The 55589-nt window shown below is 71.1% G+C and carries 53 protein-coding genes, 1 tRNA gene and 2 pseudogenes (2 of these 56 running past the window's edge); 28 read left to right on the top strand and 28 right to left on the bottom strand.

The genetic code is table 11. The features are described 5' to 3' along the window. The 6 genes from ACPT94_RS16790 to ACPT94_RS16765 form a co-directional block, all read right to left on the bottom strand. Positions 1 to 201 carry the 5' end (the start) of a glycosyltransferase gene (locus ACPT94_RS16790; RefSeq protein ID WP_360340366.1) on the bottom strand. Its footprint begins 1092 nt before the window's first position, so the window shows 201 of its 1293 coding nt (coding positions 1-201); its start codon is at positions 199 to 201; the stop codon falls past the left edge of the window. Next, positions 189 to 1316 carry an ABC transporter ATP-binding protein gene (locus tag ACPT94_RS16785; RefSeq protein WP_425246173.1) on the bottom strand — a complete coding sequence of 376 codons (1128 nt, stop codon included), beginning with the start codon at positions 1314 to 1316 and terminating at the stop codon, positions 189 to 191. Before ACPT94_RS16785 ends, ACPT94_RS16790 begins: the two co-directional genes overlap by 13 nt. Beyond that, positions 1313 to 2080 (bottom strand): ABC transporter permease, encoded by a 768-nt coding sequence (locus ACPT94_RS16780; RefSeq protein ID WP_360340372.1) that lies wholly within the window; start codon positions 2078 to 2080, stop codon positions 1313 to 1315. The genes ACPT94_RS16785 and ACPT94_RS16780 overlap by 4 nt, the downstream gene beginning before the upstream one ends. Then, a complete protein-coding gene (locus tag ACPT94_RS16775) occupies positions 2080 to 2961 on the bottom strand; it encodes an ABC transporter permease (protein ID WP_425246172.1) in 882 nt (293 codons plus the stop codon). Before ACPT94_RS16775 ends, ACPT94_RS16780 begins: the two co-directional genes overlap by 1 nt. Beyond that, entirely contained in the window at positions 2961 to 3911 is a 951-nt protein-coding gene (locus ACPT94_RS16770) for a polyamine ABC transporter substrate-binding protein (protein ID WP_360340378.1), read from the bottom strand. Before ACPT94_RS16770 ends, ACPT94_RS16775 begins: the two co-directional genes overlap by 1 nt. A 408-nt stretch (positions 3912 to 4319) precedes the next feature. Beyond that, positions 4320 to 5462: an acyltransferase family protein gene (locus tag ACPT94_RS16765; protein ID WP_425246171.1), complete on the bottom strand. Its 1143-nt coding sequence runs from the start codon at positions 5460 to 5462 to the stop codon at positions 4320 to 4322. Between the two features lie 374 nt (positions 5463 to 5836). On the opposite strand from ACPT94_RS16765, the gene ACPT94_RS16760 reads away from it, so the two are divergent. Together ACPT94_RS16760 and ACPT94_RS16755 are read left to right on the top strand one after the other, a co-directional pair. Then, a complete protein-coding gene (locus tag ACPT94_RS16760) occupies positions 5837 to 6586 on the top strand; it encodes a PP2C family protein-serine/threonine phosphatase (RefSeq protein ID WP_360340384.1) in 750 nt (249 codons plus the stop codon). An 82-nt stretch (positions 6587 to 6668) separates the two neighbouring features. Next, positions 6669 to 7100, top strand: coding sequence for an SRPBCC family protein (locus ACPT94_RS16755; RefSeq protein ID WP_360340387.1), 432 nt, complete (start codon positions 6669 to 6671; stop codon positions 7098 to 7100). Between the two features lie 31 nt (positions 7101 to 7131). Here the strand turns inward: ACPT94_RS16755 and ACPT94_RS16750 are convergent, their stop codons facing one another. Together ACPT94_RS16750 and ACPT94_RS16745 are read right to left on the bottom strand one after the other, a co-directional pair. Further along, the gene (locus ACPT94_RS16750; RefSeq protein WP_360340390.1) at positions 7132 to 7413 is read right to left on the bottom strand and encodes a hypothetical protein; all 282 of its coding nucleotides are present in this window, start codon (positions 7411 to 7413) and stop codon (positions 7132 to 7134) included. 145 nt (positions 7414 to 7558) lie between these two features. Then, positions 7559 to 8152, bottom strand: a complete 594-nt coding sequence (locus ACPT94_RS16745) for a TetR/AcrR family transcriptional regulator (RefSeq protein WP_360340393.1) — start codon at positions 8150 to 8152, stop codon at positions 7559 to 7561. Positions 8153 to 8294: 142 nt separating this feature from the next. On the opposite strand from ACPT94_RS16745, the gene ACPT94_RS16740 reads away from it, so the two are divergent. The 3 genes from ACPT94_RS16740 (at position 8295) to ACPT94_RS16730 (ending at position 12859) form a co-directional block, all read left to right on the top strand. Beyond that, positions 8295 to 10829, top strand: a complete 2535-nt coding sequence (locus tag ACPT94_RS16740; RefSeq protein ID WP_425246170.1) for a patatin-like phospholipase family protein — start codon at positions 8295 to 8297, stop codon at positions 10827 to 10829. A 168-nt stretch (positions 10830 to 10997) separates the two neighbouring features. Continuing rightward, the gene (locus tag ACPT94_RS16735; protein WP_360340399.1) at positions 10998 to 11489 is read left to right on the top strand and encodes a flavin reductase family protein; all 492 of its coding nucleotides are present in this window, start codon (positions 10998 to 11000) and stop codon (positions 11487 to 11489) included. Positions 11490 to 12232: 743 nt separating this feature from the next. Further along, a complete protein-coding gene (locus ACPT94_RS16730; protein WP_425246169.1) occupies positions 12233 to 12859 on the top strand; it encodes a CAP domain-containing protein in 627 nt (208 codons plus the stop codon). Positions 12860 to 13082: 223 nt separating this feature from the next. On the opposite strand, the gene ACPT94_RS16725 is transcribed toward ACPT94_RS16730, so the two are convergent. Continuing rightward, positions 13083 to 13541: a GNAT family N-acetyltransferase gene (locus ACPT94_RS16725; RefSeq protein ID WP_360340405.1), complete on the bottom strand. Its 459-nt coding sequence runs from the start codon at positions 13539 to 13541 to the stop codon at positions 13083 to 13085. 151 nt (positions 13542 to 13692) lie between these two features. Between ACPT94_RS16725 and ACPT94_RS16720 the strand changes: the two genes are divergently transcribed. Next, a complete protein-coding gene (locus tag ACPT94_RS16720) occupies positions 13693 to 14241 on the top strand; it encodes a YciI family protein (RefSeq protein WP_360340408.1) in 549 nt (182 codons plus the stop codon). A gap of 111 nt (positions 14242 to 14352) precedes the next feature. Here the strand turns inward: ACPT94_RS16720 and ACPT94_RS16715 are convergent, their stop codons facing one another. Next, entirely contained in the window at positions 14353 to 14835 is a 483-nt protein-coding gene (locus ACPT94_RS16715; RefSeq protein ID WP_360340411.1) for a GNAT family N-acetyltransferase, read from the bottom strand. A 250-nt stretch (positions 14836 to 15085) separates the two neighbouring features. Between ACPT94_RS16715 and ACPT94_RS16710 the strand changes: the two genes are divergently transcribed. Then, positions 15086 to 15778, top strand: a complete 693-nt coding sequence (locus ACPT94_RS16710) for a TetR/AcrR family transcriptional regulator (RefSeq protein WP_360340414.1) — start codon at positions 15086 to 15088, stop codon at positions 15776 to 15778. A gap of 79 nt (positions 15779 to 15857) precedes the next feature. Continuing rightward, on the top strand, positions 15858 to 16925 hold the full coding sequence (locus ACPT94_RS16705) for a threonine aldolase family protein (protein ID WP_360340417.1): 1068 nt from the start codon (positions 15858 to 15860) through the stop codon (positions 16923 to 16925). Positions 16926 to 17236: 311 nt separating this feature from the next. On the opposite strand, the gene ACPT94_RS16700 is transcribed toward ACPT94_RS16705, so the two are convergent. Next, positions 17237 to 18214 (bottom strand): quinone oxidoreductase family protein, encoded by a 978-nt coding sequence (locus ACPT94_RS16700; RefSeq protein ID WP_360340420.1) that lies wholly within the window; start codon positions 18212 to 18214, stop codon positions 17237 to 17239. Between the two features lie 161 nt (positions 18215 to 18375). Here ACPT94_RS16700 and ACPT94_RS16695 point away from each other — a divergent pair, with 161 nt between their 5' ends. Next, entirely contained in the window at positions 18376 to 18720 is a 345-nt protein-coding gene (locus tag ACPT94_RS16695) for an ArsR/SmtB family transcription factor (RefSeq protein ID WP_360340423.1), read from the top strand. A gap of 141 nt (positions 18721 to 18861) precedes the next feature. Here ACPT94_RS16695 and ACPT94_RS16690 read toward each other — a convergent pair whose 3' ends face one another. Both ACPT94_RS16690 and ACPT94_RS16685 read right to left on the bottom strand, forming a co-directional pair. After that, complete coding sequence (locus ACPT94_RS16690; RefSeq protein WP_360340426.1) at positions 18862 to 19587, bottom strand: CocE/NonD family hydrolase; 726 nt, start codon at positions 19585 to 19587, stop codon at positions 18862 to 18864. Between the two features lie 117 nt (positions 19588 to 19704). Further along, complete coding sequence (locus ACPT94_RS16685; RefSeq protein ID WP_360340429.1) at positions 19705 to 20520, bottom strand: AraC family transcriptional regulator; 816 nt, start codon at positions 20518 to 20520, stop codon at positions 19705 to 19707. A gap of 73 nt (positions 20521 to 20593) precedes the next feature. Between ACPT94_RS16685 and ACPT94_RS16680 the strand changes: the two genes are divergently transcribed. The 7 genes and pseudogenes from ACPT94_RS16680 to ACPT94_RS16650 all read left to right on the top strand — a co-directional run bounded on the left by ACPT94_RS16680 (position 20594) and on the right by ACPT94_RS16650 (position 25334). Beyond that, complete coding sequence (locus ACPT94_RS16680) at positions 20594 to 21412, top strand: phytanoyl-CoA dioxygenase family protein (RefSeq protein WP_425246168.1); 819 nt, start codon at positions 20594 to 20596, stop codon at positions 21410 to 21412. Further along, positions 21409 to 21666 (top strand): hypothetical protein, encoded by a 258-nt coding sequence (locus ACPT94_RS16675; RefSeq protein WP_360340435.1) that lies wholly within the window; start codon positions 21409 to 21411, stop codon positions 21664 to 21666. Before ACPT94_RS16680 ends, ACPT94_RS16675 begins: the two co-directional genes overlap by 4 nt. Positions 21667 to 21805: 139 nt before the next feature. Next, positions 21806 to 22771, top strand: coding sequence for a D-2-hydroxyacid dehydrogenase family protein (locus ACPT94_RS16670; RefSeq protein WP_360340438.1), 966 nt, complete (start codon positions 21806 to 21808; stop codon positions 22769 to 22771). After that, positions 22768 to 23268, top strand: a pseudogene (locus ACPT94_RS16665) (MFS transporter); the annotation flags it as partial. The gene ACPT94_RS16670 and the pseudogene ACPT94_RS16665, both read left to right, overlap by 4 nt. Positions 23269 to 23323: 55 nt before the next feature. Continuing rightward, a complete protein-coding gene (locus ACPT94_RS16660; protein WP_360340441.1) occupies positions 23324 to 24346 on the top strand; it encodes a zinc-dependent alcohol dehydrogenase family protein in 1023 nt (340 codons plus the stop codon). A gap of 296 nt (positions 24347 to 24642) precedes the next feature. Continuing rightward, positions 24643 to 24945 carry an ArsR/SmtB family transcription factor gene (locus ACPT94_RS16655; RefSeq protein ID WP_360340444.1) on the top strand — a complete coding sequence of 101 codons (303 nt, stop codon included), beginning with the start codon at positions 24643 to 24645 and terminating at the stop codon, positions 24943 to 24945. Then, positions 24942 to 25334 (top strand): VOC family protein, encoded by a 393-nt coding sequence (locus tag ACPT94_RS16650; RefSeq protein WP_360340447.1) that lies wholly within the window; start codon positions 24942 to 24944, stop codon positions 25332 to 25334. Before ACPT94_RS16655 ends, ACPT94_RS16650 begins: the two co-directional genes overlap by 4 nt. 223 nt (positions 25335 to 25557) lie before the next feature. On the opposite strand, the gene ACPT94_RS16645 is transcribed toward ACPT94_RS16650, so the two are convergent. Then, entirely contained in the window at positions 25558 to 26133 is a 576-nt protein-coding gene (locus ACPT94_RS16645; RefSeq protein ID WP_425246167.1) for a DoxX family protein, read from the bottom strand. 180 nt (positions 26134 to 26313) lie between these two features. After that, positions 26314 to 27066, bottom strand: coding sequence for a helix-turn-helix transcriptional regulator (locus ACPT94_RS16640; protein ID WP_425246166.1), 753 nt, complete (start codon positions 27064 to 27066; stop codon positions 26314 to 26316). 389 nt (positions 27067 to 27455) lie between these two features. On the opposite strand from ACPT94_RS16640, the gene ACPT94_RS16635 reads away from it, so the two are divergent. The 3 genes and pseudogenes from ACPT94_RS16635 to ACPT94_RS16625 all read left to right on the top strand — a co-directional run bounded on the left by ACPT94_RS16635 (position 27456) and on the right by ACPT94_RS16625 (position 30184). Beyond that, positions 27456 to 27866: a (R)-mandelonitrile lyase gene (locus ACPT94_RS16635; RefSeq protein WP_425246165.1), complete on the top strand. Its 411-nt coding sequence runs from the start codon at positions 27456 to 27458 to the stop codon at positions 27864 to 27866. A gap of 201 nt (positions 27867 to 28067) precedes the next feature. Continuing rightward, positions 28068 to 28193: pseudogene (locus tag ACPT94_RS16630) on the top strand (alcohol dehydrogenase); the annotation flags it as partial. A 119-nt stretch (positions 28194 to 28312) separates the two neighbouring features. After that, positions 28313 to 30184, top strand: coding sequence for a hypothetical protein (locus tag ACPT94_RS16625; RefSeq protein ID WP_425246164.1), 1872 nt, complete (start codon positions 28313 to 28315; stop codon positions 30182 to 30184). Positions 30185 to 30361: 177 nt separating this feature from the next. On the opposite strand, the gene ACPT94_RS16620 is transcribed toward ACPT94_RS16625, so the two are convergent. Beyond that, entirely contained in the window at positions 30362 to 31408 is a 1047-nt protein-coding gene (locus tag ACPT94_RS16620) for an SPFH domain-containing protein (protein ID WP_360340462.1), read from the bottom strand. 4 nt (positions 31409 to 31412) lie between these two features. After that, a complete protein-coding gene (locus ACPT94_RS16615; RefSeq protein ID WP_360340465.1) occupies positions 31413 to 31844 on the bottom strand; it encodes an NfeD family protein in 432 nt (143 codons plus the stop codon). An 829-nt stretch (positions 31845 to 32673) separates the two neighbouring features. Here ACPT94_RS16615 and ACPT94_RS16610 point away from each other — a divergent pair. Continuing rightward, positions 32674 to 33768 (top strand): carboxylate-amine ligase, encoded by a 1095-nt coding sequence (locus tag ACPT94_RS16610; protein ID WP_360340468.1) that lies wholly within the window; start codon positions 32674 to 32676, stop codon positions 33766 to 33768. 189 nt (positions 33769 to 33957) lie between these two features. On the opposite strand, the gene ACPT94_RS16605 is transcribed toward ACPT94_RS16610, so the two are convergent. Then, positions 33958 to 34983, bottom strand: a complete 1026-nt coding sequence (locus ACPT94_RS16605) for a helix-turn-helix domain-containing protein (RefSeq protein ID WP_425246163.1) — start codon at positions 34981 to 34983, stop codon at positions 33958 to 33960. Positions 34984 to 35179: 196 nt separating this feature from the next. Between ACPT94_RS16605 and ACPT94_RS16600 the strand changes: the two genes are divergently transcribed. Together ACPT94_RS16600 and gvpJ are read left to right on the top strand one after the other, a co-directional pair. After that, complete coding sequence (locus ACPT94_RS16600) at positions 35180 to 35563, top strand: MmcQ/YjbR family DNA-binding protein (RefSeq protein ID WP_425246162.1); 384 nt, start codon at positions 35180 to 35182, stop codon at positions 35561 to 35563. Between the two features lie 349 nt (positions 35564 to 35912). Further along, on the top strand, positions 35913 to 36323 hold the full coding sequence (gene gvpJ / locus ACPT94_RS16595) for a gas vesicle protein GvpJ (RefSeq protein WP_425246161.1): 411 nt from the start codon (positions 35913 to 35915) through the stop codon (positions 36321 to 36323). 308 nt (positions 36324 to 36631) lie between these two features. On the opposite strand, the gene ACPT94_RS16590 is transcribed toward gvpJ, so the two are convergent. Then, positions 36632 to 37510: an alpha/beta fold hydrolase gene (locus ACPT94_RS16590; RefSeq protein ID WP_425246160.1), complete on the bottom strand. Its 879-nt coding sequence runs from the start codon at positions 37508 to 37510 to the stop codon at positions 36632 to 36634. A gap of 126 nt (positions 37511 to 37636) precedes the next feature. Between ACPT94_RS16590 and ACPT94_RS16585 the strand changes: the two genes are divergently transcribed. From ACPT94_RS16585 to ACPT94_RS16565, 5 genes are all read left to right on the top strand, one after another. Then, positions 37637 to 39661 (top strand): AfsR/SARP family transcriptional regulator, encoded by a 2025-nt coding sequence (locus ACPT94_RS16585; RefSeq protein ID WP_425246159.1) that lies wholly within the window; start codon positions 37637 to 37639, stop codon positions 39659 to 39661. Between the two features lie 360 nt (positions 39662 to 40021). Beyond that, the gene (locus tag ACPT94_RS16580) at positions 40022 to 40975 is read left to right on the top strand and encodes an SMI1/KNR4 family protein (protein ID WP_425246158.1); all 954 of its coding nucleotides are present in this window, start codon (positions 40022 to 40024) and stop codon (positions 40973 to 40975) included. A gap of 252 nt (positions 40976 to 41227) precedes the next feature. Beyond that, a complete protein-coding gene (locus ACPT94_RS16575; protein WP_425246157.1) occupies positions 41228 to 42505 on the top strand; it encodes a serine hydrolase domain-containing protein in 1278 nt (425 codons plus the stop codon). A 435-nt stretch (positions 42506 to 42940) separates the two neighbouring features. After that, the gene (locus tag ACPT94_RS16570; protein WP_425246156.1) at positions 42941 to 43414 is read left to right on the top strand and encodes a hypothetical protein; all 474 of its coding nucleotides are present in this window, start codon (positions 42941 to 42943) and stop codon (positions 43412 to 43414) included. Between the two features lie 219 nt (positions 43415 to 43633). After that, positions 43634 to 43831 carry a hypothetical protein gene (locus tag ACPT94_RS16565; RefSeq protein WP_360340492.1) on the top strand — a complete coding sequence of 66 codons (198 nt, stop codon included), beginning with the start codon at positions 43634 to 43636 and terminating at the stop codon, positions 43829 to 43831. Here the strand turns inward: ACPT94_RS16565 and ACPT94_RS16560 are convergent. From ACPT94_RS16560 to ACPT94_RS16525, 8 genes are all read right to left on the bottom strand, one after another. Beyond that, entirely contained in the window at positions 43826 to 44464 is a 639-nt protein-coding gene (locus ACPT94_RS16560) for a TetR/AcrR family transcriptional regulator (protein WP_425246155.1), read from the bottom strand. The two genes, ACPT94_RS16565 and ACPT94_RS16560, sit on opposite strands and share 6 nt — an antisense overlap. Beyond that, on the bottom strand, positions 44461 to 44793 hold the full coding sequence (locus ACPT94_RS16555) for a non-heme iron oxygenase ferredoxin subunit (RefSeq protein WP_360340498.1): 333 nt from the start codon (positions 44791 to 44793) through the stop codon (positions 44461 to 44463). Before ACPT94_RS16555 ends, ACPT94_RS16560 begins: the two co-directional genes overlap by 4 nt. Before the next feature lie 388 nt (positions 44794 to 45181). Further along, positions 45182 to 46123 (bottom strand): NrfD/PsrC family molybdoenzyme membrane anchor subunit, encoded by a 942-nt coding sequence (gene nrfD / locus ACPT94_RS16550; protein ID WP_425246154.1) that lies wholly within the window; start codon positions 46121 to 46123, stop codon positions 45182 to 45184. Continuing rightward, on the bottom strand, positions 46120 to 47061 hold the full coding sequence (locus tag ACPT94_RS16545; RefSeq protein ID WP_425246153.1) for a 4Fe-4S dicluster domain-containing protein: 942 nt from the start codon (positions 47059 to 47061) through the stop codon (positions 46120 to 46122). The genes nrfD and ACPT94_RS16545 overlap by 4 nt, the downstream gene beginning before the upstream one ends. Then, complete coding sequence (fdh, locus tag ACPT94_RS16540; protein ID WP_425246152.1) at positions 47058 to 50354, bottom strand: formate dehydrogenase; 3297 nt, start codon at positions 50352 to 50354, stop codon at positions 47058 to 47060. The genes ACPT94_RS16545 and fdh overlap by 4 nt, the downstream gene beginning before the upstream one ends. A gap of 79 nt (positions 50355 to 50433) precedes the next feature. After that, entirely contained in the window at positions 50434 to 52239 is a 1806-nt protein-coding gene (gene selB / locus ACPT94_RS16535; protein WP_425246151.1) for a selenocysteine-specific translation elongation factor, read from the bottom strand. After that, a complete protein-coding gene (selA, locus tag ACPT94_RS16530) occupies positions 52230 to 53570 on the bottom strand; it encodes an L-seryl-tRNA(Sec) selenium transferase (protein WP_425246150.1) in 1341 nt (446 codons plus the stop codon). Before selA ends, selB begins: the two co-directional genes overlap by 10 nt. 24 nt (positions 53571 to 53594) lie before the next feature. Beyond that, positions 53595 to 53689 (bottom strand) — tRNA-Sec (locus ACPT94_RS16525). Between the two features lie 82 nt (positions 53690 to 53771). Here ACPT94_RS16525 and selD point away from each other — a divergent pair. Continuing rightward, the gene (selD, locus tag ACPT94_RS16520) at positions 53772 to 54782 is read left to right on the top strand and encodes a selenide, water dikinase SelD (protein WP_425246219.1); all 1011 of its coding nucleotides are present in this window, start codon (positions 53772 to 53774) and stop codon (positions 54780 to 54782) included. Positions 54783 to 54889: 107 nt separating this feature from the next. Here selD and ACPT94_RS16515 read toward each other — a convergent pair whose 3' ends face one another. Further along, a protein-coding gene (locus tag ACPT94_RS16515) for a LacI family DNA-binding transcriptional regulator (protein WP_360340519.1) crosses the window boundary here: on the bottom strand, positions 54890 to 55589 show its 3' portion. It continues 320 nt past the right edge of the window; 700 of the gene's 1020 nt are visible here — the last part of the coding sequence; its start codon lies off the right edge, out of view; it ends in the stop codon at positions 54890 to 54892.

Here is a 55589-nt window from a genome sequence, read left to right as displayed (position 1 = left end):
GTCCTGGGGCTGTTCGGGCGGTGGAGCCAGGTCGACCAGGTCCTCCTCGAAACCGAGCGCGGTGAGCCGGCCCTTCCAGGACGCCTCGGCCGCGAACACCACGCGGTGTCCCCGGCGGCGCAGGACGTCGCCGATGCCCACGCAGTTGTTCGTCGGACCGTACGCGCTCTCCGGTGCGAAGAGGATCGTCAGGGGTCGCACGGGGTCTGTCCACCCACCTTTCGGTTCGTCTCTTCCGTCTCGATCAGGACCGCGCTGTCCGGATCCCAGGACAGGGCGACGCGGGTGCCCGCGGTCACCGTGGCCGGACCCGACGTGGTGACCAGGACCGGAGTCTCCAGACCGGGGACGGTGACCGCGATCCGTGAGGAGCCGCCGTGAAAGCTGACGTCCAGGACCGTCCCGTACAGGACAGCGTCCGTGCCCTCCGGGCCGAGCGCGTCCACGGCGACGAGCCGGACGCCTTCGGGGCGTACGGCGACGATCGAGGCCCCCGCCGACGCTCCTGACTCCGCGCCGACCGGAGCCGGAAGGACACCGACCCCCGGCACCTCCAGCCCGCCGGAGGCCAGCAGCCGCCCGGAGAAGAGGTTGTTGGAGCCGACGAAGCCGGCGACGAACCTGCCCCGCGGACGCCGGTACAGCCCGACGGGGGTGTCGACCTGCAGGACCCGCCCCCGGTCCAGGACGGCGATACGGTCGGCGAGCGACATCGCCTCCTCCTGGTCGTGCGTGACGACGAGGAAGGTGATGCCGGCCTCGTGCTGGAGCCGCTTCAGCTCCAGTTGCATCTCCGCGCGGACGTTCTTGTCCAGCGCCGACAGCGGCTCGTCGAGCAGCAGCAGCCGGGGCCGCTTGACGATCGCGCGGGCCAGCGCGACCCGCTGCCTCTGCCCGCCGGACAACTGGTGCGGCATGCGCCGCGCCTCCGCGCCGAGCCCGACGGTGGTGAGGACCGCCGCGACCCGTTCGCGGATCTCGGCCCGGGGCAACCGCTCCCGGGCCAGCCCGTACGCGATGTTCCTCTCCACGCTCATGTGCGGGAACAGGGCGTACGACTGGAACATCAGGTTGACCGGGCGCCGATGCGCGGGCACGCCCAGCAGATCCCGCCCGTCGAGGGTGACCGTGCCGCTGTCCGGATGCTCCAGCCCGGCGAGGATGCGCAGCAGCGTCGTCTTCCCGCAGCCGCTGGGGCCGAGCAGCGCGAAGAACTCACCCGCCGCGATGTCCAGGTCGACGCCGTCCAGGGCCACGGTGTCCCGGAACCTGCGGCTCACACCCCCGATCCGCACCAGGGCCGGCGCCGTACTCACAGCGCCTCCGTGAGCCGGCTCACCCGCTGCGCGGCGATCACCGCGGTGAAGCTGACCGCCAGCAGAAGGGTCGCCAGCGCGTTGATCTCCGGGGTCACCCCGAACCTGATCATCGAGTAGACGACGATCGGCAGCGTGGGATCCTGGGGCGCGGCGGTGAAGAAGGCGATGACGAACTCGTCGAGCGAGAGCGTGAACACCAGCAGCGCGCCCGCCACGATCCCCGGAGCGAGCGTCGGCAGGGTCACCCGGAGGAACGTGGTCACCTCGCCCGCGCCGAGGTCGCGTGAGGCCTCCTCCAACGACGGGTCGACGTGGGCGATCCGGGCGCGTACGACAGCCGTGACGAAGGCCAGGCCGAACACGGTGTGCGCGAGCAGGACCGAGTGCAGGCCGAGCGTCGCCGAGATCAGCGAGTAGAAGGCCAGCAGGCCGATCGCCAGCACGATGTCCGGCAGAACGGCCGGCATCACAGACAGGGCCTGCAACAGCCGTGACCGGCTCGCGTGGCGGGCCAGGCCCACGGCGAGCAGTGTGCCGAGGACGGTGGACAGACCGGTGGCCCCCACGGCCACGATCACCGTGTTGGCCAGACCCCGCAGCACCTCGTCGTCGCGCACCAGCGTGCCGTACCAGCCCGTCCCGAACCCGCCCCACTCATAAGGGCTCTCGGACCGGTTGAACGACATCACCACGAGCACGACGACGGGCGTGTAGAGGAACACGTACGTCAGCCACAACGGCAGTCCCCCCAGCCGGCGCATCAGCGACGACCCCCCAGCCGGTGCCCCGCCCAGGCCTGCGCCATGAGCAGCAGCACCAGGAACGCCATGAGAGCGAGGGCCAGTACCGAACCGAACGGCCAGTCCCGCGCGCTCAGGAACTGATCCCTGATCAGGTTGCCGACCATCACCGTGCGCCCGCCGCCCAGCAGTTCGGGCACCACGAAGTTGCCGAGACTGGGCACGAAGACGAAGACACAGCCGGTCAGCACACCGGGCAGGGTCAGCGGAAGCGTCACGCTCACGAACGTACGGACCGGGCGCGCGCCCAGATCGGCCGAGGCCTCCAGCAGCCGCGGGTCGACCCGCTCGATCGCCGAGTACAGCGGCAGCACCATCAGCGGCAGATAGGCGTAGAGCAGCCCCAGGACCACGGCCGTCTCGGTGTACAGGAGCTCCAGCGGCCGGTCGATCAGCCCGATGCCGGTCAGGGCGCTGTTCACCACGCCCTCGCTGGACAGCAGCACGATCCAGGCGTACGTACGGATCAGGAAGTTGGTCCAGAACGGCAGCACGACCAGAACCAGGGCGACCGTACGCCATCGCGCCGGCAGCCGGGTGATCGCGTACGCCGTCGGATAGCCGAGAGCGAGCGCCAGCAGCGTGGTGATGCCCGCGATCCGCAGCGAGTCGGTGAGGACGCCCACGTACAGGGGATCGGCGAGCCTCGCGAAGCTGTCACTCGTCAGCCCGTCCTCGTACGCGATCCCGCCGAACCGGCCCCGCCGGAAGACGCTGTAGCCGATCACGAGGGCCAGCGGCAGCACCAGCAGGACGACCAGGTACGAGAAACCCGGACCGATGAGAGCCAGGCGGGCTCGCGCACGCACCGCCGAGCCCGCCTTCAGCAGACCGCCGCTCATCAGCCCGCGGTGACTTCCGTGACGATCCGCGTGTAGTCCGCCGAGGCGCTCCCGAGGTCGACGACGGACTCGCCCTCGAGCAGTTCCTCAGCCGTCATGGCGAGGGCCGGATACCGCTTGAGCAGGGCGGGATCGATCTCCGCCATGGCCGCCGGGTTGGGAACCTTGTAGAAGATGTTCGACGCGACCCAGGAGTGCACCTTCGCGTCGAGGACGTAGTTGATGAAGGCGTGCGCCGCCTCCTTGTTCTTCGACGACTTCAGGACGACCATCGTGTCGGCCCACAGGTCGCTGCCCTCCTTCGGCACGACGAACCCGATCCGTTCGTCGTCGGTCGGGCACCAGCCGTCCCAGGCCTCCACCAGCGCCGCCTCCCCGGACTTGAGCCGGTCCCCGAACGTGGTGTCGTCGTACGCGAGGAGCCCCTTCTTGGCGCTCAGCAGCAACTCCTTGACCCGCGCGAGCTGTTGCCCGTCGGTGGTGTTCACGGAGTAGCCGAGCACCTTCTGCGCCGGGAGGAAGAGCCACCGCTCGGTCTTCAGCATGGTGATCTTCTTCTTCAGCCCGTCCCGCGGCTTCAGCAGATCGTTCCAGCTGTCGGGGGTGTAGCCGGTGAGGTCCTTGCGGTAGCAGAGCCCGGTGGTGCCCCAGGTGTAAGGGACGGAGTACCGGTTGCCCTTGTCGTGAGCGAGCCGGGACGCCAGCGGATCGAGGTTCTTCAGGTTGGGGACCAGGTCGCGGTGGATGGGTTCGAGCAGACCCTGCGCCGCGAGGGCCTGCGCGTACTGCCCCGACACGAACGCCACGTCGACACCGCTGCCGGAGGCGGCGGTCAGCCTGGCGACGATCTCCTCGTTGGTGGCGTGCTTCGTGACCGTGACGGACGGGCCGACGGAGGCCTTGAACCGGGCGGGCAGGTCCTCCGGCATATAGCCGTCCCAGTTCGACACCGTGAGCCGCTGCTTGCTCAGATCCGCCTGTGGGTCGAGCTTCGCGGGGGAGGCAGAGCCACTGCCCGCCGGCTCACCGCCACCACCACAGCCGGCGAGCACCAGGGCGAGGACGGCCGCGGCCGCGACGCCGGGACCCCGCCTGAACCTTCGCGTACGTATCCGCGTACGTAACGGTCTTCGCGTGCGTAACACACCCACTCCCTCGCTCTCGACGTCAGCCGGTTGTGCGGGGCAGTGCCTGGTGCACCGACAGGTTCGCGGGCAGGCAACGGTTCCGAAGTGTCGCACCATGAACGAATACCGGGCAAGACCGCCGGATCATGCCGACGGCCGCCTCGCTCGCCGCCGGTGACGTGGCCCCGCGCTCACTGATCGCGGTCGCGGGGGAACATCATCCAGACGCCTTCACCGGCTGGTCATGGTCCGGTCGGGCTCGGTGGGCGGGAGGACGGAGGCCCCGGAGGACCGGCCCGGGCGGCGGCCTCGCAGCCATCGCTCGGCAGGGTGCTCCACGCAGTGGTAGGCCGCACCGGCGGCGGCCAGGCTGACCACCAGGACACCTGCCCAGAACACCAGTGTGTCGCTGCCCGGGGCGGGCTTGCCCCACTCGAACACGGCGGCCCGGATCACGATCTCGTGGATGAGGTACCAGGCGAACGACCAGTGCCCCAGCCGGATCATCCACGGCCCGCCCAGCCCGGTGCGCCGACCGTCGAGGTCGGCCCGGGCGGCGGCGCAGATCAGCGCGGCGAACAGGGGCGCCGACAGCCACTGCGAGGCGTTGTACGGGCTGTACCAGAGCGCGTCGGGTACCGCGTTCGACCAGGGGATCAGCGCGAGGTGCCAGCCGATGACCAGCGCGACGGCCACCGGCAGGGGCAGGGGAGGCCGCCGGCCGCGCTTGAGCGCGAGCCCGGCCACGACACCCAGCACGAACTGCAGGAAGCGGGTCAGCGGCAGGTAGTCGAGTGCCCAGTTGCGCGTGGTGGCGGGCAGGCCGGACAGGGCCACCCACAGGACGAGGGCAGCGCAGGTGACGGCGACCGCCGTCCATGCCCAGACCCGGGCGCGCCGGCCCGCGAACAGTGCCAGCAGCGCGGGGAAGGTGAGGTAGAACCAGGCCTCGTCGCTGAGCGACCAGGCCGCCGGGTTGCCCCCGGTGAACATGACCGGCTGCGGGAACCAGGCGTGCACCAGCAGTAGGGTCGCGGCCACCGCCTTGAGCGACACGGCACGGTCCATGACCGCCCACACGGCGACCGACAAGGCGGTGCTGACGGCGAGCAGCGGCCAGATCCGGGCGAAGCGCCGCCACAGGAAGACCCGTGCGGGCACCCGCGCGCCGTCATAGGTCCAGGCGAGCACGACGCCCGAGAGCACGAAGAAGAACGTCACACCGCTGCGGCCGTACCAGACCGTCTCGCTGAGTCCGGGGACCGGTCCGACCTGACGGGACAGGTGGTACAGGACGACGAGCAGAGCCGCCCAGAAACGCAGCCCGGTCAGCGAGGGCAGCCGGTCACGCCCGGCTCCCGGTATGGAGGTCAATGATGATCCTTCACCGTTGGACGCCGTGGTTGGCGGCTCTCCCGCACGGAGGAGCAGCAGAGAATAGCACCGACCTTGATCAACACGGTGGGCGTCCATCGAGCCGGCGGTCGTCCTCCAGGAATCCGCGTGAGCGGGGAGCGACCTAGTGCCGCGACAGGCAACGTTCGCCCCGTCGCGACGCCCGGCACGCCCTCTCGCCGCACCGGCCGAAAGCCCAAGTACATCCAGTACGAGGGCTTCCGGCCGGCACACCGAGAGCACGCACCGGACCCCGCTCCTCAACGGGCAAACGTTGCCTGCCGCGGCACTAGACTTGGACGAGGAGCCCGATCTCCGGGGGTGAGCCCGGTGCGGGAGGGCGGTGGCATTCCGTGCGGTACGTCGCTGTGAGTGCGCTGAGTCATCCGGGGCTGCTCCGTGAGCGGAACGAGGACAGCCTCGCCGTCGGCCCGTGGACCCTGTGCGCCACCGTGACCGAGAATCCGCAGACCCTTGTCTTCCCGCTCGGGACGCCCCTTGCCGTCGCCGTCGCCGACGGGCTCGGCGGACAGCCCGGCGGCGACGTGGCCAGCGCCCTCGCCGCCCGCTGGCTTGCCGCGAGAGGCCCCGCACTGAGCAGCGAGGGCGCTGTCCGTGACGCCCTGATCGCCTGCAACCGCGCCGTGTACGAGGCCTCGGGCGGCGACGAGGGAGGGGAACTGGCGACCATGGGGACGACCCTCGCCGGCGTCGTCGTGCAGTCCGGCTCGCTGCTGGTGTTCAACGTGGGGGACAGCCGGGTCTACGCGGCCTCCCGCGACGGGCTGCGCCAGGTGAGTGTGGACGACAGTCCCCCGCTGCGACCCGGGCAGCGCACCACGTCCCTTGTCACCCAGTGCCTGGGCGGTGTGCCCGGCTACCGTCCCATACATCCCCATGTGGCGGCCGTGTCGTTGTCCTCCGACGACTGCTACCTGATCTGCACCGACGGTCTGACCGACCCGGTGACGGAGGACGTGCTCGACGCGGTGATGCGGGAGCACGACGACGGCCGGGCGGCCTTCGAGCTGTGGAAGGCCGCCATCGAGGCGGGCGGCCCCGACAACATCACCCTGGCGGTCGTCCGCGTCGGGGACGAGTAGGTCCTCGCCGTCGTGGTCGCGGCGATGCGCGCACACTGGACGTAGAAGGCCATGCGTCGTGAGCCGAGCATGGAGGTGGACCATGAGCACCCTCGAAGAACACGTCGACGTCGGAGTTCCGATCGACGAGGCCTGGGACGGCCTGCACCGGGTGGGGGACTATCCGCGCTTCGTGGCAGGAGTGCGCGAGGCCCGTACGGAGGCGGGCGGCCGAGCGCGTCTGGACGTCGAAGCCGGCGGCCAGGTCCGGGAGTTGGAGGCCGAGGTCTCCGACCGCACAGGGGAACGCGTGATGGAGTGGCACACCACCGGCGCCCCCGAACTGCTGGGTTCCTTCTCGTTGCAGTCGATCGACCGGAACAGCACCCGGGTCCAGGCACGGCTCGAGTACGACCCCGACACGGTCAGGGAGACCTTCGGCGGGCCGAAGGGATTCGCCCAGGCGAACGCGATCGAACGCCTCGTCCGCAGCGACCTGGAGCACTTCAAGGAGTGTGTGGAACAAGGCCGTTGAGCGGTGGAACGCCGAGGAGGACGCCGGGCGGTCAGGTCTCGATCACGGCATCGCAGTCGGCGCAGACCACGGCTGCGTACTGCGCGGGGTACCAGGGCGCACCGGGATGCTCGAAGGACTTCCAGGAGGCCGTCTCCATGGCGAAGGTGTCCTTGCCGCAGAGAGTCCGCGGCCCCGTCACGGCGGGCGCCCCCGGCGCGGAGGGCGCCGCGTGCACCCTGCGGACGGAACGTCCCTCACCAGCCGCTGTCCCTGAGGAGGAGCGCTTGGCCATCGCTTTGTCGAACTCGTACACGACGACGATTCCGCCCATGTCTCCACAATAGGCGCCCGCGCCGCCTTGAGCCGGGTGGGTCTCAGGGGCGGTCCTGGCGGACCGCCCCTCCGGCGAGTGGGCCGGCTGGGCCGGTACCCGGTCTGCGCGCCGCGGACCCCACCTGAGGTCACACGTCCCCTGTTCAGGGGGTGAGTCCCAGGATGAGACGCAGGGTGTCGGTGAGGACCGTCGTGGGAACGGCGGGGTCGGCGACCCGTTGGATTCCCAGCCCGATGCCCAGGCTGAGCAGCGTCGTCGCGGCCCGGTCGGCGGGCATGGTCAAGCGGGCGTCCAACTCCTCGGCCAGAGTTTCGAGGAGCTGGGCCAGCACGTTCCGGATCATCTCGACGCGAGCCGTGATCTCCTGTCGCAGCTCCTCGTCGTGACGGGCCCGGGTGAGGAACTCGACCTCGAACGTCGTCCAGGCCTCGTCGCCTATATGCGCTTCGCCCCATGCGGTGAAGGCGGCGAGGCGGTCGTCGGCCGGGCCGTCGCCCATGACGGAGTCCGTGAGCAGCGCCAGCTGCTCCGCGCGGATGTCGTCGAGGACGGCGAGGCAGAGGTGGTCCTTGTTGCGGAAGTTGGAGTAGACCGCGCCCTTGGAGTAGCCGGCCGTCTCCGCGACGTCACTGAGAGAGGTGGCCGCGTAGCCGTTCCGCAGGAACAGGGTCCGTGCGGTGGCGACCAGCCGCTCGCGAGTGAGTTCCTGACTCTCGACGCGGCTGAGGCGGGCCATGTCCTGTTTCCCCTGTCCGTCCTGCACGGCTTCCGCTGAAGCCTTGGAGCTCTCGGATCCTATCTCCGCCCTGGGCTGTCCTCGATTACGAATACCGCTAGTATCCAGATCTCGTCGGTATTTTGAACGGACGGAGAGCTCAGTGACCACGAACGGCACGCGAACTGCTCCTTCCCGGGGCCTGGTCCTCGGCTGCGGGGGCACCCTCGGCACCGCCTGGATGATCGGCGCCCTGCACTCGCTGCAGCAGGCCGTGTCATGGGACCTGCGGAGCGCCGACGTCCTGGTGGGAACCTCGGCCGGGGCGGAAGTGGCGGCGATGCTGGGCGCAGGCATCGGTGTGTCGGAGCTGCTGGCGGCGCAGATCGCCGCTGAGGACGCCCGCCCGGAACTGGCACGTCACTTCGCGCATCCGCCCCGCCGTACGCCCCCGCGGCCGGCGCTTCTGCTCGGATCACCACGGCTGGCACGGCGGGCGCTGGGAGGTGGTGTCCCCGCACTGACCGGGCTGTCCGGCTTGCTGCCACGAGGGCGCGGCGATGCCGCATGGCTGGCGGCCCTGGCCGACCACCTGGCGCCCGATGGCGCATGGGTCCCCCACCCCGCGACCTGGCTGGTGGCGACCGATCTGGAAACAGGCCGACGCCGACTCCTCGGGCACCCTGAGGCCCCGGAGGCCGCCCTGCGCGACGCGCTCCGCGCTTCGTGGGCGATCCCCGGATGGTTCCCGCCGGTGCGCATCGACGGCCGCCTCTACGCCGACGGCGGCATCAGTTCCCCGACCTCGGCCGATCTGCTGGTGCCCCGTGGACTCGACGAGGTGTACGTCGTGGCGCCGATGAGTTCCGTCGCTCCGGGACGTCGCAGCGGACCCGGCCGGGCCGAGGCTGCCTTACGCCGTGTCATGACCCGCACCCTGAACGCCGAGTGTGCCGTGCTGCGGGGGGCCGGCACCCGTGTGATCCGCATCGAGCCCACAGCCGCCGACCTGAACACGATGGGCGGCAACCTCATGGACCCCCGGCGCCGTCTGGCCGTGCTGGAGACATCTCTGCGCACAACACGGACCGTTGTCCGCGACGCCCTCCCGACAGCCGTGCCACGCCCCCGCCTTCCCGCGCCCCGGCAGGAGCCCGACCGGCCGCGACCTGAAGCCCCGAAGGCAGCTCGCACCTCCGAGACCCACGACGTGGAGGTGCTGGTCATCGGCAGTGGGATGTCCGGCATCGGCGCCGCTGTCACGCTGCGGCGGTCAGGCGTGCGGGACCTCGTGCTCCTGGAGAAGGCGGACACCCTCGGCGGCACCTGGCGGGACAACACCTATCCGGGCTGCGCGTGCGACGTCCCGTCCGCCCTGTACTCCTACTCCTTCGCGCCCAACCCCGAGTGGACGCGCGCCTTCGCCGGCCAGGCCGAGATCCGCTCCTACCTCCAGAACACGGCGGCCGCGTACGGGATCACGCCACTCATCCGCTTCGGTACCGAGGTCACACGGGCACAGTGGCACCCGCACGAAGCCCGCTGGCACGTCGAGACGACCCGCGACCGTTACACCGCCCGCTTCCTGATCGCGGCCGCGGGCCCCTGGCACGAGCCGCTGACCCCCGACATCCCCGGCCTGGCCGACTTCCCCGGGGAGGTCTTCCACTCCTCTCGCTGGCGCCACGACCACGAGCTGGAAGGAGCGCGCGTGGCCGTCGTCGGCAGCGGTGCGTCGGCCGTGCAGTTCGTCCCGGCGATCCAGCCGCTGGTGAGCCGGCTGCATCTGTTCCAGCGCACGGCCCAGTGGGTGCTGCCCAAACCGGACCACCACGTGCCGCGCGTCGAACGCCTCCTCATGCGACGCTTCCCGGCGGCGCAACGAGCTCTGCGCACCGCGGAGTACGCGGCGCTGGAAACGCTGGGAGTGGGGTTCCGGCACCCAGCCCTCCTGCGCGCGGTGCAGAAGGTGGGGGACCTGCATCTCAGGGCAACGGTCAAGGACCCGCAGCTTCGCCGAGCGCTGACCCCCGACTACACCCTGGGCTGCAAACGCCTGCTGCTGTCGAACACGTACTATCCCGCGCTCACCCGACCCAACGTGAGCGTCCACGCCACCGCGGTCGAGAGCGTCCAGGGCAACCGGGTCGTCGGCGCGGACGGCAGCACCGCCGAAGTGGACACCATCATCCTGGGCACCGGATTCCACATCCTCGACATGCCCGTCGCCCGCCGCGTGTTCGACGGTGACGGCGCGAGCCTCGACGACCACTGGAAGGGGAGCCCCGACGCCTACCTGGGCACCACCGTCAGCGGCTTTCCCAACGCGTTCATCCTCCTCGGACCGCACCTCGGCACCGGACACTCCTCGGCCTTCATGGTGCTCGAAGCCCAACTGCAGTACGTGGCCGCGGCGGTACGCCACTCCCGGTCGGCGGACTGGGCCAGTATGGACGTGCGCCCCGAGGTCCAGGCCGCTTTCAGAGCCGAGGTCCAGCAGGCGCTGCCCTCCACCGTCTACAACGCCGGCGGCTGCTTGAGCTACTACCTAGACGACAACGGCCTCAACAGCTTCAGCTGGCCATGGTCGACGGGGCGAATGCGCCGACGCCTGGCACAGTTCGAAGCCGGAGCCTACGACGTCACCACGAAGGCCCCGATCGCTCCTCGCGTTGCCGGGAGTGCCGGGATCCTCTGAAAGTGCGGAGGGCCAGTGACTCGCGGTGCGTCTGTGTGCGTCCGGAAGGCCCCGTTTCCGGGTGCCTCACAGGCTGCTGGAAGGCAGAGTGTGGGGCGTGGCGAGGGTGTCTCGGCGCGGCATCGCCGGGTACGCGGAGGGATGCCACAGCGCGTGAGGAGGATGGGCATGGCGGACATGGACCCCTTCATCGACCGGCTGAACCCCGATCTGTGCATCGTGACGGCGGTGGCGGGCGAGGAGCGGGCGGGCTGTCTCGTGGGGTTCGCCTCGCAGTGCTCCATGCGGCCGGTGCGGTTCGTGGTGTGGCTGTCGAAAGTGAACCGGACTTATGAGGTGGCCCGTCGCGCCGACTTCCTCGCCGTGCATCTGCTGACACGGCAGCAGTTCGAGCTGGCTGCCCTGTTCGGCGGCGAGACCGGTGACCGGGTGGACAAGTTCGCGCACGTCCGCTGGACACAGGGGCACGGCGGGGCTGTCGTCCTGCAGGATGCGCTCGCTTGGTTCGTCGGCAGGGTCGAGCAGCACGTCGAGGGGGGCGACCACGTCGGCTTCGTCCTGGACCCGGTGCAGTCGGGCGGGCAGGAGAAGGACGACGGCGGGCCGCTGCTGCGCCTTGCGGACGCCCTCACGATCGACCCGGGGCACCCGATCGACTGACCCGGGCGGCCGGGGGCATCCATGCCTGCGGCCGCTTTGCCCTGCATCCGCGAGGGAGGACGGGGCGGGCGGTGTGGTGGCGCCCTGCCGGCGCGGTGCGGCGGATCGGCGGGCGGATCGCTGCTCGGAACCCGTTACGGTGGCATGGGTCAGGTCGTCCCTTTTGGGCTGACAGGCCGGGTCTGTGAAGTGCGACCGGGCTGCGGGCGCCCCGCATCGGGAAAGGGTTGCAGTCGTTCTTCGTGACATGCGTCACGCGGGCTTCCCGTATCAACGCTGTTCGGTAGTACGTCATCCGTGGGCGGCATAGGGGATGCGGTGCACGGAAGCGGACATACAGCGCACATGATCTAATCGTGAGAATTCGGTCGACGCCCTTCCTGTCGACCGCCCCCCGAGGGCGCTCTTCTGACGGTGTGTGAGGCGTTGCCGGGTTCACCGGTGGGCGGGTCAGCACAACCCTGTGCCCGATTCAAGGGAACCCGCCGAGTACGAGGCCGGATAGTGGCGAACCCGCGTTGCCCGCTCGCTCGCCCGGGTTCAACAATGACGGCCCCCAGAAGGCGTCACCGCAGGTCAAGCACAGCGTCCATCACAGCGTCCGTGTAAAGCCGAGCCCATCGGAGGCGCACTCGAACCGACCGAGCGAGGTCCGCATGAGCAAGCACCGCAGAACGTCGCGTCGCCGGCATATAGCCATCGCCGCCGTCGTATTGAGCACGCTGGCAGTACCGTCCGCTGCCATGGCCTGTGCGAACGATCAGGGCACTGAGGGCGCAGGCTCCTCCGCCAAGTGGAAGAACGACTCCCACGCTCGGTGGAAGAACTGGGCCAACGCGTCCCAGAGCCACCGGTGGAAGGGCGGCGAGCCGACCGCGCAGCCTTCGGCGCCGGCCTCGCCGACGGCTACCGCACCGGCCTCGACGGCGGCCCCTCAGCCCACCGCGTCCGCCTCCGCGACGCCGAGCGCCCCCAGCGCGGCGGCCCCCGCATCCGCAGCCGTGGCTCGCGTCGTGGCCCTGGTCAACAGCGAGCGCAGCAAGGCCGGCTGCTCCGCGGTGACCCTGAACGCGAAGCTCTCCAAGGCCGCCCAGGCGCACAGCGCGGACATGGCGAGCCACCAGAACATGTCGCACACGGGCTCCGACGGGTCGAACCCGGGCGAACGGATCACCGGTGCCGGCTACAACTGGAGCACCTACGGCGAGAACGTCGCCTACGGATACGCCACCCCCGAGAAGGTCATGGCGGCCTGGATGTCCAGCCCCGGCCACAAGGCCAACATCCTGAACTGCGCTTTCAAGGAGATCGGTGTCGGCCTCGCGCAGCCCGACGACTACTGGACGCAGGACTTCGGCACGGCCCGCTGACGACCCGGGCGGACCTGGCTCACTGTGGCCGGCCGGCTCGCCCCGTGGGGCTCACCGCGTCGCACGACGTCGGACAGAGCCCGTGTGTCAAAGCCGAACAGGCAGGCATCAAGCGGGGCAATCCGGTCGGCCACTCGTGAGGCGGCAGGAGCGGTCGAGCGGGAGTCCGCCGATGGTGACTCGATCCCAGCGGCAGCGGGCGACGGCCGGACCGGCGACTCCTTCATGTGTCACGCGAGGCCACTGCCGGCTCGCGCACCATGAACACGTCCACCGGATCCTCGCTCTCGAGCGTGAACCCGTGCCGCTCGTACAGCCGCCGGGCCGCACTGCCTTGCAGCACGTTCAGCCGGACCAGGGTGCCATCGCGGTCGCACCGCTCCAGCAGCGCGCGCAGCACGGCCGCACCGATGCCGTTGCCCTGCAGATGCGGGGCCAGGTAGAAGTGCTCCAGCCAGTGGGCGCCCTCGGCCGGCCGCAGCGACACGCAGCCGGCGAACGCGCCGCTCACCTCGATCACCCAGGTGTGCGCCGGCGTGAACCCGTCCCGCAGTCGCTGCCGCACCCGCCGCTCGTCGTATCGCCCGAGCCGCTCAAGATCCGCCCGCAACACCACGGCCCGCAACTCGGCCACGGCCTCGACGTCCGCCACCGAAGCCGGCCGAATCTCCCAGTCCGCCATGATCGTCAGACTACCGCGCGGTCCGCTTCCGCCGGTCCCTCGCGGCGGACGCGGTGAGCGCACCGAAGTCGACGTCGCGGAACCCTCCACACCGTCCGTCGTCGCGAAAGTCCGTTGAGATGCCGGCGTACGTCGGAAAGGCTCTGCGGGCATGGAGTTCTTCTGCTACCACCGCGATCGGCCCGGCTCCCTCCCGCTGCGCGACGAACTGCTCGAAGAGCACTGGTCCTACATGGACCGGTACGCGGCGGAGATGATCGCTCGCGGTCCGACCTTGGCCGCCGACGGTGACACGCCCACCGGCAGCGTGCACATCGTCGACCTGCCGGATTCCACTGCCGCTCGCGCGTTCGCCCTCGACGAGCCCAACTACCAGGCCGGCGCGTACCGGGACGTGCTGCTGCGCCGCCGGCGCAACATGCTGGGGCGCACCATGTGGGACTTCCCCGGTGGCCGCGGTGGTGGCAACCGGTACCTGGTGCTCGGCCTCGGCTCGGGGCAGGCCGCCGACCTCGTGGTCCCGCCCGGCCGGGACGAGCTGATCGCGTACGGACCGCTGCTGTCCGACGACGGCGCCACCTGGCTGGGTACGGCGGTGCTGCTCCGGGCGACGGACGCGGAGACGGCACGCGCCGTTCTGACTCCGGACCGGTACGCCGACATCGAGGTCCATGACTGGGAGTTCGGCGGGCGGCGGTGACCCACCCGGACCGGCGCCCGTGCCCGAGGCTTCGGCTCCACGGCTGCGACCGTCCGCCGGGGAAGGGGTGATCCGGCCGGCGAGCGCCCGCCGGATCACCAGGCTCGGCGGCTACAGCAACGTCTGCAACGTCACCGACTGGGGCGCGAAGCCGTTGCGCTCATAGAACCGCAGTGCGTCGGCGTTGCTCGAGTAGGCCGTCACCTCCGCGGCTTCGGCCCCTTTCTCCCTCGCCCAGCCGAGGAACTCCGCGACCAGACGCCCTCCGGTCCGGCTACGGCGAAACTCGGGGCGCACGTACATGCTCAGCAGCGTTGCGACCTTCACCGGCTTCATCTCCGACGCGTCCCCCAGCACACCGACGAGGTGTCCCACGACCTCGCCGTCACAGTCGGCGACGAGCAACAGCCGGTGTGGATCATCCATGCCGGCGGCGAAACGCCGGGGCCCGTGCTGTCGAGGCCAGTCGACGTCGACGCCTGGATCCCGAGTCCCGGCGTCCTCGGCGAACAACGCGCTGCTGCACGCGACGAGCCCGCCGATGTCCGCGTGCTCAGCCCTGCGGACAACCACTGCCTGTCCTTGATCACTCATGGACGTGACGTTATCGGCCGGCACTGACACCCCGGCCCGGGCACCTCCGAAACCCAGACGTGCTCAACCTGGTCGATCGGGCTGACAGCGGCTCCTTGGTGAAGGTCGGTTTCGCGTCGGTTTCGCGGTGATCCCGTGCAGCGCGGCGCCGGCCGGTCCGCAGGTGCCCGGCGCTGTCGACGACGGCGAGATCGACGGGCGGGCTCCGACAGAAGCGGGTTTCGATACGCCGTACCGTACGATGACTCGTATGCCCCGCCACTCTCCTTCACTGGACCGCGCGACCCCGGACCGCATCGCCGAAACCGCACTCCTTCTCGTCGACGAGGGCGGTCCCGAGGCTCTGACCTTCCGTGCGCTGGCATCGCGACTGGACATCTCCCTCGCCTCGCTCCAGCGCCGTTGCGTCGACCTGGCCGGGCTGCTCGACCTGTGCCTCGACCACCTGGCCGCCCAGCTGCCCGAGATCGGGTCGGACACCGACTGGGCCACCGCCACCGAGATCCGGTTCACCGCGCTCTACCGGCTGCTGGCGGCCCATCCGGGGCTGCTCGCCCTGCGCGGCACGCGGCCCTGGCTCGGACCCCATCTGCTGGCCCGTTTGGTCGAGCCGCAGCTCGCCGACAGCCTCGCGGCCGGAATGACTCCCCAGGAGGCGATCACCGCGTACCGGCGGATGTACCTGCTCACCCTCGGCAGCGCCGGCTTCGTGGACCACCGTGACGCCAAGGCCGCTCAGGCGGTCATGCGCACCGCGCTGGCCGCGCTCGACCCGGAGGAGTTCCCGGCGCTGACCGGCAACCTGGCCGCGATCGTGCCCGCCGTGACCGACCACGAGGTCTACTACGGCGCCCTGCGGCAGCTCATCCAGGCGGTGGACCCGGTACAGGCACCCGTCCCGCCGGAGGGTTCCGCACCGCCGCGGCACCGCCGCGACAGCTGATCCGGCAGCGGCGCAGCGCCCGCTTCCTCCCGCCGCCGTAGAAGAACAGCCCGTCCCACGACAGCAAGGACCTCCGATCATGACCACCACCACGCCCACCCCCGCGGCACGCATCTTCAGCAGCGACAACACCGCCGGCACCTCGCCGGAGATCATCGAAGCGGTGACCGCGGTGACCGCGGTGACCTCCGGCCCGGCCCTGCCCTACGGAGCGGACGACAGCACGGCCACGGTCAGGCGCCGGCTGAGCGAGGTGTTCGAACGTGACGTCGACGTCCTGCTGGTCTCCACGGGGACCGCGGCGAACGCCCTGAGCCTGGCCGCGCTGACCCCGCCCTGGGGGAGCGTGCTGTGCCACCGCGAGAGCCACATCAACAACGACGAGTGCGGTGCGCCCGAGTTCTACACGTCGGGCGCGAAGCTCGTCCCGCTCGGCGGGCACGACGCCAAGATCGACCCGGAGGAGCTGCGGGCTGCCGCACGGCACAAGGCCGGAGACGTGCACAGCGTGGAACCCTCCGTGGTGAGTGTCACCCAGGCCACCGAGACCGGAGCGGTCTACACCCTCGACGAGATCCGCACCCTCGGCTCCATCGCCCAGGAGGCAGGTCTGCGCCTGCACATGGACGGCGCGCGTTTCGCCGGAGCCGTCGACTCCCTCGGCTGCGCCCCCGCCGAGCTGACCTGGCGGTCCGGCGTCGACCTGCTGTCCTTCGGGGCCACCAAGAACGGCACGATGACCGCCGACGCGATCGTCGTCTTCGACCGCTCCCTCACCGCCGAACTCGCCTTCCGCGCCAAGCGGGCCGGCCAGCTCACCTCCAAGATGCGCTTCCAGGCCGCCCAGATGGACGCCTACCTCAGGGACGACCTGTGGCTGCGCAACGCGGCCCACGCCAACGCCATGGCCGCCCGCCTCCAGGAGGGTCTCAAGGCGATACCCGGAGTCGGTCTGCTCGGCGCCGCCGATGCCAACATCCTCTTTTGCCGCCTGCCCCAGCAGGTCACTGAGGGACTCCTGGCGGAGGGCTACGCCTTCTACCACGACCGCTGGGAGCCGGGCGTCGTCCGCTTCGTCACCTCCTTCACCACGACGGAGCACGACGTCGATCACCTCGTCCAGGCCGTCAGCCGCCACGCCGCCTGACCGAACCGGAAGAGATGTCCAGTCCACCGGCCCGGACGCAGGCGGGGACAGCCCGTACGGGTCGCTCGCCCGTGCCCGGCCACGCGGCCCCGGGGGTGGACGAGGATCTGCCGGGTCACGGGCGGCCGGACCGTCGCCCGTGCTCCCGCCCGTCAGCCGCGGGGGAGCGGCTCCGCGGCCCGTTCGGCCGGACCGTGCCGCTCGCGCACCACTGCGTCGACCTGGCCCACCGGCGCAGTGATCGCCCTCGACACGGGGAGCGTGTCCGTCCTGCGCCGGTGTGCCTTTCGTGGTCTTGGCAGCGGTGTCCCTCAGTCGGCCACCCGCAGCAGCAACTTGCCCGTCGAGGTGCGCCCGCCCATCAGCCGATGGGCCTCGGCCGCGTCCGACAGGGGGAACTCCGCGGTGACCGGAAGACTCACGGTGCCGTCGGTGACCTTGCGGAAGGCGCGCTCGGCGAGCGAGCGCAGCGCCTCGGGCGCGGACTGCGCGAGAGCCAGGATGGAGAAGCCCGCGACCGAACGGCCCTGTGCGTAGAGCTCGGGCTGTCCGACCTGCCACGGCGCCGCCCCGCTCGCGTTGCCGAAGGACACCAGGCGTCCGAAGACGGCGAGTGCGTCCAGGCCGCGGCGCAGGGCGTCGCCGCCCACCGGGTCCAGGACCAGGTCGACGCCCCTGCCGCCGGTGGCGCTGCGGACGTCGTCGGGGAAGGAGTCGGCCGTGAACACCTCGTCGTAGCCGTGCTTGAGGGCGTGCTCGGCCTTGGACGCGGAGGAGACCACGCCGTACACCGCGCCGGCGCCCGCCGCGCGGGCCAGCTGTCCGGCCACCGTGCCGATGCCTCCGGCGGCACCGTGCACCAGCACGCTCTCCCCGGCGCGCAGCCGGCCCACCTCGTGGAGCAGGGCGTGCGCCGTCGGCACCACGGTGGGGAGCGTGGCGGCGCTGCGCAGGTCCAGGCCCTCGGGGAGCGGGAAGACGGTGGCGGTCTCGGCGACGACCACCTCCGCGTAGGCGCCGCTGTTGACGAGGGCGGCGACCTCCTGCCCGGGGCGCAGCCCCTCGACGTCGGGGCCGACGGCCCGGATCCGTCCGGAGACCTCCAGGCCCGGACGGAAGGGCAGCGATTCCACCCGGTAGCCCTCGGCGCGGGCCTTGAGGTCGGCGAAGTTCACGCCCACATAGGCGGCGTCGATGGTCACCTGCCCCGGCCCCGGCTCAGGGGTCTCCCCCTGCACGACCTTGAGCACCTCGGGACCGCCGTACTCCTGAAACTCGACTGCACGCATGGCCGGAACGCACCTTTCGACTGGGTGTTCTGAGAGTTGAGTGCTCTGAGTGTTCAATGAAAAGCGAACACTCGCACTGTAAGATGCTCGTCGAACACTCGGCAAGTGGTGGGGCGCTCCGCAGGGGTGTCCCAGCGAGGCTGCGCAGCGAGGAGAGGGGCATGTCGAACCAGGCCGCGGGCGGCAGTCACCGTGCGGCGCCGGTGCACACGCATCCCGAGGACGTGTCCGTCCTCACCGCGCTGTCCGCGCTCGCCGACCCCGTGCGCATCCAGCTGGTCCGCGAGCTGGCGGGCTCCGCCGTCTGGACGCGCAGCTGTGGCAGCTTCGACGTGCCGGTCGGCAAAGCCGCACTCAGTCACCACTTCTCGGTCCTGCGCGGCGCCGGCCTCGTCGAGCAGCGCGACGAGGGGCCCAAGCGGGTCAACCGGCTGCGGCGCGAGGAGTTCGACGCGCGCTTCCCCGGGCTGCTCGACCTGGTCCTCCGCGAGGACGTCGGCGACTGACACCGGCGCCGGGAGGCCCGTGGGCCCCGGGTCGGGCGGTCGCCGTGGACGCAGGGGACCGTGGTCGTCCTCCCTGCTGCTCGTGGGGCGCCGCAGGTGGGGACGGAGCGGTGAACGGACGCGGCAGGGCGAGAGGAACGCCTACGCCTTCTGGGCAGCCGTTGCGGCGGAGGTCTCGTGCGCCGTGGCGCCCTCGCGCTGACGGGGGAGGAAGGAGGCCAGGAGCAGGGCGACCAGGGCGGCACCGCAGCCGATGGCCATGATCACCTTGAAGCTGTCCTCGGAGGGCAGGGCGTGACCGGCGAAGTCGATGGTCATCTGCCCTGCGACCTGGACCGCCCAGCCGAACGGGGTTTCCAGGGAGAAGCCGTCCGCGCGGAGGAACTCCAGGGTGAGAGCTGATTCAGAGACGATCGGGATCATGGCCTTGACCTGCGGTGGCACGGCGTCGGCGACGGCCCACTGGACGAAGCCGAGGTAGCTGAGGCCGTAGAGGACCATCGACTCGCCGAACCAGGGCTGCTTGATCACCCAGTCGATGGTGTCGAGGCCGTCCTCGCGCTCGCGCCGGAGCGGGTCGAAGGGGCCGTCGGAGCCGAAGGTGCCGCGGGTGCTCTGCACGAGCACCTGGAAGCCGCGCTCCGCCAGCGGCCTGGCCATCTGGCCGCCGACCAGGCCGGCTCTGCCGTAGGGGATGCGGATGAGCGCGGTCGGCAGGCCGCCGCCGGACTTCGGGGCCCAGCGGTCGGCCAGCAGGACGGCGCCGTCGCGCATCGGGACGCGCAGGTCGCGTTCGACGGTCAGGTCCCTGGTGACGGGCGGGGGCAGGCGCAGCATGCGCTGGACGAGGTGACTGCTGAGGTTCATCCGGGGCGGCCTCCGGGTGAGGGAGCGAGGGTGGGGCGGCTGAGGGTGAGCTTTAGTGGTCAGGCTGTTGGGCCGTGGACGGGCAGACGCCGCTGACGCCTGCCCGTCCGCAGCCCTTCAGGGGTCGGGCGGGCCGTGTGTCGGGCCTCGTTGCACGGGGACTCCGGCGGCGCGTACGGCACGTGGCCCTGCCCCCAGCTCGCGGCGGCAGGCCTTGTTGAACGCTTGCAGATCGGCGATGCCCACGGCGGCGGCGACGGCGGGGATGGGGAGCGTCGAGGCCTGGAGCAGATGGCGGGCGCGCTCTAGCCTTCGGTGGCGGACGTAGGCGATGACCGTGAGGCCGGTCTCCGCACGGAACAGGCGGGTCAGATGCGTGTGCGAGACTCCGGCCGCCCGAGCGATGACGGGTACGGGCAGCGGGTCGGCCAGATGCTCCTCGATGTACGCCTGCGCGGTGACCACGATGGGATGCTGCCGCCCGGCCTCGTCGGAGCCGGTGAGCTGGGCAACGTGCCACAGCACCGCCCAGATCTCGGCGGAGGCGCGCGTCGTGGACACGGGCATCGCAGCGACGGCATGCCTCAACAGACCGGCCAGCAACGGCACTTCGGCCTGGGCGTCCTGCATCAGCGGTACGCGGTGCCCGGCCCCGGCCCCGGCGCCGGGAAGCCGCAGATGGGCGTACAGATGCTCCGATCTGCCCTGGTAGTGGAAGTGCACCTCGGTGTCCGGCGGGATCAGGCTGACGTGTCCCGGTCGGATGGGGTGGACGGTGCCGCCGACGGACAGCCGGCCCACGTAGCTGTACAGGTGCAGCTGCCACAGGTCGGGCAGCCGGAAGACTTCGTGCGCGGTGGACACACCGTGCACGCCGACACCCGCGTTCACCACCTCGGGCGGCTCGTCCAGACACAGGGACACGCTCTCCATGAGGATGGAAATCTACCAGTGCTCGACGATTACAACCCATCACTTCCAAGCGGTTGCTCTCTACGTTTGTCGCATGTCAACCACCAAACAGCTGCTCACCTCCGTCCAGGTGGCACGCTTCGTCGCGCAGGGGTTTCTGCGCCTGGACGGGGTCGTGCCGCAGGACCTGAACGACGAGGCCATCGCGACCCTGTCCACGGGGATACCGGAGGTCCCGTACGGCACTCCGATGGCCAAGGCCTTTTCCGAGGACTCCTTCATCCCTCGTCTGCTGGCCCTTCCTGCGGTGGCCGGCGCTCTCGAAAGCCTGGTGGGACCCGACCCGACGGTCGACCACCACGCGGTGCACATACGCGAGCCGCACGAGGGAAGCGCGCAGGACCTCCACGGGGACGCCATCATCGACGTGCGGCCGGACGCCTTCGACGTCCAGCTCATGTACTACCCCCATGAAGTCACCCCCGACATGGGCGGGACCCTCAGCGTGCCGGGCAGTCATCTGCGCCGCGTCAACGAGACCGACATCGGGCGGGTGCAGAATCTGCGCGGACAGACCCGCCTGACCTGTCCGGCCGGCACCGTCGTCCTGGTGCACCACGGGATCTGGCACAGCGGCCGGCGCAACGACACCGCGCGGCGGCGCTACATGTACAAGATCCGCTTCAACCCGACCGTGCCGCAGGTGCGGCTCTGGGACACCTCCGACCTGCGAGACCCTGCCGTGACGGCGGAGCTCGACACCTCCTTCCCGTGGTACGAGCAGGCCACCGCCCGCCTGGAGATCCACAACCGGGTGCTGCTGTGGCGTGCGCTGACCGGGGACGACTCGTTCGACATCGACTACTGGGTCACGCGCGTCAGCAACCGGCCCGCCCTGAGGAGCCACGCATGAAGCAGCAAGTCCTCGTGCTCTACCTCGCCACGTCAGCCCTCGACTCGGACGTCGTGGGATGGTCGCGCTACGACGGCACGGGCCGCACCCGTCCCACGACCGGGGACAGCGACGAGCCGCCGTACAGGACGGGTCTCGCCGCGTTGGAAGACGGCTGGCGCCTGTTCCAGGCCTCCCAGTTGCTGCCGCCCCACCCCGGCCACGAGTACGACACCTCGTTCCTCAAGCACGAGTTCTTCTTCGAGAAGCTGTAGCCGAACCCGGTGCCCCGGCTCCGGACGCGTAAGCGCCTTCCGGAGCCGCGGCGGACTGACACGGGCCCCGGCCGCCACCGTCGCCGTCGACCACCACCCCCGCAGCCGACGTGCGACCGATGAAAGGCAGCATGTCCGCATGACCTTCCACTGCGCTGTGCTGGACGACTACCAGGGTGCCGCCCTGACCCTGGCGGACTGGAGCCCCCTCGCCGGCCGGGCCGAAGTGCGCACGCTCCGCGACAACATCACCGACCGGGACAGGCTCATGGCCGAGCTCGCCGACTGCGAGATCATCGTGGCCATGCGGGAGCGCACCCCCTTCGACGCCGATCTCCTGCGCCGCCTGCCCCGGCTGCGCCTGCTGGTGACCACCGGCATGCGCAACGCCTCCATCGACCTCGCCGCGGCGGCCGCCCAGGGCGTGACCGTGTGCGGTACGGCGAGCAGTTCCACGCCGCCCGTCGAACTGACCTGGGCACTCCTCCTCGGCCTCGCCCGGCACGTCACCGCCGAGAACCGGGCCCTGCGCGAAGGCGGCCCCTGGCAGTCCACCGTCGGCCAGGACCTGCACGGCCGGACCCTGGGCCTGCTCGGGCTCGGCAAGATCGGCACCCGGGTCGCCCGCGTCGCCACCGCCTTCGGCATGGAGGTCCTCGCCTGGAGCGAGAACCTCACCGCCGAGCGGGCGGCCGAATCCGGAGCTCAACTGGCGGAAAGCAAGGAGGACCTGCTCAGTCGCAGCGACTTCGTCTCCGTCCACCTCGTCCTGTCCGACCGCACCCGCGGCCTGCTCGGCGAGCCCGAACTGCGCGCCATGCGCCCGCACGCCTACCTGGTCAACACCTCTCGCGCCGCCATCGTCGACCGAACGGCACTCCTGCGCGCCCTGCGCGAGGGCTGGATCGCCGGTACGGGGCTCGACGTCTTCGAGACCGAGCCGCTCCCCGCCGACGACCCCCTGCGCTCCCTGCCGAACGTGCTCGCCACCCCGCACCTCGGCTACGTCACCGAGCAGAACTACCGCACCTTCTACACGGAAGCGGTGGAGGACATCACCGCCTTCCTCGCCGGTGCCCCCGTCAGAGTGCTGACGACCGGCTGAGTCCCGCCTCACCCCCCGGCGCGTTCTGGTCGGTGGCCGCCGTGGCGGCGACACGCGCCGTCGGCCCCGCTGCCAGTTCCCGGGCACTGGGTCTCGTGGGCGCGGGCGGCATGCTCGCCAACGTCGTCGGTGTGCCGCTCGGCACCTTCGCCGGTCAACTCTTGGGCCGGCGGGGACCGTTCTGGGCACTCGCGGCACTCGGCGTCGCCTCCACGGGGCTGATCGCCCGCTACGTCCCGCACGACGGCCCCGACCACCATGCGGTGTCGGTCCGCGCCGAGCTGACCGCTCTGCGCTCCGGCCGGCTGTGGCTGGCGCCGGCGGCCTGCGCGACCACGACCGGCGGCGTACTGTCGACGTACTCCTACATCTCGGCGCTGCTGACCGACCGGGCCCATCTCGCCGCCGGCCTCGTGCCGCTGGTGCTCGTCGGCTTCGGTACCGGTGCCCTGGTGGGCACGGTCATCGGCGGCCGCCTCGGCGACACCCGCCCCCACGCGACGACCATCCCGGCCGTCTCCGCGGCCGGCCAGAACCCTAGGAGTAACCCTCATGCGCGCTGCTGTACTGCACGCTCCCGGCGACGTCCGGGTGGAGGAGATCGCAGACCCGAAGATCACCGCCCCGACGGACGCGATCATCCGGCTGTCGGCGGCCTGCGTCTGCGGCTCCGACCTGTGGCCCTACCGCGGCATCGAGTCCATCGACGGTCCCACGCCCATGGGGCACGAGTACGTCGGCGTCGTCGAGGAGGTCGGCAGCGAGGTCACGAACGTCGAGCCCGGCCAGTACGTCGTCGGCTCCTTCGTGGCCTCCTGCGGCACCTGCGAGATCTGCCGCTCGGGCTACCCGTCCTCCTGCGTGAACCGTGTGTTCATGGCCCAGGTCGGCACCCAGTCCGAGCGCGCCCTGATCCCCCACGCCAACGGCACCCTCGTCCCCCTGCCGGGCACGCCCGACGCCGACCTGATCCCCAGTCTGCTCGCCGCCTCCGACGTGCTGGGAACCGGATGGTTCGGCGCGGTCGGCGCCGAGGCCGGCCCCGGCAAGACGGTCGCGGTCGTCGGTGACGGCGCGGTCGGCCTGCTCGCGGTGCTGGCCGCGAAGCAACTCGGCGCGGAGCGGATCATCGCGATGAGCCGCCACGAGCCGCGCCAGGAACTCGCCCGCGAGTTCGGCGCCACCGACATCGTCACCGAACGCGGCGACGCCGGCGTGGCGAAGATCAAGGAGCTGACCGGCGGCCTGGGCGCCCACTCCGTCGTCGAAGCGGTCGGCACCCAGGAGTCCATGCAGCAGGCGATCCGGTCGGCTCGTTCGGGCGGGCACGTCTGCTTCGTGGGCGTCAACCACGACGTCACCCTCAGCGGCGAGGAGCTCTTCTTCGCCCAGGTCCACCTGATCGGCGGCCCCGCCCCGGTGCGCCGTTTCCTGCCCGAGCTGATCGACCTGATCTGGCAGCGGAAGATCAACCCGGGCAAGGTCTTCGACCTCACCGTCCCGCTCGCCGAGGCCGCCGAGGCGTACCAGGCCATGGACGAACGTCGCGCCGTCAAGGCCATGCTCACCATCTGACCGACCTCCCCGTTGCGGGCCGCCCGGTCCCCTGCAGGGCCGGGCGGCCCCGGCACAGCCGGTGCTACCGCCCGGACCGGACCGCGCCGGGCGACGACCGCGCCGGGCAACGCCTTCTGGGGGAGGACCTGCCGGCAGCCGCCTCGGCGGCGGTCCGGTGCGCGTGTCCGTCCAGGTGCTGAGGAATGTCTGCCGCCGCCCCGTTCACGGCGCTGCCAGATCCCATGCGGCTGCCGTCTCAGGACCCGGCGCAGCTCCCCTTGATAGGCAAGTGAACACTTGCCTATTCTCTGCTCGTGGTCGACGACCTCTTCAAAGCCTTGGCCGACCCCACCCGCCGCACCATCCTCGACGAGCTCGCGGAGAAGTCCGGACAGACACTGTTCGAGATCTGCTCGCGACTGAGCATGAAGCATCAGCTCGGCATCTCGCGCCAGGCGGTCTCCCAGCACCTGGCCGTGCTGGAGGCCGCCGGGCTCGTCGAAACCAGGCGGGAGGGCCGCTACAAGTTCCACGACCTGAACACAGCCCCGCTGCGGCAGATCACCGAGCGATGGCTCGTGCCCGACACATCCGGACCGGAGGAGAAAACCCCATGAAGATCCGCCTGACCAGCGTCTTCGTCGACGACCAGGCCAAGGCCCTGCGCTTCTACACCGAGGTCCTCGGCTTCGTGAAGAAGCACGACGTCCCGGTGGGCGAGAAGGACCGGTGGCTGACCGTCGTCTCGCCCGACGAGCCCGGCGGGGCCGAACTCCTCCTGGAACCCGCCGGCCACCCGGCCGTCAAGACGTACCGCGACACGCTCGTCCAGGACGGCATCCCGCTCGCCCAGTTCGCCGTCGACGACGTCAAGGCGGAGTACGAGCGCCTGCGCGGCCTCGGCGTCCACTTCACCCAGGAGCCCCTGGCCATGGGCCCCGTCACCACCGCCGTCTTCGACGACACCTGCGGCAACCTGATCCAGATCGCGACGCAGGCGCAGTAGGCGGTCGACCCCGTGCGGGGCTCGAGCGAACTGCGCACCGCCTTCGAGCGAGGACCACGGGGGCTGTGCGTCATTGTCACGACGCTGATCAACTCTGCGAGGGGGTCAGGGCGGCAGTTTCGGCCCTGTGCCGGCACGCATACGCGTCGACACAGGGCCGGAGTCCGCATCGCAGGCGCCGTCTCGCCGGACCGCGGTGCGGGTGGGTGATGTATCAGGCTTGTCAGAGACTCAATGTGATCGCGGCGGCGACGCCGCCGAGGCCGAGGGCGAAGGCTGCCTCTTTCCAGCCGCCGCTGCCCCAGCGGAAGAAACGGTCGACAGCAAGCCGGCCAGGACCGATGGCGGCGACGGCCAGCGCGACGACGGCGATACAGGCGCTGTACTCCACGCCCCCGTCCGTTTCCCACAGGCCGTGGGCGCCGGTGACCGTGGCCATCGCGTTGATCATGACACCGATCAGGGCGGCGGCCGCGAGCGGTGTGAACAGGCCGAGCGCCAGACCGAGGCCACCGAGCAACTCGGACATACCCCCGATCGCGGCGAAGAGCTTTCCCGGGTGATAGCCCAGGCCCGCGAACCCCTTGCCGGTCGCCGTAAGCCCAGGCCCCTCGAAGAGACCGAAGACTTTCTGAGCGCCGTGGGCGGCCATCAGCAGTCCAAAAGTCAGCCTGATGAGCAGCAGGCCGAAGTCGGCGGCGGTCGCCACAGGGGCGGTGGTCGTAGGGGCGGTGGTGGTGGGGTGTGCTACCGGTTCCGTGGAACGAGCAGGATGGTTCAGGATGCGCTTGGTCGACATGGCGATGCTCCGGTGGAACGCCAGAACGGGCGTTTCCCCCAGCTCGGGCAGGTGCCGAGCAACCGGTGACGGGTGAGCCGAGGGCAGCGTCGAGGAGCGTGCCCCCCGCACGGTCCTTCCACTGCGGGCAGCGTCGTGCGTCTGGGCGGTGGCCCGCGCGGGCAGGCGGCCGGCTTCGCGTCAGTGGTCCTGTGTCGTCTGATCATCACGATCGGGATCGCTGGGGCCCAGCCGCACGCAGCATTCCCCGGGCTCGGGGACCAGCACGGCCTGGACCCCGTTGACCTGGAGGCCGTTGAGGTAGCCGCTGAGGAAGGCCTGGTTCATGCCGCACACCAGGTCGGGCGCCTTCCCGGCCAGTGGGTGGAACGGGCAGTTGCGCAGCCGGAGCCGGGTCGGGGTTTCCCGGACGGGTTCGTAGCCGTACTCGTCCAGCAGGCGCTCGCACGCCGTCAGCCCGCGCTCGGGGCCGAGTCGGCCCGGGCGGCTCTCACCACGCGCGGCCTCGCCCATCTGCCGACCCCGCTGTTCGGCGGTGCGCAGGGCTGCCTGCGTGGCGTTTTCGTCGGCCCTCTCGGTCAGCACGGCGTCCAGGAGAAGGTCCGCCAGAAGTTCGTGACGCCGGTCGGGGATGCTCACGGTGATCTGGGCGTCGGTGGGCTCGTACACCTTGGGCCGTCTGCCGACCTTACGGATCCCGCCGGGCGTCTCGAAGCGCGCGCGCAGCAGGCCGGCGTCGACGAGCTTGTCGAGATGGAAGGCGGCGAGCTTTCGGGATATGCCGACGCTGGCAGCGGCCTCGTCGCGGGTGACGGCGCGGCCGGCACGCCGGATGAAGGTGAACATGCGCCGCCGCGAGTCCTCGCTCAGGACGCTGACGGAGTCGATGGCGCTGTCGGCCGGGTGGGCCCGCACCATCGGGTCGGAAGCCACAAGGCCACGATAACTCCTATCAGCGTGGGCACAAGGGTTCATTTGACCCGCTGCGCTGCGCATCTCGATGCCTTCCCGCGATAAACCCAAGATTTATTGGTTTAACTCATGAGAGGTTGCGATGAGTGAGTCGCACCATCGGGCGAAATCCTCCTTCTGGGCGGCAAGCTCGCCTGTCGCTACGGCGTACGCGTCGCCGACGAGAGCACCCAAGCCGAGGGATACGCGTTCGGGCCACCGGCGCAGGAAACGCCCCCTCTGCCGTGTGATCCGGCCCGCGCACCCGTAACGGCGGCTGGTGTCGCCGGCTGCCTCCCACATCGCGTCACCCACGAGAGGTGTACTGCTGGTACATCCCTCCCGCGGCGTTCAGACCGTACGGTCGAGGTGTGCTTATCACCCGAAGCTCCATCAACACCGTCAAGGGTCCGGCCGACTGGTTCACCGGCGACGTCTACATCGACGCCGTCGCCGCCGCGCCCGCGCCGTCCCGGGTCAGCGCCAACCTGGTGCACTTCATGCCCGGCGCGCGCACCCACTGGCACCGCCACCCGCTGAGCCAGACCGTCTTCGTCACCGAGGGGGTCGGCCTGTGCCAGCGTCGGGGCGGACCGATCGAGGTCATCCGCCCCGGCGACCGCGTCCTGTTCGAGGCCGACGAGGAGCACTGGCACGGCGCCGCGCCGAACCGGCTGATGGTCCACCTGGCCATCAACGAGAGCGACGCCGACCACGACGTCGTGCACTGGCTGACGCCCGTCACCGACGAGGAGTACGCCGCCGCCCCAGCCGTCGACTGACACCTGTCCCGACTCACCACGAGAGTTGCACAAGGAGCACTTCCCCATGCGCGTCAACGCCTACGCCGCCCCCGCCGCCGGCCGGCCCCTGGCCCCCACCACCATCAAGCGCCGTGCGGTCGGCCCGAACGATACCGGGCCGGTGACCGCGTAGGCGTCGGCTGCATGGTCAACTCCTGCGGCGAATGCGCCAACTGCCACGCAGAGCACGGCATCGGCGCCGAGGTCGAGGTGATCTTCGCCGACCGGGGCAACGAGGCGTACGAGCGGGTCCTGGCCTCCGACGTCCGCTACCGCTTCGTCATCGACACCGCCACGCTCGGCTGACCCGCCCGTCACCCGCAGCCCGCGGCACCCCTGGGGAGCCCCACCGGTTCCTCTCGCTGCAGCGTTGTCAGCGGTGATCGATATGGTCGGCGCACCTGATCAGCCGAGGAGCGCGGACCATGAAATCTCCAGCCGAACTGGACGACGTCCAGTGGCACGCCCTGACCCACGCCTACGGCTCCGCCGAGGACGTGCCCGAGCTGATCAGAGCGCTCTACGAGGGCGACGAGGAGACGGCCGACGAGGCGGTCTACGAGCTCTACGGCAACATCCATCACCAGGGCACGGTCTACCCGGCCTCGGCACCCGCCGTCCCCTTCCTCGCCCACGCCGTACGGCACGCCCCGGGCAAGCGCGCCGAGCTACTGATGCTGCTCGCCGCGCTCGCCGACCACGACCCCGAGGACATCGAATCGCCGCACTGGCCCGGCAGCTCGGTCGCCGCGGTATGCGCGGAGCTCTCCCGGGTGCTTCCGGAGCTGCTGCCGTGCCTCACGGACGCTGAACGTGCGGTACGCCGGGCGGCGCTTCGGGTGGTCGCGGCCGTGGCCGAGCTGCTCCCGGCTGAGCTGCGGGCCTCCGTCGTGCATCAGATCGACGAGCTCCATGCCACCGATGCCGTCCCGGCGGTACGGGCGGACGCGATGGTCGTCCTGGCTCGGTTCGGCCGGGAGCCGCTACCGCTCGACAGCCCGCTGCCCGAGGTCAGGCTGGCCGCGGCCGCGCTCGCCGCCGAGCGGTCCGGGCCGCCGTACCCGGCGGAACTGGTGGAGATCATCGCCGAGGACGGCGCCGAACCCGACCCGGGGGACGACGACTTCCCCTGGTCGGGCACCACCACGCCGGACACGCACCTCACCCGCCTGCTCACGCGGGATCCGGATGCCGGCCTCGCGGTCGCCGCCCGCTGGATCGCCGCCGAAGACCTCGGTTCACGCGGATCCTGGTTGGCCCGGGAAATCGCGGAAACCTGGCGCGACCGGGAGCCCGAGGTCCTGGACCTGCTGCTCGCCGCCTTGCCGTACCAGAAGGACACCCGCACCCTCGCCCATCGTCTGCGCACCATCGGCCACTGGATCGATCACCTGCCCGAGCCGGGGGCCGATCTCCGGGACGCGCTGTACCACTACGCACGTACCGAGGAGAAGGAGACCGCCGATCCTGCACTCCTTGCCTTGGTGCGCTCCCGTGACACTCGTGCCCTGGAACTGGTGCTGCGCCACCCCGACGCCCATGTGCTCAAGGCGGCGGCCTTCTCCTTCCCGGAAGCGGCCGACCAGCTGATACCCGTGATCCGCCAGGGGTTGGCGGAGGGCGCCACCGGCAACGCGGGCATCGCCCTGGTCGAGGCCCTGGCCCCGTTCGGTGCCGCAGCCCGCCAGGCCCGACCCGAGTTGGAAGACTGTCTCCGGACCGGCCGCGCGGCCATCGTCGCCGCCCGTCGGCTCGGGCTCAGCGGGCTACTGACGCCGGAGACCGCCGCCCTGCTGCGCAGGGCCATGCAGAGCAGTGACCCACCGCTGCGTGGTGCGGCGGCCGTGGCCCACTACCGGCTGACCGGTGACGCCGCTCCGGCGCTTCGCACTTTCGAGGACCTGCTCTCCGCCCAGGGCCCGACCCACTGGCACCTGAGCAGCCTCCAGCCGCTGGGCAGCGCTGCGGCGCCGCTGCTGCCTCTCGTCGAGCCCCTGCTGACGGCCAGGTACGAGTGGACCCGCATGGCGGCCGCGGAGGCCCATCACTGGATCACCGGATCCTCGGACCGCGCCGTCCCCGTCCTCGTCGAGCTGGTCGGCCCCACCCCGCTCGGCCTCAGCGCCCTCAAGGCTCTCGCCGGCATCGGTCAAGTCCCCGAGGATCTCCGCCCCACCCTCCGTTCCTTCGCCTTCTCCCCCCTCCGCCTGCTCAGCGACGTGCCCTTCTCCGAGCAGTGCCACCCCGACGACGAACTCCGCACCCTGGCCTGGAATCTGCTCGCATCGGCCGGCTGAAGCCGTCCTCGGGTTCTTCACCCCATCGAAGAATCGGTCTGCACCTTGCCCGTCAGCCCGTGCCCGGCGGCACCGGCAGCGCGCGCAGGATTCCTGTGCGAGCGCGTCATGGACTCCGAGGCGAACCGGCACGGCATCGGCGGTCCTGGCTGAGTGGGCGGACCATGCCGGGCGGTGTCATGCGCCGTCGACGAGGGGGCGGGCGGGGAGGGCGTCGGAGGCGGCGCTGTCGGCCTTGGCTGCGTCGGCGACGGCCTTGGCAGCGGCTTCGGCGGCCTGTGCCGCGTCATCGGCCGCCCTGGAAACGCTGTCGTCCGAGGGCTGCTCGCGGGTGGCCGACGACTGGGGCAGTGCCTCACTGAAGGCGCGGGACACACCCTGGAGTGCGGACGTGACCTCGCTGGGGATCATCCAGAAGGTGCTGCCTGAGCCCTGCGCGAGCTGGGGCAGCATCTGAAGGTACTGGTAGGCGAGCAGCTTGGGGTCGGGGTCGTTGCGGTGCACGGCTTGGAACACCTCATCTATGGCCCGGGACTGGCCCTCGGCCTGGAGGATCGCAGCGGTGCGGTTTCCCTCGGCGCGGAGGACAGCCGCCTGCTTGTCGCCTTCAGCGGTGAGGATCTGGGATTGCCGTTGCCCTTCGGCTCCAAGAATCGCGGCCCGCTTGTCACGCTCGGCCCGCATCTGCTTCTGCATCGCGTCCTTGATGGACTGCGGGGGGTCGATGGCCTTGATCTCCACCCGGTTGACTCTCAGTCCCCACTTGCCGGTGGCTTCGTCCAGAACTCCACGGAGCTGGCTGTTGATGGTGTCACGCGAGGTGAGGGTTTTTTCCAGGTCCATGGAGCCAACGACATTGCGCAGCGTGGTGACGGTGAGCTGCTCGACCGCTTGAAGGAAATTGGCGATCTCGTAGAACGCCGCTCGTGGGTCGGTGACCTGGAAGTAAAGGACGGTGTCGATCTCGACGACCAGGTTGTCCTCGGTGATGACCGGTTGGGGTCTGAAGGAGACGACCTGCTCCCGCAGGTCGATTACCGGGTAGACGCGGTCGATGTAGGGGATGACGAGGTTGAGTCCGGGTTTCAGTGTCCGGTGGTACCGACCCAGTCGCTCGACGTTTCGAGCGCGTGCCTGAGGCACGATACGGACCGCCCGCACCACGGTGAAAACCGCGATGAGCGCGACAATCAGGCCGGCGATGAGGAGCGCCGCGTTTTCCATGGTCTCAGTCCCGGGGGTAGACGAGCGCGATTGCGCCGTTGATCTCTATGACGTCGACGGTCGTCCCGGCGGGAATGACCAGGGTCTCGTCGTATGCGCGGGCCGTCCATTCCTCGCCGTCGATGCGGACCCTGCCGCCCCGGCCTGTCACCTCCGAGACGACGTAGGCGGCCCTGCCGATCAGTGCGTCCACACCGAATCGCTCCGCCTGGGGGCGGAGTACGTGGCGCAGCGCGACTGGACGCAGGAACAGCACGCTGACTGTTGCCACGACGGTGAACACCAAGAACTGGAAGGGCAGCGGCAGCCCGACCGCCGCGCATCCGGCAGTGATCAACGCGGCCGTGGCCAGCATTCCGAGCGCAGCGGTGAGAGTGAGGATCTCGGCCACGGCCAAGATCGCCGCGACAATCAACCAGATGAGCCATGGATCCATTGCCGGCCCTTCCTGACTGATGCGGGTGGGAGAACGGCTCGACCATCACCTTTTCCGCGGAGAATGGGCAACGTCCGTATCCCGAACTCCCGCCGAACGAGCGGAGCTGTACTGGCCCGACACGGGGCGCGCAGGGCGACTTCCCTTTCCCTTCGAGGAATTTTACCGGCCTCCGGAAATCGCACTCCACACGCGCCGGCGAAGCAATCGCTGGATCCTTTACGACGGGCCGCTGATAGGGCCGGTACATGCTTCCCCCCTTGTGGCAGCCGATCGGAAGAGCTGCCATCGGCGGGGCTGCGCCGACGGCCAGGCCACCCGACCTGGGCCGCGCTGCCGGTGACCGCGGAGGTGTGCGCCATGGCGGTGCTCACCGCCCTTCCCTCCACCGCCCTCGTCGGCACGGGCCGGCCCAGCCCGACCAGGCCCCGACAGCGCGCGGCGCCCGGCATCACCGCCCGCGCGCCGCCCCCACGCTGCTCGACCGGATGGCGCAGTGTCGAGCCGGCGGGGCTGAGCGGCGCAGGGCTTCTCGCAGCAGGGGGCAGGCATCGGTTCCAGCGGCTGCCGGAACTGCCGCCGTGCGGGCTCCGACGCGGCGTGGCGCTCGACGCCGGCGGCTGTCCTTGCACGCCGGCGGCTTTCCCAGCACACCGGCGGCCTTCCTTGCGCAAGCGGTCTCGTCGGCAGCTGTGTCATGGTTTGTCATGAAGTGGCTGCGACACTCGGTCACCCACGTGCGTGACCCCTTCCTGACAACCATCGCTGTGTGAGATGCGCTGACGCATCCAGATCCGGCTCGGCAACCGGGCGGAACAGAGGGCGATCGATGGCGACGATCGGCGTGGAAGAGGAGTACCTGCTGCTCGACCCGGTCACGGGCCTTCCGGTACCTCTGGCGGGCAAGGTGCGCGCCGCGGCCGGCCTGGGGCGTCTCGTGGCCGACCAGGAGGTGCAGTACGAGCTGCTCCAGGCTCAGGTCGAGGTGGCCACCCCGGTGTGCGGCACCCTGGAGGAGGTCGGCGGACATCTGCTGCGTCTGCGGCACGCCGTCGGAGTCGCCGCCGAGGAGTACGGCTGCCGGATCGCGGCCTGCGGGACACCGCCCGTGCGTCACGGTCGGCCCATGGCCGTCACCGACCAGGCTCGTTACCGGGCCATGGTCACGCAGGCGCCGCAGCTGGTGGCGGAGCAACTGGTCAATGGCATGCATGTGCATGTCGCCGTGCCCGGCCGTGAGGCGGGCGTGCAGGTCCTGAACCGGATCCGGGTCTGGCTGCCGACACTGACGGCCATGTCGGCGAACTCCCCGCTGTGGGACGGCCACGACACCGGCTTCGCCAGCTGGCGCACCGTGATCTTCAGCCGCTGGCCGGTCAGCGGCATGCCCCCGTCCTTCCGCGACGCCGCGGAGCACGACCGGCGCGTGCAGCGACTGCTGGAAGCCGGACTGATCGCCGACACCCGCCAGCTCTACTGGCAGGCCCGCCTGTCACCTCGCTACCCCACCGTCGAAGTGCGGTGCCTGGACGTCCAGCTGCGAGCCGACGAGGCGGTCATGTTCGCCGGGATCATCCGGGCTCTGGTGGAGACCGCCCTGGCGGAAACGGCCGTCGGGGCGCCCACCCCCGACTGCGCACCGGAGCTGCTGCAGGCCACCATGTGGCACGCCGCCCGCCACGGCCTCGGCGACCGCCTGGTCGACCCGGGCGGCACACCGCGCCGCGCCGGCGACGTGCTGTACGAGCTCCTGCGGCACGTCGCTCCCGCACTCGACGCGTCCGGCGACACCCGGGAGGTGACGGCCTTGATCCACCGGCTGCTGCGGAACGGGACCGGCGCGGACCGGCAACGGGCCGCCCTCACCAAAGGCGGCCTCCGGGCCGTCACCGACCTGATCAGCGCGCAGAGCACAATGCCGTGACCTGACCGTCGAGAAACGGACGGCCCGCGCCGACCGGTGCGTCCGGATCGCGGCGCGGCTACGGCCTCCTGCACCATCGGTGAAGCGGCCGGCCAAGTGTTGCCGGACGACGAGCGGTGGCCCGGGTACAGGCGGCATGGCGGGCGCCCGCCCTTCCGCACCTCGATCACCAAGGCGTTCTCTCGCAAGTCAGGAATCAGGAACCGCCTGACGAGCCCGGTAGGCGGCGGGGTTGAGGCCGGTGTGGTGGCGGAAGAAGCGGCCGAAGTTGGCCGCGTCGGTGAAGCCGAGGTGGGCGGCGACTTCGCGGGCGCTCCACCGGGCGTGGTCGAGGAGGCGGCGCGCTTCGAGCAATCGCCGTTCGTCGATGATCTCCCGTGCTCCCTTGCCGGTGGCAGTCCGGGCGGCGCGGCTGAGGGTGCGCACCGAGCAGCCGAGCATCTGGGCGTAGTCGTCGACGCGGTGCAGCTCACGGAAGTGCAGCTCCAGGGCGTCCAGGAATCGTTCGTAGATGTGTCGGCGCCCGGCGGTGCCGCCCGCAGAAGCGGAGCGGGGGCTGCCGGCTGAGGCGCCGGTTCCCGCGTTGGCCGGAGGCTCCGAGAGGCCGGGGGAGTGGGCGAGGCGCAGCAGCAGGGTTTCGAGGAGGCTGCACCGCAGGGCGTGGTGGGCCGCGAGCGGGCGGCGTCCCAGCGCACGGTGTTCGTCGAGGAGCTGGAACGCCGTCTGTTCCAGCCAGGGGGCATCGTCGGGGTGCGGGGTCAGGACGGCGGGGGCGTCGTGCGAGCTGAGGGGAGTCAGCAGGTGGGCGGTGTCGGGCCGGAGCACCTCCGGTTCGAACAGGACGAAGGGGCCGCGGGCGGTGCTGGGATCGTGCCAGCACTGCACGTGCCCGGCGCGCACCCACAGCCACTGGCCGGGAGCGACGGTGCGCGTGACGTGGTCGACGTCGTGCCGCAGTACACCCTCGGTGACCAGGATCAGGTAGTGGAAGGTGGCCCGGCCCGGGCGCGGCGGGTTCCACGGCCAGTCGTCGTGGTGGGCGTGGAAGTCCTCGACCGTGGTCACTTCCAGGCCGTACGGGGTGCCGACGGGCGGCTGGAAGCCGTACAGCGGGACGGAGGCCGGCTCGGCACGTGCGACGAAACGGGGCCGCAAGGAGGCGTCCGAGGAGGAGCGCCGTCCTGATTCCGAAGGGTGTCCTCTGCCGACCATCACGTGTCCGCAGCTTACCGCCCGAATGGTCGACCTCACGGAAAGGATGGTGGGCGCGGACAGTCCGTACCCCAGGGGCTTCCTTGCCCGTGCGACCACGTGCCCGGCGGCAGCCACCGCCGTTTCGGACGGGCTTGCCCCCCACAGCGGCTCGGAACTGCCGGCTTGGACACTGACATCGATCGAGGAGTTGACGACCTTGGACGGAGAGACGTTGCTGAAGACCGCGGCCGACCGCGCCGAGGAACTGCCTGGGGCGGGCCTGGAACACCCCTTCGGCGCCGACTGGGAGGTCTTCAAGGTGCGCGGCAAGGTCTTCATGCTGCTGACCGAGGTTCCCGGACGCCCCGTCGCGATCCTCAAGTCGGACCCGGCCGAGGCCGAGGCCCTGCGCGAGCAGTACGAGAACATCACCCCCGGCTACCACATGAACAAGAAGCACTGGATCACGTTGGAGGGCGGGGACGCGATCGACGAGAGGCTGGTCAGGGAGCTGGTGACCGAGTCCTACCGTCTGGTGGTCGACAGGCTCCCCAAGTCCCGGCAGCCTGTCGACCCGCACACCTACGGTCGCCAGGCCTGACCAGTACCCGGGACCGAGCAGCTCCTCGGGCAGTCGCTCGACCGGGACCGGCTCGAACTCGAGCTGGCGCTGCGTGCCTTCCAGCGGCTCAACGCGTCCTCATCCCCGCCCGCGTCCTGCAGCTGACCGACGCCGGTACGGAGCCCGCTTCCGGTCGCAGCACGCCGTTGGCGCCGGACAGGCCGCTGCCGCGTACGGCCTCTACCTCCACCACCCGGCCCTGGTGCTGACATCCCTGTCTGTTTGGTCCTCCGCGCTGGGGTTACTCGCTCGTGTTCGGCGTGCTGGGATTGTGCGTGGCTGCCGGGTCTGGCGCGCTTCTGCTGGAGCGGCGAGGGAGCTGGTCAGAGTGAGTGTGGTTTCGACCCAGGGCGGTGGCGGAGGAGGCTCCAGCGGTCTGTATGACGTCTTGGAGCTGGTGCTTGACCGGGGACTGGTGATCGACGCGTTCGTCCGGGTGTCCCTGGTCGGCATCGAGATCCTGAAGATCGATGTGCGGGTTGTGGTGGCGAGCGTGGACACGTATCTGCGCTTCGCTGAGGCGTGCAACCGCCTGGATCTCGAAGCGGGTCCGCGCAAGCCGGCCGGACTCCCTGAGATGGTCAGCGGCCAGCTCGGGCAACCCGGGGGTCAGGCCAAGACCAAAGGGGCCCTGTCCGGAGCGGCGGAGGCCGTTTCGGATGCGTTCCAGCAGGCCCGCGACCAAGGCCGGGAGACGGAGGCCGCACACCCCCGCCGCCATCGGGAGGAGGAGCGATGAGCACCTACGTCTACGGCATCGCTCCCCGGCACGAGGGACATGCCCATCTCGGCGCCCAGCGGTAGTCGGCGGCCGGGACTGCCAGGCCGTGGGGTCCTGGTCGGCTTTGGAGCAGTTGGAAGTGGGCGGGTTCGCAGGTTCTCGGCGAGGGCTGCGGGCGGACCCGCGCGCAGATCTTCCCGTGTCACCACAGGTCGAGGACCTGGCTGCACAGTGGGCCGACGTTCGGAGCCTGGTTCAGCGGCCGGTGGGGACCAGAAGTCAGATCCGGGCCCTACCGACCACCCAGAGGCATCGGTGACGTGTGCTCAGCGAGCCAGGAGTTCCCGGAGCTCCGCGGTGATTCGGCCGGGGGCTTCCTCGGCCATGTAGTGGCCGCAGCTGACGGTCGTGTGGGACAGATCCGGTGCCCAGGCGGCCCAGAGGGCCCGGGCGTCGAAGCCGAGGAAGGCGCCCCAGTCCTGCTGAAGGACGGTGACCGGCATCCGCAGCCGGTTGCCCGCGTCCCTGTCGACCTGGTCGTGCTCGACGTCGACACCGGCGGAGGCGCGGTAGTCGGCCACGATCGAGGGCACCGCGTCACGGCAGGCGTTCAGGTAGGCGGCGCGGATGTCGGAAGGGATGGCATCAGGGTCGTGGGCCCAGATGTCGAGGAAGTGGCCGAAGAAGGCGTCCGGGGCGGCCGCGATCATCTGCTCGGGCAGGTGCGGAGGCTGGGCCATCAGATAGAGGTGGAACCCGATCGCGGCCTTCGTGCCCTGCATCACCTGCCACATGTCCAACGTCGGGAGTACGTCGAGGCAGGCCAGGTGGGTGATGGCATCGGGGTGGTCGAGTCCGGCGCGGAACGCGACCAGGGCACCGCGGTCGTGGCCGGCCAGCGCGAACCGCTCGTGACCGAGGGCTCGGGCCAGAGCGACGATGTCGGCGGCCAGGGTGCGCTTGGCGTAAGCGGCTCCGTCGCTGTCGGCGGGCTTGTCGCTGGCGCCGTAGCCTCGCAGGTCGGCGCAGATGACGGTGTGGTCCGCCGCGAGGTCGGCGGCGACGTGCCGCCACATCAGGTGGGTCTGCGGGAAGCCGTGCAGGAGCACGATCGGGCTGCCCGAGCCGCCGACGGCGGCGTTGAGGGCGATGCCGTCGGCGACCTGGACGCGCTGGTAGTCGAAGCCGGGGATGGTCGGTGCCACGGTGTACTGCTTTCGTCAGGTGTGAAAGACGCCTGCCGGATCGGCGGGCACCATCGAGACTGCCGCGCGCGGATCAGCATCCGATCAGCGCGTACCGTGGCGGACGAGGCAGGCTGGGAGGTGAGGATGGACCTGATCACCTTCGGCGTGCTCGGGCCGGTGGTGGCCTGGGACGGCTTCGGTGGCGTGCTCGGGTTGAAGGGCCCGCGGCACCGTGCCGTGCTGGCTCGGTTGATCATGGCCCGTCGGCGCGTGGTACCGGTCGCCCGCCTCGTGGAGGACCTGTGGGACGAGCCGGGGCCGGGTGCCGTCGGTGCGGTGCAGACTTTCGTCGCCGCGCTGCGCCGCGTCCTGGAACCCGACCGCCCAGCCAGGGCCCCGGCCCGTCTGCTGGTCACGGAGGGCCCCGGGTACGCGCTGCGGGCGGCGCCGGACGCCGTGGATGCCTGGCGGTTCGAGACGGCCGTCGCCGGTGCCGCCCAGCTTCCCGCGGGGCAGGCGCTGGAGCAGCTGGGCGAGGCGCTGGAGCTGTGGCGCGGCCCGGCCTACGCCCAGTTCGCCGAGGAGGAGTGGGCCCGCGGCGAGTGTGCCCGCCTGGCCGAGCTGAAGCTGCAGGCCGTGGAGCGACGGGCGCGGGCCCGGTTGGATCTGGGGCTGGCCGCCGAGGCGGTGCCCGACCTGGAGGCCCACCTGGCCGAGCATCCCTGGCGCGAGGACGCCTGGCAGCTGCTGGCCCTGGCGCTGTACCGCACGGGCCGTCAGGCGGACGCGCTGGCGGCACTGCGCCGGGCCCGGGCCCTGCTCGCTGACCAGCTGGGCGTGGATCCGGGCCCGAAGATGCGTCGTCTCGAGGCCGACATCCTCAGCCACGACCCGCGCCTGGACCTTCGGGGCGAACCGTCGACGGCGGTGACCCGACTGTGGACGCAGGCGGCGGCGGCCTACGACCGCACGGTCGCCGCAGATGCCCGGGCACGGCTGGAGTCGACGATCGGCATCATCCGCGATCTCTCACTGACCGGAGGCCCCGGCCTGCAGGCGGCCCGGGAACACCGCCTGCAGGCGGTCACCGCGGCGGAGGCGTTCGGAGACCCGGAGCTGACCGCCAGGGTCATCGGTGCCTACGACGTTCCCGCGATCTGGACCCGTAACGACGACCCGGAGCAGGCACGGCAGATCGTCGCGGCTGCCGAGCGCGCCCTGCCCGCCCTGCCCCGCGGCGACGCGTACGAGGCAGCGCGCTGCCGCCTGCTGGCCACCATCGCACTGGAGATGCGCGGCACCCGCTCCCCGCGCGGTCCGCAGGCGGCATCCGAGGCGGAGGAAATCGCCCGGCGCCTGAACGACCCCGCGTTGCTGGCGTTCGCCCTCAACGCGGTGTTCATGCAGTCGTGCACCCGAGCCGGTCTCTCGCCGCGGCGGGACGCGATCGGCGGGGAACTGGTGACGCTGGCCGCCCGACACGGCCTGGTCACCTTCGAAGTGCTCGGTCATTTGATCCGCATGCAGGCGCAGAGCGCGCTCGGCGGCTTCCCCGCGGCGGACGCACACGCGGCCGCGGCAGACCATCTGGCCGAGCGCCACGAGAGGCCGCTGGTGAGCGTCTTCACCTCCTGGTACCGCGCCCTCCGGCCGGCTGCCTGCGGACAGATCCCACAGGCCGAGGCCGCGTACCGGGCCGCTGCCGCCCGGCTGGACGGCGCCGGCATGCCCGGCGTCGAGCACGGCCTGCTGCCCCTAGCGCAGCTGTGTCTGCGCACGGCCGGCGGCAGCACGTCCGCACGCCAGGCAGCCGAACACGTCGACCCGGATGCGGACTGGGGCCCCTACCGCCCCTGGGTCGAGCCCTTCATCCTGCTGCGCACCGGCCGCCGAGCCGACGCCGAGGCCACGCTGCGCGCCGTGCCGGAGCCACCTGCGGACCTGCTGTACGAGGCGATGTGCTGCCTGCAGGCCACGCTCGCGCTGGAGTTCGGCGACCGGGCCGTGCTGGAGCAACTCCGCGCCCGCCTACTGCCGGCCGCGGGCGAACTCGCCGGCGCGGGCAGCGGACTGATCACCCTTGGCCCTGTGGACCGCTGGCTCACCGCCATCACCCACGCTCTCGACTGCACGACGAGGAGCGGTCCGCACCCGGCAACGAGACGTTGAGCGCGACGCCGGGGCCGCCTTCTCCGTCAGGGCTCGCCGCATCGAGAACCGGCGTCTCGCCGCTGCCGGCTGCACGGGAGCGGCCTGGGCGCCCACAGATGGGATCGAGCGGACCTTTGCCCGGCTGCACGGCACTGGCGGTCGGAACTGCATGTCCGCGCTCAGGCAGGGACGTTCGTGGCGTCCACGACCTTGTTCGTCACCGGCCACGCCGGCCAACGGCTCGCCGCGACACCGGCCACGGTGCACCGCAGTGCGGGCACTTGACGGGCACCGCTCTCGTACCGCCCCCCGCTGGTGAGCGTGGGGGCCTACCGTGTGGGAGCACCATTTCTCTCCGACCCCAAGGAGCATCAGGGCGTGAAGGTCGAAATCCAGCCGGACGTACGCGACACCGCCGCTCAGTTGGGGGCCGACGTTCCCTATGCGCTGAAGGCCCTGGCGGGCCAGCTGGCCGACGACCCTGACATGGGCCGGCCATCGACGCTGCCCGGCATCCTCACGGTGATGGTCGACGGCGACATGTTCGAGGACTGCCCCGACCTGTACGTCGGCTACATCCGCGAGCCGGACCGGATCGAGATCCGCTTCCTGAGTCCCGTGCCCTCCGCCGAGCCCTCCACTGACGTCCAAGACCAGGACAAGGACCAGAACCAGAACCAGGAGCAGCCTGCCGACCCTGCTGCCGCCGCCGTCACCGTACGGGAGGTCGCCGACGCATGGCGGCGTGTCACCGGCTGGCTCCAGCACCATGCCCCCGATTCCCATGCTGCTCTCCGCGCCGGCGCCAGCCCCGCCGCCATCGCCGCCCTGGAAGAGGATTGCGGCATTCGGATACCCATCGAGCTGCACGTCCTGTGGCTGCTGACTGCAGGCGACGACGGGCACAACGGCTGGGGATGCCTTCCGGGCAACGAAGTTCTGATGACCCTGGACGCCGTGGCCGCCGTCTACCGGCGGCAGATGGCCTCCCAGGCTGACCAGGACGCCTTCGACACTGACCGCCCCGAAGAGGAGCGGACCACTGTGTGGAGGCCAACCTGGATTCCGGTTGTCGCTCGCGGCCCGGCTGACAGCACTCATGGCTTGTACCTGGACGCTGCGACCGGCTATCTGGGCAGCTGGTCCCGCTTCAACGATGCCTTCGGCGAGGAACTCGACACGCTGGTCACCTACCTGGAAGAAGCTGCCGACATGCTCGAGAACCCGGACCTGGCCACGCGGGACAGGCCCGGCCTGATCGGTGGCGCGCTGGTGTGGCGCAGCGGCATCGACCCCACGCGGGAAGACCAGTGGCAACCCCTGACTGGTTGACACACGAGAAGAGGGGGCCAGCCCTGCAGGTTCGCCGCCCTACTTCACTTGCCGGCGCTCAGGCCTCGCCGGCCGTTCCTGCACCACGTGCAGGTACCCGGCCCCGGCGTGGCGGAATCGCGGCACGCCCGCACCGCTCCGTGCCGCTCGGCCGCATGTCATCCCTGTGCGGGGCGGGTCGGGGTGTGGTCGGGGTTCACTCCGGGGCGACCCCGATGCTTGCGCGACGTGCCCGCTGACAACCTGAAGGGCATGATCTCAACGCGCCTGCCACGCAGGTCTTTTGTGGGCTTCGCCCTGTCGGGGACGGCCGCGCTGGCCGCGACCGCAGTGCTGCCCGCGCACCGCGCCGCCGCCTTACCCGCGTCGTTCCCGCCGCTGGACCCCATCGCCCTGCAGGCGGCGATCGACGACCTGGAGCACCCGCCGTCGACGGCGGCCCAGCTGCAGGTCGGCGGCACGGCCGGCTACTGGCGCGGCGCCTCGGGGGTAGCCGACATCCGGACGCGGCGTCCGGTGACGGCGCATGACAAAGTCCGGATCGGCAGCATCACCAAGGTCTTTGTCGCCACGGTGGTGCTGCAGTTGGTGGCGGAGGCCCGGGTTGCCCTGGACGCGCCGGTGCGGTGCGTCCTGCCGGGGGTACTGCCGGACCGGTTCGCGGCTGTCACCGTGGCGCACCTGCTGAACCACACCAGCGGACTGCCCGACCATGTCGGCATCCCGGACCCGAAGACCGCCGAGGACGTGTTTCGCCACCGCTTCGACCACTGGACGCCGCAGGAGTGGGTGGCGACGGCGACGCACGGACCGCTGAAGTTCGCCCCGGGCACCCGGCAGGAGTACCGCGGCATCAACTACGCACTGGCCGCGCTGATCATCGAAAAGGTGACCGGCCGCTCGTACGGGGAGGCCGTCGCGGCCCGCATCCTGCGTCCGCTGGGCCTGGCGCACACCGTCGTGCCCGGGAACGACCCGCACATCCACGGCCGGCACGTGCACGGCTACCTGGCGATGGCCGACGGCAGCTTGCGGGACATCACCGCGTACGACCAGTCGTCCAGTCGGGGCGAGGGCGACATGGTCTCCACCACGGGCGATCTCGACCGGATGCTCACCGCGCTGTTCACCGGGGAGTTGCTCCCGCCCGAGCTGCTTCAGCTGATGTTCACCCTGCCGCCGAACGACGTGCGGATGCTGGACGGATCCCCGGCCCGCTACAGCACCGGACTTCAGCAGGCCACCGTCAACGGCGTCACCCTCTGGGGCAAGACCGGAGAGACGTACGGCTACAAGAACGCCGCGTTCTCCACCCGTGACCAGCAGCGCCGCTTTGTCCTCACGTACCACCCGACGACCGCCCGCAACGGCGAAGAGAGCCACATGATCGCTCGGGTCGCCGACCTGCTCACCCGCAACCCGAGCGCCGAAGGCCCGGCGGCCCAGGCTCGCCGCGCCCCCGGCCGCCAGGACACGGGCCACACCGCCCCGTCGAGTACCTGGGAAGCGTCTCCACGCCAGTCGGGGTGACCTACCAGCGCTGGGGACGCGTGACAGCCCACCCAGACCTGTCCGGGCCGGCCGCCTGTCCCGGGGTGCCGGTCGCCCCTGCGAAGGGATCACCGTCGGCCACCTCTTCTCAGCCACCCCAGCGACGGCGCATGTTCATGCGGTCACGGCGGCAGTCGCGCTGGCCCGCCGCCGGACGACCGCCCTCCCCGACGAGGCACTCACCGTGCTCGTCCACGCCTACGAGAGTGGAGCCGCCGGTACCCTCCCGGGCTGGGACTGCGCCCTACGGGGCCACATCGCGCTCGCACTGCGCCGTATCGGCCTCTGACTGGGTGGGCGGACTGCTGCGCCCCTGACGACCGGGCCGTAACGACGGTCTTAGTGCCATCTTCCGAGGCGCGCTGAGACAAGAGACCGATTACCGCTCGTCCGGGCGGCAATAGTGTGAGCCGCATGAGCGATGCAGCGTTCAAGACCACCCGCGACCGCGCGCTGGACGTTGTCCGCGGCTACACGGACCACGACGCCGTCGCGGTTCGGGAAGCGCTGGACAGTCTGAATGCGGGTGGCTGGACAGAGGTGTACGCCGTCCTGAGTGGTCTGCTGCGCTCCACCATCAGCGTCATGGAGTTGACCGGCAAACGGTGGGAGCTCGACTCCCTGGTTCGGCACATCGATGAGGTCGCTGCCGCCGCGCCGCCCCACTATGAGTTCGCCGTTGCCGAGGCAACACGGGCGTGGGCCCGCGGAGACCAGTCGGCGTTGCGCGCGTTGTCGGACAGAGATCTCTGTGGAGCCGTGCACATGACGGCCGTATTCGCTGTCGTTCTGGGGCTGGCACTGTGGGGCCGACCCGGGCTGCTCGATGTTCTCGAGGAGTTCCTTGCGACCGTCACCACGCCCGTGACCGATCGGACTTCCGGCTGACCACTCGAATCGCCGCGTCCGGACATCAGACTCTCGTCGGCTTCGTCGTCGATGCCACCTGCCTGCGAAGCCGGCGAGAACCCCTTTCCTCTCTGTCCTGTCGTGTGGCCGAACCCTTCACAGAAGCGGGGTGTATCGCTTGCCCAGAGCCGTGCTGAACCGGATCGCCGGCAACGAGTTCCTTCGGAACTCGCCGGCTGCGGACGGAGAGGACGCGCCATGAACTTCCGTACTCCGCTGTCCGCCCTGTTCCCCGGAACCTCGGGCCGGGTCCTCACCGCTCTCGTCGCACAGCTGTCCCGTGATCTGGGCAACGTCGTCGTTCACCGCGCTGCCCGTGACGCCCAGGAGGCGCAGGCCATGGGCGGGAGGAGCGCCGTGCGCGTCTTCCCTCCGGGTGCCGTCACCCGATCATGAGCGCTGTTCCGGCCCTTGTCCGGGCTCTCGGGGCGTTTCGTCGACTGCGGTCACCCGCCGTACCAGGTCCACCCAGGTGGTCTGGAGGCGTGCGGTGCTGACCTGGAACTCGGTGCGCAGGTAGTCCACGGTCTCGAAGGTCGCCAAGGCGAGCATGGAGTGGGCAAGCATCTCGTGATCGCCCTTGACTCCCGCTTCCTGCAAGAGGGATGCGACGTGTTGGTGGAAGGCGCGGCCGACGCCCGAGGCATGGCGCCGGTCGAGGGGGACCTGGCGTGCCAGAGCGGCCCCGAGGTCCCTTTCGTCGGTGATGCGCTCGATCAGGGCACAACCGAACGCCGCCAGCCGGTCGCTCGCCGGTGCGCCCGGTCCCAGCGGAGGGGGACCGGAGGTGTACGTCTCGTGGAAGTCCGCCTCGGCCTCTTCCAGCACGGCCACCAGGAGTCCGGTGCGGTCGCCGAACCGGCGAAAGAGCGTGCCCTTGCCCACGCCGGCCGCCTGCGCGATCTCGTGCATCGTCACATGCTCCGCTCCCCGCTCGTCCACCAGCCGAGCGGCGGCCTCCAGCAGTCGGGCGCGGTTGCGGGCGGCGTCGGCCCGCTCCGCCGCGGCGTCGTCCGGGGTCTGCGTCACCGTTCACTCCGCGGTACGACATGGACGTACACGCATCCGTCCTCGATCTGCACCGGGTACACCGGTACAGGACGTGTCGCCGGCGGATCGAGGGGGTGTCCGGTGCGCAGGTCGAACCGGGAGCCGTGCAGCCAGCACTCGACCGTGCATCCGTCCACCTCGCCCTCGGAGAGCGAGACGGCACTGTGCGAGCACACGTCGTGGATGGCGAACACCTGTTTCTCGGCCAGGACGAGGGTGACGGGAGCACCCTCCACCTCGAACCGACGCGGTTCGCCCTCCTTCAGTACGTCGAACCTGCACAAGTACGTGTAGCCGCTGCTGGGCATCGCTCTCCTCGGGTGCGTCCACGACACCGGGGTCGCTCCCCGGGGATACGCCGGGCGGGCCGCGCCGGACAGGAGCGTCACACGAGTGGTCGTGGCTGATTGGCAACGCTAGTGGCGCAGTCAGGGACCGGCACCCGACCCGAGCCCGAACCGAACTCGGCACTTGGACCTAAGACGCTGCCGCGTCTCCGCGAACACGGGTACGTGCGGATTGACGGGAATTGCCATGCGGCAGCCGACGGCCGGCTTCGATCCCTGTCACGCGAGAAAGCCTCGCCGAAAATCTCGGACGGCGACTCGAAGAAGTGCAGGAGCAGCTTGTGCGGGCGGTCGCCGACGTCGCGGATCGCCGAGTTCTCCACCCCGCAAATGCCCGCTGAACCGCTGGTCAGTCATCGTTCGCCGCGACGCCCTGGCCCGGGCCCAGGCGTTGCCGCTGCGGTGTCACCACGTACGCCGGGTCCTGGGCGGACGCCATGCCCGCTGCGAAGATGCCGAACCGGGTGCACAGTCCCGCTGCCAGGTAGGACGCTCCGGCCAGGAGCGGGGCCGCCCGATGACCGGTGAGAAGCGACAGTCCGGCTCCGGCCGCGGTCAGGGTCTTGCTCAGGGTCAGCAGCCGACCGGGCCGGCCCGTGACGTAGGGCTCTGCGACCAGCCCGAGCCGCCGCTCGACGCGGCGCATCGCGGCGAGTTCCATACCCGCTCCGAGCAGGCCCATCCGGATCGGCGGCCCGTGCTCCGCGCCGGGTGCGCAGAGCAGTGCGGCCCCCGCGGCGCTGGTCAGCGCGCTGCCCGCGAAGACGTACGGCAGTTGCCGATACGCCTCGTGCCACGCCGGCACCGCGGTGTCGGAGAGCAGCACCGCGGTGTAGGTGCACATCGCCGGCCCCAGCGCTCCGGAGCCGAGTCCGGCGAGCCGGCCGAGCCCCGGCAGGCGTCCGGTGGCCTGCGCGGCGGCCGAGGCGGTGGCGAGCGCGGAGAACGGCGCGAGGATCCAGGAGCCCACCGACAGGGGCGAAGTGGGCTTGAGGACGCGCAGCATGTGCGTGAAGCGCTCGGGACGGCCGAGGTCGTGGATCAGGGCGGCGACGCTCCCGACCGACGCGGCGGCGGCGACCCATCTCCCTGCCCCGGCCAGCTCCCGACGCCCGGTCAGGTCGGCGACCGCCGCCATGGACGCCGACGCACCGGCCGTTCCCCCGAGGAACAGATAGCCCGGCACGTCCGGCACCTTCCAGGTGGGACGCTTGAGGATCGGCCGGCCGTAGTACGACCGGAACTCCGCGCGCGCCACCATGGGCTGCTCCCGCTCACCGCTTCCCGTCACGGCTTCCTCCTCCCTGTTCCCCGGCCCAGGAAGGACAGCGCCACGCCGACCGCCACACCGACGGCCGCGGTGGCCGCGTGTCGCCACATCGACGGCAGGTCACGGGTGGTGACCACCGGGTCCGGCGGCAGCCCGTACACCTCGGGCTCGTCCAGCAGCAGGAAGAACGCGCCGTCACCGCCGACGCCGTCCTGCGGATCCCGGCCGTACAGCCGTGCCTGGTCCACCCCGCGCTCGTGCAACTCGGTGACCCGCCGGTCGGCCCGCTCGCGCAGTTCCTCCAGTGGGCCGAACTGGATGGAGTCGGTCGGGCAGGCCTGGGCGCAGGCCGGTTCCTGGCCGGCCCCCAACCGGTCGTAGCACAGCGTGCACTTGAAGGCCCGGCCGTCGCCCGGGCGGATGTCGATCACGCCGTACGGGCACGCCGGCACGCAGTACCCGCAGCCGTTGCAGATGTCCTCCTGCACCACCACGGTCCCGAACTCGGTGCGGAACAACGACCCGGTCGGGCAGACGTCCAGACACGCGGCGTGGGTGCAGTGCTTGCACACGTCGCTGGACATCAGCCAGCGCACCTGGCCTTCCGGGGTTCCCGCCTCCTGACCGGGCGGCCCCATGGCCGGCATGCCCAGATCGACCGGCGGCCGGTCCGGCGCCGCCGTCTGCTCGACCTTCTGCTCGATGAACGCCACGTGCCGCCAGTTGTTGGCGCTCAGCGCGCCCGTGTTGTCGAACGAGTGCCCCAGCAGGTCGAGTTCCTCGGTCTCGGCCGGCACGAGGTTCCACTCCTTGCACGCGACCTGGCACGCCTTGCAGCCGATGCAGACGGAGGTGTCCGTGAAGAAACCCATCCGGGGCGGGTGGGCGTCCGCCGGGTACCCCGCGTCCGCGCTGGGGTCGGCCAGCGGGCCGGACAGCCTGTTGCGGTCGGAGGTCATCGCCGCCCCTCTCCTGTGCTTCCCCTGCCCGGCGGGATGTCGTCGGGGAGGCCGGCGCGCCGCCGGTACGCCGCCACGTGGGCGGTCAGCGCCGGGCCGCGTGGACGCCTGCCCGGCTGGATGTCGCAGGTCGCCGCCTTCGCCTCCTGGATGCGTACATTCGGGTCGAGCACCACGGACAGCAGGTCGTTCGCCGCGTCACCCGTGGTCAGTCCTTCCGGGCCCCAGTGGTAGGGGAGGCCCACCTGGTGGATGGTGCGGCCCCGGACCCGCAGCGGTCTGATCCGGTCGGTCACCAGTACTCTCGCCTCGACCGCCGTGCGGGCCGTGGTGATGGTCGCCCAGCCCAGGTGTTCCAGGCCGCGTTCGGCGGCGAGTTCGGGGGAGACCTCGCAGAAGAACTCCGGCTGCAGCTCGGACAGATAGGGCAGGGTGCGGCTCATGCCGCCGGCCGTGTGGTGCTCGGTGAGCCGGTAGGTGGTGAACGCGTACGGAAACACCGCGCTGGCGGCCGGGTGGTACCGGTTGGCCGGGCGGTCGTGGGCCTGGAGCGCCGGACTCGTCTGCTGCCCGTACAGCGGGTTGTCCACCGGGGACTCCTGCGGCTCGTAGTGCGTGGGCAGCGGGCCGTCGACCAGCCCGGCCGGTGCGAACAGCCAGGCGCGGCCGTCGCTCTGCATGATGAACGGGTCGGTGCCGGCCAGGGCGTCCTGGGCCTTCGCGCCCGGCGGCGGCCGGTAGTCGGGCGGCTTGTCCGCCTCGAAGTCCGGGACGTCGTCCCCGGTCCACCGGCCCCGCTCCGGGTCCCACCACACGTACCGCTTGCGTTCGCTCCAGGGCCTTCCCTCGGGGTCGGCCGACGCCCGGTTGTAGAGGATGCGGCGGTTGGCCGGCCATGCCCAGCCCCAGTCGGGGGCGACCCGGCTCTGTTCGGCGCGCGGCCGGCGGTTCGCCGCGTGGTTGTGTCCGTCGGCGTGGACGCCGCAGTAGATCCAGACCCCGCAGGCGGTGGAGCCGTCGTCCCGCAGCTGGGTCGATGTCGACAGTGGCTGCCCGTCCGGTCCGTACCCGTTGATCTCGGCCAGCACCGAGTCGGCGCTCGGCTCGGCCAGCGGGCCTTCGGTCGGGTAGTCCCAGGTGAGGTCGAGCAGCGGGCGGTCGCGCGGGTCGGTGGAGCCGGCCAGTTTCTCCCGGACGATCCGGCCGAGGTGGTAGTAGAACCACAGGTCGCTGCGGGCGTCGCCCGGCGGGGCGACCGCGGCATGGTGCCACTGCAGCAGCCGCTGGGTGTTGGTGAAGCTGCCGTCCTTCTCCGTGTGCGCCGCGGCCGGCAGGAAGAACACCTCCGTCGGGATCTCCTCGGTGCGCAGCTCACCGGTCTCGATCTCCGGACCGTCCTTCCAGAAGGTCGCGCTCTCGATCATCCGAAGGTCCCGCACCACCAGCCAGTCCAGGTTCGCCAGGCCCAGCCGCTGCAGTTTGCCGTTGGCGGAACCGACGGCCGGGTTCTCCCCGACGAGGAAGTACCCCTTGCACTCGCCGGAGAGCTGGTTCAGCACCGTCCGGTAGGTGCCGTGGTCGCCGGTCAGCCGGGGCAGCCAGTCGAAGCGGTAGTCGTTCTCCTCGGTGGCCGCCTCTCCCCACCACGCCTTGAGCAGACTCACGACGTACGCGCGCATGTTGCCCCAGAAGCCGGTCGTGCCGGCGTCCGCGGCCACGAACGCGCCCAGGTCCTGGTGCTGGTGGGCGTGTGGCATGGGGATGTAGCCGGGCAGCAGGTTGAACAGGGTGGGGACGTCCGTGGAGCCCTGGATGCTGGCGTGTCCGCGCAGGGCCAGGATGCCGCCGCCGGGCCGCCCTATGTTGCCCAGCAGCGCCTGCAGGATGGACGCGGTGCGGATGTACTGCACCCCGACGGTGTGCTGGGTCCAGCCGACGGAGTAGCACAGCGCGGTGGTGCGTTCCCGTCCCGAGTTGGCGGTGATCGCGTCGGCCACCTGGGCGAACAGCTCGCGGGAGACGCCGCAGACGTCCTCGACCAGCTCGGGTGTGTAGCGCGCGAAGTGCCGCTTGAGCACCTGGTAGACGCAGCGGGGGTGTCGCAGTGTCGGGTCCATGGCCGGCTTCCCGCCCAGGGCGGCGCCGCCGGAGCCGTACGACTCGGCGCGGGCGGTGTCGCGCGGCGCCCGGCCTCCGTGCTGCCGGGCGGCGTCGGCCGTCCGACCCCCGTCTTCCGGTGTCGTCCACCGGTCCCGGTCGCCGGCCGCGGCAGCGGCCTGCGCGCCCTCGTACATCCAGCTGGTCCTGTCGTAGTGATGGCTCTCCGGGTCGAAGCCGGAGAACAGCCCGTCCAGGTCCTCGGTGTCGGCGAAGTCCTCCCGCAGGATCGCCGGCGCGTTGGTGTAGGCGACGACGTACTCGCGGAACTCCTTGCCGGTGCTCAGCACGTGGTTGATCAGGGCGCCGAGGAAGGCGATGTCCGTTCCGGCCCGCAGCGGCACGTGGACGTCCGCCAGCGCGCTGGTGCGGGTGAAGCGGGGGTCGACGTGGATGATCGTGGCGCCCCGCTCCTTGGCCTCCATCACCCACTGGAAACCGACGGGATGGCACTCGGCCATGTTCGAACCCTGGATGAGGATGCAGTCGGCCTCGGCCAGGTCCTGCTGGAACGTCGTGGCTCCGCCACGGCCGAACGAGGTTCCCAGACCGGGAACCGTGGAGGAGTGTCAAATCCGTGCCTGGTTCTCGATCTGGATCGCGCCCAGCGCCGTGTACAGCTTTTTCATCAGGTAGTTCTCTTCGTTGTCCAGCGTCGCTCCGCCGAGCGAGGCGATGCCGAGCGTGCGCCGGACGGGGACGCCGTCGTGCGTGTCCTGCCAGGTTTGCCGGCGGGTCCGGACGACCCGGTCGGCGATCATGTCCATCGCCCGGTCGAGCGGGATCCGCTCCCATCCCGTGCCGTGCGGAGGCCGGTGGAGGACGGTGCTGATCCGGCCCGGGCCGGTCACCAGCTGCTTGCTGGCCGCGCCCTTGGGGCACAGCCGGCCGCGCGAGATCGGGGAGTCCGGGTCGCCCTCGATCTGGGTGACCTTCTCGTCCTTGACGTAGACCTTCTGGCCGCAGCCCACGGCACAGTACGGGCACACGGACCGGACGACCCGGTCGGCCTGCTCGGTACGGGCGGTAAGGCGCTCGGTGCCGCGTGAGCGGGCCGCGCTTCCCCTGCCCAGCGCGTCGTCGCCGGTGAGCTGCCGGTACACCGGCCAGCCCTCGATCCACTGCCGCAGGCCCATGGCGCTCTCCCGCCTCGCGGCCCTTCCCTGTCGCAGCCAACGTAACGCCGGGGCTCGCGGCGGGCATGTCGAGCACCGATCACGTCGGTGAGGTACGTATCCGACGGGTGCCGTCCGGCAGCCGCTCGGTGACACCCCGGCGGTCCAGCAGCTCCAGCAGGGGCACCGCCACCCGCCTGGTGGTCCGAAGCGCCTGCCGTGCCTGGCTGGGGCTGAACGGCTGGGGCAGTGCCGAGAGCACCTCAACGGCCCGTGTGTCGCCGTCGGGCAGCAGGAAGACACCGTCGGCCACCTTCAGCAGGCGGCCCACGCGCACGGCGGCGGCCAGCTCCCGGGACCCCAGCCGCAGCTCCGCCAGCCTGGCGGCGTCCGGCGCCGCGAAGGGGGCGTCGCGCAACGCGGCGGTCAGCGCGGCCACCGCCGTCTCGACGGGTCGGGGTAGCACCGCCAGGCGGCCCGGTGCGCGGATCCGCCCGTCCGCCACCGGCAGCGACGCGGCACCGGCAAGCCGTTCCACCACACCGGTCGTGGGCAGCCGCAGCCGCTGCCGTACCGCCTCCACGGGCACGCCGGACTCCAGCGGGTGATCGTCGCGCCAGTGGTCCACCAGGACGCGGACGGAGGCGAGCAGTTCTCGCCACACGCTCGCGTGAACCCTCAGACCGTCACCCACCGGATCGCCCACCTCGGGCAGCCCCATGGAGGCCAGCTCGCCCACGGTCGCGAAGCGCCGCCGGAGCAGGACCGCCTCGGCCACCGTCTGCGGGGGCGCGTCGGTCAGAGCGGCCAGTTCCTCGGCGCGCGATCGCGCGGCACCCCGTCGGCGCAGCTCGGGAGGCGTCACGTCGAGGACGTCGACACCGGCGACGATGCGGTGCCGACCGGGGTCGCGCAGCAGCGCGCGGTCGCCGACGCGCAGCGGCAGGGGCCGGGCCAGCCGCAGCCGGGCGCTGCCCGCCCCCAGCGGCCGGACGCGGACGGCCACCGATGCGGATCCCACGTGCAGCACGAGCTCGCGGGGGAGATCACGGCGCTCACCGGCGTCAACCGTGGCGCCGCCGTCACCGCCGCGCAGCGCGACGTCGACCTCGGCGGTGCTCAGCCACCTGCCCGGAGTGAGCAGCGCGTCGCCGCGACCGACCGCGTGCTGCTCGACTCCGCGCAGATTGACCGCCACTCGGGCCACGGCGCGAACCTCGGGCGCGTCTCGCCCCAGGGTCTGCAGTCGGCGTACCCGCATCACCGCGCCGGTGGACGCCAGCTGAAGCTCCGCCTCGGCTCGCAGGGTGCCGGCCGTCAGTGTCCCGGTGACCACCGTGCCCGCGCCGACGATGCTGAACGAGCGGTCCACCCACAGCCGGACGTCGGCGTCCGGATCGGCGGGTGGCAGGGCTTCCACCAGCCGCAGCAGTCCGGCGCGCAGTCGGTCCAGGCCCTCGCCGGTGCGCCCGCTCACCGTCACCGAGTCGACCGGTCCGAGGCCGGTGGCCGCGATGCGGGCGAGCGCCTGCCGCCGGGCCGGTTCGGGGTCGGTGAGGTCGCAGCGGGTGACGGCGAGCAGCAGGTGCCGCACGCCCAGTGCGTCGAGCGCCTGCAGATGCTCGGTCGACTGTGGCATCCACCCCTCGTCGGCGGCCACCACGAACAGCACGGCGGGGACCGGGCCCACGCCGGCGAGCATGTTCGGCACGAACCGCTCGTGGCCGGGGACGTCGACGAACGCCACCTCCGGTCCGTCGGGGAGGGTCGTCCAGGCGAAGCCGAGGTCGATGGTCAGGCCGCGTCGGCGCTCCTGCTCCCAGCGGTCCGGTTCCATCCCGGTGAGCAGTCTCACCAGTGTCGACTTGCCGTGATCGACATGCCCGGCGGTGGCGATCACCTGCACGGCCGCTCACTCCCGTCACCGCTCGGATCGCCCGCGTCCGACCGCCGGGCGGCGAGTACGGCCTCCAGCACCGACTGCTCCTCCTCCGCCGCGACCGTGCGCAGATCCAGCAGGCACCGTCCGTGCTCCAGCCGGCCGATCACCGGAACCGCCACGGTGCGCAGCAGCGGGCCGTACCGTGTGGGCAGGCCGACGGCCGCGCTCGGCAGGGTCACCCCGGGCGCGCCGCCACCGCCCACGGCCGCCTCCGTGCGCAGCACCTCCGCCGGTACTCCCTCGGCCCGCAGCCGCTCGGCCAGCCGGGTGGCGCGCTCGCGCAGGACGGTCTCGTCGGCGGCCAGCGCGGCGCGTACGGGCGGCTCCGGGCCGCGCAGCGTCGCTTCCAGCGCGGCCAGGGTCAGCTTGTCCACCCGCAGGGCCCGCGCCGCGGGATGCCGTCGCAGTCGTTCGACCAGGTCCGCTCGGCCGAGCAGCAGCCCGGCCTGCGGACCGCCGAGCAGCTTGTCCCCGCTGGCGGTCACCAGCGCCGCACCGGCGCGCAGCGCGGTGGCGGCGTCCGGTTCCCGGGGGAGCAACGGGTGCGGGGCGAGCAGGCCGGAACCGATGTCCACCACCACCGGCGGTCCGAGCGCCGCCAGTTCCGCCACGTCCGCCGCCGCGGTGAAACCGCCGATGTGGAAGTTGGAGGCGTGAACCTTGAGCAGGAAGGCGGTGTCGGGGCCGACGGCCTCGGCGTAGTCGCCCACATGGGTGCGGTTGGTGGTGCCGACCTCGCGCAGCCGTGCGCCGGTGGAAGCCAGCAGTTCCGGAATACGGAACCCGTCGCCGATCTCGACCAGCTCCCCCCGGCTGATCACGATCTCCCGTCCGGAAGCCAGCGCCAGGGCACAAAGGAGCAGCGCGGCCGCGTTGTTGTTCACCACGTGCACCGCTCCCGCGTCGGGTACGGCCTCGGCCAGCGCGGCGAGAACCCCGCGGCCGCGGCGTGCCCGGCGGCCTTGCGCGAGGTCGAACTCGACGTCCGTGCACCCGGCCGCGGCCATCAGGGCGTCCCGGGCGGCCTGAGACAGCGGGGCGCGGCCGAGGTTGGTGTGCACCAGCACGCCGGTGGCGTTGATCACCGGCCGCAGGCCGCAGGCCCGCTCGGGCAGGTGGCCGACCGCCGTGTCCACGACGTCCTCGGGGGCGATCTCGCCGATCCTCGCGCGGCGCTGGGCTTCGGCGACGGCCGCTTTCACCAGAGGGCGTCCCAGCGTCCGCAGGGCGGTGGCGACGCGCGGATCGGCCAGTACGGAGTCGGTTCCCGGGATGAGCCGGCGCGGATCGCTCATGGCACCTCTCGTGCTCGCCGTGGGTGGCGGAGGCGGACGGGAATCGAACCCGCCAACGGCAGCTCCTGCCGTTCAACGGTTTTGAAGACCGGGCCGGTCACCAGGCCGGATACGCCTCCCCAGGCCACACGGCCCATCTTCGCAAATGCCCTATATAGCCGCTAATGGGAGGTATGCGGAATCATGGTCGACGTGACCTCACTGACGTCGCCCCGAGAAACCGTCCGCCTCACCCAGTACGCGCACGGCGGCGGATGCGCCTGCAAGATCCCGCCGGGCGAGCTGGAGGAGGTGCTGCGGGGCCTGGGGGCCGCCGTCCCGGTCCTCGACCCCGCCGGCGAACTGCTGGTCGGGCTGGACGACGGCGACGACGCCTCCGTGGTCCGGCTGCCCGACGGCACGGCGGTGCTGGCGACCACCGACTTCTTCACGCCCGTGGTCGACGACGCCTACGACTGGGGGCGGATCGCCGCGGCGAACGCGCTGTCGGACGTGTACGCCACGGGTGGCCGTCCACTGCTCGCCGTGAACCTGCTGTCCTGGCCGCGCGATGTGCTCCCCCTCGAACTGGCCCGCGAGGTGCTGCGCGGCGGCCTGGACACGGCCGCGGCCGCCGGCTGCCATGTCGCCGGCGGCCACAGCGTGGACGACCCCGAGCCCAAGTACGGCATGGCCGTCACCGGCCTGGTCGATCCGGACCGTCTGCTGCGCAGCGACGCCGGCGCGCCGGGTGTGCCGCTGTCCCTGACCAAGCCGCTCGGCATCGGTGTGCTGAACAGCCGGCACAAGGCCACGGGCGAGGTGTTCCCCCAGGCGGTCGAGGTCATGACCCGGCTCAATCGGGAGGCGGCCGAAGCGGCGCTGGCCGCCGGGGTCACCTGCGCGACGGACGTCACCGGGTTCGGGCTGCTCGGGCACGCGTACAAGCTCGCGCGGGCGAGCGGGGTCACGGCGGTGATCGACGCCGCAGCCGTGCCCTACCTCGACGGCGCCCGGCAGGCACTGCGCGAGGGCTATGTCAGCGGGGGCACCCGGCGCAACCTGGAGTGGGTGCGCCCGCACAGTGACCTGTCGGCGGTGAACGAGGACGAGGCGCTGCTCCTGGCCGACGCGCAGACCTCCGGCGGGCTGCTGGTGGCCGGTGAAATCCCCGGCACGCCCGTCGTCGGCGAACTGCTGCCGCGCGGCGACCATGTCCTGGTGATCCGCTGAGCCGGCCATCGAGCCGACGAGCGGCCGGTGGTCGACCTGGACCACGTCGTCGGCGTCGGGGGAGTAGAGGGTGCGCGGGGCGGCGCCGGCGAGCAGCTTCGCTCGACTCAGCTGGACTCGCGGACCACCAGACGGCACGGAACGGTGTGCAGGCCGGGTTCAGGCTCGGAGCCGATGGCGTCCAGCAGCCGTAGGGCGGCCTGCCGGCCGATCTCGGTGAGGTCGGTGTCGATCGTGGTGAGGGGCGGACGGCAGGCCAGAGCCATGATGTCCCAGTTGTCGTACCCCACGATCGCCACTTTGCCCGGGACGTCCTGGCCGTTCTCGCGCAGGGCGTCCGCGACACCCCGGGCGATCTGGTCGTTGCCGCAGAAGAAGGCGTCCGTGTCCGGTGCGGTGCGCATGACCGCTTCGGCGGCACGGCGCCCCCATGCCTCGCTCCATTCCCCGAAGTGGACCCGGCCGGTGGCCGGCTCCAGCGACGAGCGTTCGAGCAACTCGACGGCGTGGCGGGCGCGGTCACGGGCCGCCGCGTGATGCGCCGGGCCGGTGACGTGCGCGATCCGGGTGCGGCCGGTCGCCAGCAGGTGCTCGACGGCCAGGTGCGCCCCGCTCCGGTCGTCCGAGACGACAGAGATGTCCTCCGGGTCCGTGGAGGGCGAGAGCGCGTAGACCGTCGGAATCGGCTCCACCCCCTTCAGCGGTGGCCTCGGGTCGGTGCGCCGGCCGGTGACGATGATGCCGTCCACCCGGCGGTCCATGAGGTTGCGCAGATGGTGCTGCTCACGGATCGCGTCGCCGCGGGTG

Origin of the sequence: Streptomyces aurantiaciflavus, assembly GCF_049808595.1 — a bacterium.
Lineage (GTDB): Bacteria > Actinomycetota > Actinomycetes > Streptomycetales > Streptomycetaceae > Streptomyces.
Note: the sequence above shows the minus strand (reverse complement) of the source record. Positions and strands in the feature narration are given on the sequence as shown.

What these genes read in the sequence shown, in the direction of transcription:
- ACPT94_RS16700 (WP_360340420.1), bottom strand. Translation starts at nt 18,214, where the DNA reads ATGCGTGCAGTCGAGTTTCAGGAGTACGGCGGTCCCGAGGTGCTCAAG.
- selA (WP_425246150.1), bottom strand. Translation starts at nt 53,570, where the DNA reads ATGAGCGATCCGCGCCGGCTCATCCCGGGAACCGACTCCGTACTGGCC.
- ACPT94_RS16625 (WP_425246164.1), top strand. Translation starts at nt 28,313, where the DNA reads ATGAAATCTCCAGCCGAACTGGACGACGTCCAGTGGCACGCCCTGACC.
- ACPT94_RS16575 (WP_425246157.1), top strand. Translation starts at nt 41,228, where the DNA reads ATGATCTCAACGCGCCTGCCACGCAGGTCTTTTGTGGGCTTCGCCCTG.
- ACPT94_RS16615 (WP_360340465.1), bottom strand. Translation starts at nt 31,844, where the DNA reads ATGGATCCATGGCTCATCTGGTTGATTGTCGCGGCGATCTTGGCCGTG.
- ACPT94_RS16680 (WP_425246168.1), top strand. Translation starts at nt 20,594, where the DNA reads ATGTCAACCACCAAACAGCTGCTCACCTCCGTCCAGGTGGCACGCTTC.
- ACPT94_RS16645 (WP_425246167.1), bottom strand. Translation starts at nt 26,133, where the DNA reads ATGTCGACCAAGCGCATCCTGAACCATCCTGCTCGTTCCACGGAACCG.
- ACPT94_RS16685 (WP_360340429.1), bottom strand. Translation starts at nt 20,520, where the DNA reads ATGGAGAGCGTGTCCCTGTGTCTGGACGAGCCGCCCGAGGTGGTGAAC.
- ACPT94_RS16710 (WP_360340414.1), top strand. Translation starts at nt 15,086, where the DNA reads ATGCCCCGCCACTCTCCTTCACTGGACCGCGCGACCCCGGACCGCATC.
- ACPT94_RS16745 (WP_360340393.1), bottom strand. Translation starts at nt 8,152, where the DNA reads ATGGCCCGCCTCAGCCGCGTCGAGAGTCAGGAACTCACTCGCGAGCGG.
- ACPT94_RS16610 (WP_360340468.1), top strand. Translation starts at nt 32,674, where the DNA reads ATGGCGACGATCGGCGTGGAAGAGGAGTACCTGCTGCTCGACCCGGTC.
- ACPT94_RS16775 (WP_425246172.1), bottom strand. Translation starts at nt 2,961, where the DNA reads ATGAGCGGCGGTCTGCTGAAGGCGGGCTCGGCGGTGCGTGCGCGAGCC.
- ACPT94_RS16545 (WP_425246153.1), bottom strand. Translation starts at nt 47,061, where the DNA reads ATGACCTCCGACCGCAACAGGCTGTCCGGCCCGCTGGCCGACCCCAGC.
- ACPT94_RS16725 (WP_360340405.1), bottom strand. Translation starts at nt 13,541, where the DNA reads ATGGCGGACTGGGAGATTCGGCCGGCTTCGGTGGCGGACGTCGAGGCC.
- ACPT94_RS16660 (WP_360340441.1), top strand. Translation starts at nt 23,324, where the DNA reads ATGCGCGCTGCTGTACTGCACGCTCCCGGCGACGTCCGGGTGGAGGAG.
- ACPT94_RS16690 (WP_360340426.1), bottom strand. Translation starts at nt 19,587, where the DNA reads ATGAACCTCAGCAGTCACCTCGTCCAGCGCATGCTGCGCCTGCCCCCG.
- ACPT94_RS16730 (WP_425246169.1), top strand. Translation starts at nt 12,233, where the DNA reads ATGGCCTGTGCGAACGATCAGGGCACTGAGGGCGCAGGCTCCTCCGCC.
- ACPT94_RS16705 (WP_360340417.1), top strand. Translation starts at nt 15,858, where the DNA reads ATGACCACCACCACGCCCACCCCCGCGGCACGCATCTTCAGCAGCGAC.
- ACPT94_RS16720 (WP_360340408.1), top strand. Translation starts at nt 13,693, where the DNA reads ATGGAGTTCTTCTGCTACCACCGCGATCGGCCCGGCTCCCTCCCGCTG.
- ACPT94_RS16555 (WP_360340498.1), bottom strand. Translation starts at nt 44,793, where the DNA reads ATGCCCAGCAGCGGCTACACGTACTTGTGCAGGTTCGACGTACTGAAG.
- ACPT94_RS16565 (WP_360340492.1), top strand. Translation starts at nt 43,634, where the DNA reads ATGAACTTCCGTACTCCGCTGTCCGCCCTGTTCCCCGGAACCTCGGGC.
- ACPT94_RS16755 (WP_360340387.1), top strand. Translation starts at nt 6,669, where the DNA reads ATGAGCACCCTCGAAGAACACGTCGACGTCGGAGTTCCGATCGACGAG.
- ACPT94_RS16780 (WP_360340372.1), bottom strand. Translation starts at nt 2,080, where the DNA reads ATGCGCCGGCTGGGGGGACTGCCGTTGTGGCTGACGTACGTGTTCCTC.
- ACPT94_RS16620 (WP_360340462.1), bottom strand. Translation starts at nt 31,408, where the DNA reads ATGGAAAACGCGGCGCTCCTCATCGCCGGCCTGATTGTCGCGCTCATC.
- ACPT94_RS16670 (WP_360340438.1), top strand. Translation starts at nt 21,806, where the DNA reads ATGACCTTCCACTGCGCTGTGCTGGACGACTACCAGGGTGCCGCCCTG.
- ACPT94_RS16650 (WP_360340447.1), top strand. Translation starts at nt 24,942, where the DNA reads ATGAAGATCCGCCTGACCAGCGTCTTCGTCGACGACCAGGCCAAGGCC.
- ACPT94_RS16735 (WP_360340399.1), top strand. Translation starts at nt 10,998, where the DNA reads ATGGCGGACATGGACCCCTTCATCGACCGGCTGAACCCCGATCTGTGC.
- ACPT94_RS16570 (WP_425246156.1), top strand. Translation starts at nt 42,941, where the DNA reads ATGAGCGATGCAGCGTTCAAGACCACCCGCGACCGCGCGCTGGACGTT.
- ACPT94_RS16695 (WP_360340423.1), top strand. Translation starts at nt 18,376, where the DNA reads ATGTCGAACCAGGCCGCGGGCGGCAGTCACCGTGCGGCGCCGGTGCAC.
- ACPT94_RS16585 (WP_425246159.1), top strand. Translation starts at nt 37,637, where the DNA reads ATGGACCTGATCACCTTCGGCGTGCTCGGGCCGGTGGTGGCCTGGGAC.
- ACPT94_RS16750 (WP_360340390.1), bottom strand. Translation starts at nt 7,413, where the DNA reads ATGGGCGGAATCGTCGTCGTGTACGAGTTCGACAAAGCGATGGCCAAG.
- ACPT94_RS16715 (WP_360340411.1), bottom strand. Translation starts at nt 14,835, where the DNA reads ATGAGTGATCAAGGACAGGCAGTGGTTGTCCGCAGGGCTGAGCACGCG.
- ACPT94_RS16675 (WP_360340435.1), top strand. Translation starts at nt 21,409, where the DNA reads ATGAAGCAGCAAGTCCTCGTGCTCTACCTCGCCACGTCAGCCCTCGAC.